Annotated in this window: 44 protein-coding genes (1 of these 44 running past the window's edge); 24 read left to right on the plus strand and 20 right to left on the minus strand. The window is 39.3% G+C overall.

Annotated elements, in window-relative coordinates:
• Nucleotides 1–436: 436 nt before the first annotated feature.
• The 5 genes from CXF76_RS20360 (at nucleotide 437) to CXF76_RS20380 (ending at nucleotide 7664) form a co-directional block, all read left to right on the plus strand.
• Nucleotides 437–1231, plus strand: a complete 795-nt coding sequence (locus CXF76_RS20360; RefSeq protein ID WP_024591416.1) for a VOC family protein — start codon at nucleotides 437–439, stop codon at nucleotides 1229–1231.
• Between the two features lie 86 nt (nucleotides 1232–1317).
• Nucleotides 1318–1680 (plus strand): hypothetical protein, encoded by a 363-nt coding sequence (locus CXF76_RS20365; protein ID WP_024591417.1) that lies wholly within the window; start codon nucleotides 1318–1320, stop codon nucleotides 1678–1680.
• A complete protein-coding gene (locus tag CXF76_RS20370; protein ID WP_024591418.1) occupies nucleotides 1677–4010 on the plus strand; it encodes a fatty acid cis/trans isomerase in 2334 nt (777 codons plus the stop codon). The genes CXF76_RS20365 and CXF76_RS20370 overlap by 4 nt, the downstream gene beginning before the upstream one ends.
• A 123-nt stretch (nucleotides 4011–4133) precedes the next feature.
• Complete coding sequence (locus CXF76_RS20375) at nucleotides 4134–5861, plus strand: response regulator (RefSeq protein WP_024591419.1); 1728 nt, start codon at nucleotides 4134–4136, stop codon at nucleotides 5859–5861.
• Between the two features lie 393 nt (nucleotides 5862–6254).
• Entirely contained in the window at nucleotides 6255–7664 is a 1410-nt protein-coding gene (locus CXF76_RS20380; RefSeq protein WP_101164486.1) for an ATP-binding cassette domain-containing protein, read from the plus strand.
• Between the two features lie 47 nt (nucleotides 7665–7711).
• Here the strand turns inward: CXF76_RS20380 and CXF76_RS20385 are convergent, their stop codons facing one another.
• From CXF76_RS20385 to CXF76_RS20410, 6 genes are all read right to left on the minus strand, one after another.
• Nucleotides 7712–8590 (minus strand): TraB/GumN family protein, encoded by an 879-nt coding sequence (locus CXF76_RS20385; RefSeq protein WP_024591421.1) that lies wholly within the window; start codon nucleotides 8588–8590, stop codon nucleotides 7712–7714.
• A 49-nt stretch (nucleotides 8591–8639) separates the two neighbouring features.
• On the minus strand, nucleotides 8640–10076 hold the full coding sequence (locus CXF76_RS20390) for a sensor histidine kinase (protein WP_101164487.1): 1437 nt from the start codon (nucleotides 10074–10076) through the stop codon (nucleotides 8640–8642).
• Nucleotides 10057–10731, minus strand: coding sequence for a response regulator transcription factor (locus tag CXF76_RS20395; RefSeq protein WP_024591423.1), 675 nt, complete (start codon nucleotides 10729–10731; stop codon nucleotides 10057–10059). Before CXF76_RS20395 ends, CXF76_RS20390 begins: the two co-directional genes overlap by 20 nt.
• A 63-nt stretch (nucleotides 10732–10794) precedes the next feature.
• Nucleotides 10795–12774: an LTA synthase family protein gene (locus CXF76_RS20400; RefSeq protein ID WP_101164488.1), complete on the minus strand. Its 1980-nt coding sequence runs from the start codon at nucleotides 12772–12774 to the stop codon at nucleotides 10795–10797.
• Nucleotides 12765–13136 (minus strand): diacylglycerol kinase, encoded by a 372-nt coding sequence (locus CXF76_RS20405; protein ID WP_024591426.1) that lies wholly within the window; start codon nucleotides 13134–13136, stop codon nucleotides 12765–12767. Before CXF76_RS20405 ends, CXF76_RS20400 begins: the two co-directional genes overlap by 10 nt.
• Nucleotides 13133–14803 carry a phosphoethanolamine transferase gene (locus CXF76_RS20410; RefSeq protein WP_101164489.1) on the minus strand — a complete coding sequence of 557 codons (1671 nt, stop codon included), beginning with the start codon at nucleotides 14801–14803 and terminating at the stop codon, nucleotides 13133–13135. Before CXF76_RS20410 ends, CXF76_RS20405 begins: the two co-directional genes overlap by 4 nt.
• Nucleotides 14804–15356: 553 nt before the next feature.
• On the opposite strand from CXF76_RS20410, the gene ilvG reads away from it, so the two are divergent.
• From ilvG to CXF76_RS20450, 8 genes are all read left to right on the plus strand, one after another.
• A complete protein-coding gene (gene ilvG, locus CXF76_RS20415) occupies nucleotides 15357–17006 on the plus strand; it encodes an acetolactate synthase 2 catalytic subunit (RefSeq protein WP_007582116.1) in 1650 nt (549 codons plus the stop codon).
• On the plus strand, nucleotides 17003–17248 hold the full coding sequence (gene ilvM, locus CXF76_RS20420; RefSeq protein ID WP_010553831.1) for an acetolactate synthase 2 small subunit: 246 nt from the start codon (nucleotides 17003–17005) through the stop codon (nucleotides 17246–17248). Before ilvG ends, ilvM begins: the two co-directional genes overlap by 4 nt.
• A gap of 103 nt (nucleotides 17249–17351) precedes the next feature.
• The gene (gene ilvD / locus CXF76_RS20425) at nucleotides 17352–19208 is read left to right on the plus strand and encodes a dihydroxy-acid dehydratase (protein WP_101164496.1); all 1857 of its coding nucleotides are present in this window, start codon (nucleotides 17352–17354) and stop codon (nucleotides 19206–19208) included.
• A 2-nt stretch (nucleotides 19209–19210) separates the two neighbouring features.
• Complete coding sequence (gene ilvA, locus CXF76_RS20430) at nucleotides 19211–20764, plus strand: threonine ammonia-lyase, biosynthetic (protein ID WP_007582109.1); 1554 nt, start codon at nucleotides 19211–19213, stop codon at nucleotides 20762–20764.
• 97 nt (nucleotides 20765–20861) lie between these two features.
• The gene (locus tag CXF76_RS20435; RefSeq protein ID WP_024607221.1) at nucleotides 20862–21896 is read left to right on the plus strand and encodes an ABC transporter substrate-binding protein; all 1035 of its coding nucleotides are present in this window, start codon (nucleotides 20862–20864) and stop codon (nucleotides 21894–21896) included.
• Nucleotides 21897–21957: 61 nt separating this feature from the next.
• Nucleotides 21958–23133: a methyltransferase gene (locus tag CXF76_RS20440; RefSeq protein WP_024607222.1), complete on the plus strand. Its 1176-nt coding sequence runs from the start codon at nucleotides 21958–21960 to the stop codon at nucleotides 23131–23133.
• Nucleotides 23134–23163: 30 nt separating this feature from the next.
• Entirely contained in the window at nucleotides 23164–23826 is a 663-nt protein-coding gene (gene can / locus CXF76_RS20445; RefSeq protein WP_007582103.1) for a carbonate dehydratase, read from the plus strand.
• A 4-nt stretch (nucleotides 23827–23830) separates the two neighbouring features.
• Nucleotides 23831–24475, plus strand: coding sequence for an NAD(P)H-binding protein (locus CXF76_RS20450; RefSeq protein ID WP_024607223.1), 645 nt, complete (start codon nucleotides 23831–23833; stop codon nucleotides 24473–24475).
• A gap of 217 nt (nucleotides 24476–24692) precedes the next feature.
• On the opposite strand, the gene ubiK is transcribed toward CXF76_RS20450, so the two are convergent.
• A complete protein-coding gene (gene ubiK / locus CXF76_RS20455; RefSeq protein ID WP_024608186.1) occupies nucleotides 24693–24956 on the minus strand; it encodes a ubiquinone biosynthesis accessory factor UbiK in 264 nt (87 codons plus the stop codon).
• 162 nt (nucleotides 24957–25118) lie between these two features.
• Between ubiK and rep the strand changes: the two genes are divergently transcribed.
• Nucleotides 25119–27137: a DNA helicase Rep gene (gene rep / locus CXF76_RS20460; protein ID WP_101164490.1), complete on the plus strand. Its 2019-nt coding sequence runs from the start codon at nucleotides 25119–25121 to the stop codon at nucleotides 27135–27137.
• 15 nt (nucleotides 27138–27152) lie between these two features.
• Here rep and CXF76_RS20465 read toward each other — a convergent pair whose 3' ends face one another.
• The 3 genes from CXF76_RS20465 to elbB all read right to left on the minus strand — a co-directional run bounded on the left by CXF76_RS20465 (nucleotide 27153) and on the right by elbB (nucleotide 31151).
• A complete protein-coding gene (locus CXF76_RS20465; RefSeq protein ID WP_024606916.1) occupies nucleotides 27153–29717 on the minus strand; it encodes a sensor domain-containing diguanylate cyclase in 2565 nt (854 codons plus the stop codon).
• Between the two features lie 164 nt (nucleotides 29718–29881).
• Complete coding sequence (locus CXF76_RS20470; RefSeq protein WP_007582093.1) at nucleotides 29882–30277, minus strand: c-type cytochrome; 396 nt, start codon at nucleotides 30275–30277, stop codon at nucleotides 29882–29884.
• A 226-nt stretch (nucleotides 30278–30503) separates the two neighbouring features.
• The gene (gene elbB / locus CXF76_RS20475; RefSeq protein ID WP_024606998.1) at nucleotides 30504–31151 is read right to left on the minus strand and encodes an isoprenoid biosynthesis glyoxalase ElbB; all 648 of its coding nucleotides are present in this window, start codon (nucleotides 31149–31151) and stop codon (nucleotides 30504–30506) included.
• A gap of 525 nt (nucleotides 31152–31676) precedes the next feature.
• Between elbB and polA the strand changes: the two genes are divergently transcribed.
• From polA to CXF76_RS20495, 3 genes are all read left to right on the plus strand, one after another.
• A complete protein-coding gene (polA, locus tag CXF76_RS20485) occupies nucleotides 31677–34412 on the plus strand; it encodes a DNA polymerase I (protein ID WP_101164492.1) in 2736 nt (911 codons plus the stop codon).
• Nucleotides 34413–34902: 490 nt separating this feature from the next.
• Complete coding sequence (locus CXF76_RS20490) at nucleotides 34903–35490, plus strand: YceI family protein (RefSeq protein WP_007582084.1); 588 nt, start codon at nucleotides 34903–34905, stop codon at nucleotides 35488–35490.
• Entirely contained in the window at nucleotides 35487–36005 is a 519-nt protein-coding gene (locus CXF76_RS20495; protein WP_101164493.1) for a DUF1285 domain-containing protein, read from the plus strand. Before CXF76_RS20490 ends, CXF76_RS20495 begins: the two co-directional genes overlap by 4 nt.
• A gap of 9 nt (nucleotides 36006–36014) precedes the next feature.
• Here CXF76_RS20495 and yihA read toward each other — a convergent pair whose 3' ends face one another.
• Nucleotides 36015–36683, minus strand: coding sequence for a ribosome biogenesis GTP-binding protein YihA/YsxC (gene yihA / locus CXF76_RS20500; RefSeq protein ID WP_101164494.1), 669 nt, complete (start codon nucleotides 36681–36683; stop codon nucleotides 36015–36017).
• 281 nt (nucleotides 36684–36964) lie between these two features.
• Between yihA and CXF76_RS20505 the strand changes: the two genes are divergently transcribed.
• From CXF76_RS20505 to CXF76_RS20515, 3 genes are all read left to right on the plus strand, one after another.
• The gene (locus CXF76_RS20505) at nucleotides 36965–37597 is read left to right on the plus strand and encodes a c-type cytochrome (RefSeq protein ID WP_024589909.1); all 633 of its coding nucleotides are present in this window, start codon (nucleotides 36965–36967) and stop codon (nucleotides 37595–37597) included.
• Nucleotides 37598–38348: 751 nt separating this feature from the next.
• Nucleotides 38349–38945 carry a Der GTPase-activating protein YihI gene (gene yihI, locus CXF76_RS20510; protein WP_007582074.1) on the plus strand — a complete coding sequence of 199 codons (597 nt, stop codon included), beginning with the start codon at nucleotides 38349–38351 and terminating at the stop codon, nucleotides 38943–38945.
• 12 nt (nucleotides 38946–38957) lie between these two features.
• Entirely contained in the window at nucleotides 38958–39473 is a 516-nt protein-coding gene (locus CXF76_RS20515) for a DUF2489 domain-containing protein (RefSeq protein ID WP_010553820.1), read from the plus strand.
• Between the two features lie 93 nt (nucleotides 39474–39566).
• On the opposite strand, the gene hemN is transcribed toward CXF76_RS20515, so the two are convergent.
• The gene (gene hemN, locus CXF76_RS20520) at nucleotides 39567–40940 is read right to left on the minus strand and encodes an oxygen-independent coproporphyrinogen III oxidase (RefSeq protein WP_101164495.1); all 1374 of its coding nucleotides are present in this window, start codon (nucleotides 40938–40940) and stop codon (nucleotides 39567–39569) included.
• Between the two features lie 124 nt (nucleotides 40941–41064).
• The gene (gene yjgA / locus CXF76_RS20525; protein ID WP_007582068.1) at nucleotides 41065–41598 is read right to left on the minus strand and encodes a ribosome biogenesis factor YjgA; all 534 of its coding nucleotides are present in this window, start codon (nucleotides 41596–41598) and stop codon (nucleotides 41065–41067) included.
• A 144-nt stretch (nucleotides 41599–41742) separates the two neighbouring features.
• Here yjgA and pmbA point away from each other — a divergent pair, with 144 nt between their 5' ends.
• The 3 genes from pmbA to CXF76_RS20540 all read left to right on the plus strand — a co-directional run bounded on the left by pmbA (nucleotide 41743) and on the right by CXF76_RS20540 (nucleotide 46141).
• Nucleotides 41743–43092 carry a metalloprotease PmbA gene (pmbA, locus tag CXF76_RS20530; protein ID WP_007582066.1) on the plus strand — a complete coding sequence of 450 codons (1350 nt, stop codon included), beginning with the start codon at nucleotides 41743–41745 and terminating at the stop codon, nucleotides 43090–43092.
• 72 nt (nucleotides 43093–43164) lie between these two features.
• Entirely contained in the window at nucleotides 43165–43650 is a 486-nt protein-coding gene (locus CXF76_RS20535) for a DUF721 domain-containing protein (RefSeq protein ID WP_024589904.1), read from the plus strand.
• Nucleotides 43651–44065: 415 nt separating this feature from the next.
• On the plus strand, nucleotides 44066–46141 hold the full coding sequence (locus CXF76_RS20540; RefSeq protein ID WP_010553817.1) for a M13 family metallopeptidase: 2076 nt from the start codon (nucleotides 44066–44068) through the stop codon (nucleotides 46139–46141).
• Between the two features lie 75 nt (nucleotides 46142–46216).
• On the opposite strand, the gene CXF76_RS20545 is transcribed toward CXF76_RS20540, so the two are convergent.
• The 4 genes from CXF76_RS20545 to CXF76_RS20560 all read right to left on the minus strand — a co-directional run bounded on the left by CXF76_RS20545 (nucleotide 46217) and on the right by CXF76_RS20560 (nucleotide 52888).
• Nucleotides 46217–47284 (minus strand): phosphotransferase enzyme family protein, encoded by a 1068-nt coding sequence (locus CXF76_RS20545; RefSeq protein ID WP_024589903.1) that lies wholly within the window; start codon nucleotides 47282–47284, stop codon nucleotides 46217–46219.
• Between the two features lie 23 nt (nucleotides 47285–47307).
• The gene (mutT, locus tag CXF76_RS20550; protein WP_007582062.1) at nucleotides 47308–47706 is read right to left on the minus strand and encodes an 8-oxo-dGTP diphosphatase MutT; all 399 of its coding nucleotides are present in this window, start codon (nucleotides 47704–47706) and stop codon (nucleotides 47308–47310) included.
• Nucleotides 47707–47774: 68 nt separating this feature from the next.
• Complete coding sequence (gene secA / locus CXF76_RS20555) at nucleotides 47775–50489, minus strand: preprotein translocase subunit SecA (RefSeq protein ID WP_007582061.1); 2715 nt, start codon at nucleotides 50487–50489, stop codon at nucleotides 47775–47777.
• Nucleotides 50490–50860: 371 nt separating this feature from the next.
• Nucleotides 50861–52888: a methyl-accepting chemotaxis protein gene (locus CXF76_RS20560; protein WP_024589902.1), complete on the minus strand. Its 2028-nt coding sequence runs from the start codon at nucleotides 52886–52888 to the stop codon at nucleotides 50861–50863.
• Nucleotides 52889–53004: 116 nt separating this feature from the next.
• Here CXF76_RS20560 and CXF76_RS20565 point away from each other — a divergent pair, with 116 nt between their 5' ends.
• On the plus strand, nucleotides 53005–53775 hold the full coding sequence (locus CXF76_RS20565; protein WP_008137681.1) for an NADP-binding protein: 771 nt from the start codon (nucleotides 53005–53007) through the stop codon (nucleotides 53773–53775).
• On the opposite strand, the gene hutH is transcribed toward CXF76_RS20565, so the two are convergent.
• From hutH to hutC, 3 genes are all read right to left on the minus strand, one after another.
• Nucleotides 53772–55307, minus strand: coding sequence for a histidine ammonia-lyase (gene hutH, locus CXF76_RS20570; protein ID WP_024589901.1), 1536 nt, complete (start codon nucleotides 55305–55307; stop codon nucleotides 53772–53774). The genes CXF76_RS20565 and hutH overlap by 4 nt on opposite strands.
• 2 nt (nucleotides 55308–55309) lie before the next feature.
• Nucleotides 55310–56983, minus strand: a complete 1674-nt coding sequence (gene hutU, locus CXF76_RS20575; protein WP_024589900.1) for a urocanate hydratase — start codon at nucleotides 56981–56983, stop codon at nucleotides 55310–55312.
• A gap of 66 nt (nucleotides 56984–57049) precedes the next feature.
• Nucleotides 57050–57671, minus strand: the 3' portion of a protein-coding gene (gene hutC / locus CXF76_RS20580; RefSeq protein ID WP_007582045.1) for a histidine utilization repressor. The gene runs 86 nt beyond the window's last position; 622 of the gene's 708 nt are visible here — the last part of the coding sequence; its start codon lies off the right edge, out of view; its stop codon occupies nucleotides 57050–57052.

Genomic DNA, 57671 nt, shown 5'->3' on the forward strand with positions numbered 1-57671 from the left:
CAGAAAAGTGAAATGCGCGCAATTAACACACACTCACATCAACACACATCACGTAGGGCGGGCGAGCGTAGCGACTCCCGACGCTGATATACTGCGTAGCGTACCGATTTTATATTGTAGAGCGTCCGAATCTAATGATTCGGGCTTTTTTACGTCTGCAAAAAAGTGATTCAGGGATTCCTCTAGAGCGAAGGACTTCTTAGTAAATAATTTATATCAATCAGCAATAATATCTAATCAATTTGAGGGATTAAATCTGACGCTAACTGCGTTAAAAACCTCATATATGAAACAACTGAATAACGAATTCTTGCCCTTCTTTTATCGACTCCGCTTAGTTATTGCTCTAATCTCAATTTATGATCTGTTCAATTATGTAGTTTATAAAATGTGACAGAGCTCGTTTAGATAAAAATAGAATAATAAGGGTTTAATAATGAGTGAAATTGATAATCACCCACATGGTATTTTTTGTTGGTCAGAACTTTGTACCCATAATTGGAAAGATGGTAAGACGTTTTATACCTCATTATTTGATTGGGGGTATGACGATCAACCTATTGGGGAGGACATATATTACACTATGCTACAAAAGCAAGGTGGTGATATAGCCGCTATGTATGAAATGCCTAAAGAGCAAATTAGTGAAGGGATCCCAAGTCATTGGTTGGCTTACATTGCCGTCGATAATGTTGATGATTGTGCGCTAAAAGCTAAAGAACTAGGTGCTGAAGTTATTGCCGGTCCTCATGATGTTATGAATGCAGGACGAATGTTGATGCTAAAAGATCCTGTAGGTGCCACTGTTGCACTATGGCAAGGAAATGAGCATAAAGGTTGTAAGCACTTAGGTGAATTAAACACTCCTTATTGGCATGAGTTAGCAACCAGAAATAGTAAAGTAAGTAGAGACTTTTACTGTGCTTTACTAGGCTGGGAAAGTGAAATAAAGCCAATGGACGGTATGGATTACACTTTATTTTTAGTCGGTGGACAGCCAATTGCCGGTATGCTTGAGATGACAAGCGACTGGCCTGAAGATATTCCTGCTCATTGGATGATTTACTTTGCAGTAGAGAGCTGCGATACAGCAGTAAATAAAGCCGCTAGCTTAGGTGGACAAGTATGTGTTCCTGCAACAGATATCCCCGATGTTGGTCGTTTTAGTGTTATATGCGACCCTCAAGGTGCTGTATTTTCGGTGATCGAATCTGTTATAGATGACGTTTAAACAGTTACATTAGCTTTAGCGTTAATTTACTCGCTAGTTTGTTATAATACTCGCCAATTAAATCGTCAGAAAGTGCAGAGAACGCAATGGAATTTGAACAAGATAGCAATTTAACCCTTCCTTTATTTCTATTAGATGAATCATTAAGTGATAGAGATTTAGAGCAGCCTGATTTTGAAATATCAATTGGACTTGATGATGAGTTACTTGCTCAAATTTGCCAAAATCCAAGTGAAGATAGCAGTGTAGCTATTACCGTTAGCGGTTATGAGTTGCTTATAACTGATTCTCTGTATTTAAGTATATTAGAGCAAGAGCATGATGCGCAGATAACATTAACGCATGGGCCTCTTTTAAGTATTGTTTTGAATACTGAAGGTCAGAAAACATTCGTTTCTCCTCAAATGGATATGATGCCCACCTTCGATTTAGGTGACGAGGACGAATGAAAAAAATAATAATAAGTACATTTGTATTAATTATCCTTAGTGGTTGTGCTTACTTAGGTAATGCACATTACGATGATTTATTTGGACCAGAGCAAGCGCAAGAGCGTATCGTTCCACATTCTACTCTTGCTGGAGCTGATTTTTTACAAAACGTAAAACCAGTGCTCGATACCCGCTGCGTCGTTTGCCATGGTTGTTACGATGCACCTTGCCAGCTTAAGCTCTCATCCCCTGAAGGTATTGACCGAGGTTTGAGTAAAGAGCTTGTTTACGATGGAACTCGTTTATTGGCAACGACCCCAAGCCGTTTATTATTTGATGCAACCAATACACAGCAATGGCGAGAAAAAAACTTTACGCCAGTGCTAAATGAGCGCGTACAAAGTGAAGAAGCAAACTTAGCGGGAAGTGTTTTATTTAATAGTTTAGTGTTAAAGCAAAGCTATGAATTACCAACTAATGAAGTGCTAGATGATGAATTTGATTTTTCATTAGGGCGTTCGCAAACCTGTGCAACAATGGGGGAGTTTGACCGATTAGCTGACGAGCAACCTCATGGCGGTATGCCTTATGGTTTACCTGGGGTTTCGCGCGAAGAGTTTAATCATTTACAGAACTGGCTTAAAAATGGCGGTAAAATGTCACATATTGAGCCACCAAGTAAGTATGATCAGAATAAAATAAAGGGCTGGGAAGCATTTTTAAATCAAGATAACTTAAAGTATCAGTTATCAGCACGTTATATTTATGAACATTGGTTTTTAGCACATATTTATTTTACGTCAGAGAACCCACAAAGCTTTTTTAAACTAGTTCGCTCAAGTACGCCTCCTGGTGAGGAAATAAAGTTAATTAATACGCGTCGTCCATACGATGACCCTAAAGTTAGCCGTGTTTATTATCGTTTTATGCAAGAGCGTACAACCATACTTTCTAAAACGCATTTACCACTTGAGCTTAATGAAGCTAAATTACTGCGTTTGTACGAGCAGTTTATTGCGCCAGATTATACAGTTACGCAAATGCCGAGTTATGAGCCTAAGTCAGCATCTAACCCATTTAAAACTTTTGAAGTTATTCCTATTAATTCTAAATATCAATTTATGCTTGATGAAGCCGAGTTAATTATTATGGGCTTTATAAAAGGGCCTGTTTGTCGTGGTCAGATTGCTTTAAATGTTATAAATGATCACTTTTGGGTGGCATTTGCTGATCCTGATAAGGTTGCGACTCCTGCTGTAGGGGAAATGCTAATGCAACATGAAGAAGCGCTAGAACTTCCTGCTGCAGAGGAAAGTAATGCGTTACCTATTTCTAGCTGGGTTAAATATTCAGTTCGTGAGAAAAAATATTTACAGGCAAAAGTTGAGCTTGCTAACGAAATGTTTAAAGGTGGCGAGCATCTTACAACTGACTTGCTTTGGAAAGGTGATGGGCATAATAAAAATGCTGCGCTGACTATTTTCCGCCATTTTGATAGTGCAACTGTTGTTAAAGGTTTTATTGGTCAAGAGCCTAAAACCACGTGGATACTTGATTATGCGTTATTTGAACGTATTCATTATTTGCTTGTGGCAGGCTTTGATGTATACGGAAATATAGGCCATCAATTGGTTACACGTTTATATATGGATTTTTTACGTTTAGAGGGAGAGCAAAACTTTTTAGCTCTATTACCTGAGCACAAGCGTAATCAAATCAAAAAGCAGTGGTATCGTAATTCACCACCTGACTTATCTAAGTTCTTTAAAAGTAACCGAGAATTTAGCCAACCCAGTGGTATTAACTATGAAACTGATGATCCACAGCATGAACTATATACCTTGATGAAAGAAGCCTTAGCGCCAGTTTTAAGTGAAAAATACAACTACACTGAAGTGCCAAAGCCGTTAAATGTAATAAGTGAAATGCCAGCAAAAGCGGTTAACTTATTACCTCAGCTTTCTTTTATACTTGTAAAGCAAGAAGATAATAGCCATAAGGGCTACACTATTATTCATCATAATGCGCATTACAATATATCTAGTTTATTAAACGAAGATGGCCAACGTGCTTATGATGAAGATACCGCGACTATTGTTCCTGGGTTTATCGGAGATTATCCAGCAGCTATTTGGTATTTAAATAACGAGCAGCAAGTAAATGCTTTTGCCGAGCAATTGCCTATGATGCAAATAGAAGCTGATTATGGTGCATTGAAATCTAAGTTTGGTATTCGACGTACTCATCCACAGTTTTGGCAATACAGCGATATATTGCACGATACTGCTAAAAAATATCGTGGGATAGAATATGGAATGTTCGACTATAACCGTTTAGAAAATAGATAGTTAAATAGTTTTATTTTATTAGCCCAACTTTTTAGTTGGGCTTTTTTATTTAATAATCATTATTTAAGCTGCTTATTAGTTCTAAAAAATTGAGCTACACTTAAAACAAAAACAAGGCTTAGTATGTTTAAAGTTGTCGCGAATATCCGTACTCGTTACCGATGGGCATTAATAGCAATAGCACTATTAATAAGCACATCAGCATCACTTATGCAGTATTATTTTTCGGTGCAAAAATACGACGCAAAAATAATAAATATGGCTGGTAAGCAGAGAATGCTTTCTCAAAAAATAGCTTGGCATAGTAATGAGTTATTATTATCGGCAACAAATATTTCTGAGCATACTAAAGCGTTAAAAGCGTCAGTTGTATCATTCAAAAAAACTCATAATTACTTACTTTCAAAAAATGGTAATGGAGAGTATCAATACCTTACACCTAAGCTTATTAAGCTGTATACGTTAGCTCCTCATAAACTAGATTCCCAAGTTGCAACATATATCCAGCAAGCGGAAAATTTGCTTTATCAACAAGGCCAAGTAGATAAGCGTATATTCTCTGTAACTGAGGTTGAAGAGCTATTAAAGCAACTAGATCATGCAGTGAATTTATTTGAAGAGCAAGCTGTCCAAAAATTGAACTGGGTATCTAACCTTGAATTATTATTTTGGCTTATGGCGATGTTTTTACTACTTGTAGAGTTAAGATTTGTATTTATGCCAATGGAAAAAGAAATAGGTAACGCATTGTCTAAATACCAAAAACAAAAAGAGTTCGCTCAACAAGTGAGTCAAAATAAAGAGCATTTTATTGCCAGAGCAAGTCACGAATTTAGAACTCCTTTACAGGGTCTTATTACGTCTATTGAGGAGTTAAAGGTTTCTGATACGCAGCAAAGCGTTAAAACCCAAGCTAATTACTGCGCACTTAGGTTAATAGCCATATTAGATGAACTGCAAGACTTGCAAGCTTTAAGTACAGGTAAGTGGGTACCGCAATTTAAAAATGAAAACCTTCTAGAGTCGTGTAATAAAGTACTAATGGCTTACGAGCATGCTTGTCAGCAAAAAGGCCTAAAACTAGTTAGTTGTTTAGATGAATCATTAAATTGTGTATGTAAATTGGATCATCAACGTTTGCAGCATACGCTTACAGAATTAATCAGTAACGCTATAAAGTTTACGACAGAAGGTGAAATTACTGTCTCTGCAAAGCTTTTTAATAATGAACTTTGTGTAACTGTAAGTGATACTGGTTGTGGTTTTTCGAAAGAGATTACTGATCTTGAATTTGACTCATTTAAACAAACAAACCATTTTCAAGGATTAAGAACAGGTCTCACTCGGGTTCAGTATGTTGTAAAGGCGTTGCACGGTGAAATTACCTTCAAAAATAATGAAGCCCATGGGGCGCTGGTATCTTTGCACTTACCAATAATTGCCAGTAAAGCTCTTCCAAACCCTCGTAAAATAAATGACAAACTAAAGTGTTTAGTCGTTGAAGATAATCCATTAAATACTATATTACTGACCCGCATACTTAGCTTATTAGGTTTAAGCTATGATTGCGCTGAAAACGGCAAAGTCGCGTGCGATATGGTGAGTGAAAATCAATACGATATTGTTTTTATGGACTTAAATATGCCAGTAATGGATGGGTTTGAGGCGATTAAAAAAATACGCTCTGATCTTAATAAAGTAATGCCAATTATTGTTATAACAGCAAATACTTCACAAAATGATATAGAGCGAGCTTATAAATATGGGGCTAACCTTCATATTCATAAACCAATAAGTCAGCAAGCAATTAAAGACGCATTAAATAGTATTAGCGTTGCTAGGGCGTGTTGATCTTTGGTAGTTGAATTTGCAGCAGACTGTTTGGTTTTTAGGCAAGGCAGAGCCTATGTAGTGTGGTTATTCCCCATAAATATGCGATAACGCAGCATAAATACCAAACATGCGCTGCCCATTGGGTTCTTTTTAGGGACGATTAACTCTTTGTTACTCGGTTTTGACTTATTCTTACATGGATGTAAGCCATTAGAATAACGCAGGAGCAGTAATCGAGCCCACTAGGTTACAAACCCCGCGCCGCGATTTAATCGCCCCTAGATTGAACAAATTTCAATCCACAAAGATCAATACGCCCTAGTGAAATAAATTAATTTTGCAGATAACAAGCTTGCTAAGCACTTTTAATATGCGTTAACTTGCTGTTTTAAGGTTTATTAGGAAAAGTTAGTGCAGTCAATTACGCTTGAGCAATTTAATGGTTACTTACAAGGACAAGGCAAAAGTCGTTACGACATATGCAACCTAGATTGGCAAGTGAATCTAGGAGAACATTGGCTGCTTCTAGGTGCTAATGGAGCCGGTAAATCTGCACTGACAGCTGCGTTAGTTGGTGAAGCTAAGTGCGAAAGTGGTAAGCGTATAAGTAGTATTAATAAACTTATGCTCGTGTCTTCAGATTCGCATAAACAGTTACTGGCCCAAGAATTAGAGCATGAAAAGCATAGCCTCGTTAAAGACCTTATATTTGCAGAGCATAGTAATAATGGTGAGTTATTAGCGCAGCTAATAGAATTATTTAAATTTAGCTCATTACTAAATAGGCATTTTAGAGAACTTTCAACGGGTGAAACTCGTAAACTCCTACTTATAAAAGCACTCAGCTCCCATAGTGAGTTAGTCGTGCTTGACGAGCCATTTGATGGACTCGACGTACAATCTTGCCAGCAACTTAATAAAATACTCATAGAGCTTAGCCAAACTATTACTTTTGTTTTTGTACTAAACCGCCTAGACGAAATCCCTTCATTCATTACTCACTATGGCTATGTAAACCAAGGTTGCTTGTTACATACTTTAGCAAAGCCAAGTAGTGAGCAATTAAGTGACTTACTAAAACTACTTCATTTAGAGCATACTTCATTGGATGTGCCATCTCCTGACGCCGAGCAAGAGCAAAAGACATTCACTGGTAATACCTTAGTTAAATTGAGTAATGCTAAAGTTAGTTATAGTGACGTAAGCATATTCAAAAATCTCAATTGGACTATAAAAAAGCATCAGCATTGGCAGCTTACTGGAGCGAACGGTTCAGGTAAAACATGCCTATTAAATTTAATAACAGGTGATAACCCACAGTGTTATAACAATGACATTGAAGTGTTCGGTTTTAAACGCGGAACCGGGGAGAGTATTTGGGATATAAAACAGCATATTGGTTTTATATCTAACGCGCTACATATGGATTATCGCGTAAGTATATCGGCTTTAAATACTGTTATATCTGGTTTTTATGACAGCATAGGTTTATATCAAAAGCCGAGCGATGCACAAATTAATATTGCTAAGCAGTGGCTGGCATTTATTGGTTTAAGTGACAAGCAAAACACCTCATTCACCCAGCTTTCGTACGGCGATCAACGTATGCTTTTAATTGTACGAGCTATGGTAAAGCATCCAACGTTACTTATTTTAGATGAACCTTGCTTAGGATTAGATGAAGCAAACAGGCAACGTGTACTGCTACTAATAGAGAAAATTTGTGCTGCTAATACAAGTACTGTGATTTATGTAAATCATCATGCGGCAGACAAAATTGAAGGAATAGAGAATTACTTAAAAATGGAAGACTTTAATTAAAAACTCAGAGAAAGGTTGAGCGAAAATTCACTCAACCCATTTTTATTTTAAAGACGAGTAACGCTAAAGCCTTTATCTCGTAGCTGTTTAAGTAACCCGTGTTTTTCAGGTAAATGCAGAGCGCCTACGGCAATAAATAGTTGCTCGTTTGCTAAACGCGGTGTGAGTTGTTTAACCCAATTATTATTGCGGTTAGTTAGCATTACTTGCTCGCTAATTTCACCGTAATTACTGTCATCAAAACTCATGTTGTAGTAATCGGTTAGTGTATCCATATCCCCGTTTTTCCAGGCATTAACTAATTTGATAAAGTAAGTATTAATATCGCTGAGTTGCTCAAAGGTTTCTTCAATCATTTCATTGCTTAATAGCGCCATACCATCAAACATTTGTAGTTGTTGTTCTAGGGTTTCAAGCTCGCCAATTTTAATATTATGCTCTTTAGCATAACTAAGCACTTGCTTGTCTATGCCGGTTTTATCTGAATAACCTGCATTTTGAAATTCAATTTGCATCATAGTCACCATAACAGCCCAAGGCTTTAAGCCATTAAACATAGCAATATCAATCGACTTTTTAGCAAAGTAATCTTTTAGCTTGGTATAATTTTGCTTTGAAAGCTCAGTTTGCAGTGTTTTACCGTCACTTAGCATCATAAATGGCATTGAACGCTGCTGCATTTCAAGTGGAGTAAGTTTGCTTATATCAACTTCAACAATCACTTCTTTGCTTGCACTAATTGCATCGGTTACATTTTTAGGTAAGCCTTTCATGCTGGCATCACCAACGTGTACGGTGCCAAATAAGTAAGAGCTAACGCCATTTTTTTCTATCTTGTATATGGCAGGAGCAGCATAGCTGTTAAGGCTAAATGTTATAAGTAATGCCACAATAAAAAAGTGGCTAACACGGGTAAGAGCATTCATGGTTTGTCCTTAAAATTTCAAAATTAGTAGTGTAAATACTAACCTAAATTTACTTCTTAGGTAACGTTAATATAAACGTTAACGTATTGCTTTCGGTATTACTGGCCGTAATAGTAAAGCGATTTAAGTTACATAAGCTCTGTACAATTGATAATCCTAAACCATGGCGCTGGTTATTAGTTCTAGATGAATCTAGCTGATAGAGCGGGTCAAAAATAGCAGTGAGCTGTTCACTACTTAGTGGTTTATTTACTTTGTTACTAACAGAGATGGTCATGTTTGTGCTGTTATTTACGGCAGTTAATTTAATTGGTGCCTCAGGGAGTCCATAAAATAGTGCGTTATCGATTAAGTTACATAAAATGGTATTTAAACTAAATTCGTCAGCATTAAGTGTAAACTCGTCAGTTATCTCATTATTTAAACGCGCTTTAATAGTTGGGTGCTTAAAGGTCAGCTCATCAACAATTTGATTTACTAGGTTATTTAGAATGATATTTTGTGCATTTAATTGCATTGCACTGCTACTTGAGCGCTGCAACAGTAATAGGTTGCTAACAATCGTTTTCATACGCTGTGAAATATTAAGCACATCACTGGTATAGGTGTCGCTAATTCGTTTATCGTCAGGGTAGCGAATAGCCACCTCTGAGAGGCTTATGAGTTCAGCTATTGGGGTTTTAAGCTCGTGTGCAATGTCGCTTGTTAGGCGTTTTTCATTACTATAGAGTTGCTGATTAACGGTAATAAACTTATTTAGCTCGTTACGTATAGGTTCTATTTCTTCTACTTTAAAGTCGCTTTCTATTGTTTGCGCAACACCGGTAATATCGAGTAACTTAATTTGGTCGTTTAAGTTGTGTAGCGGGTGCAGACCTTTATTTACAATACGTGTCACTAAATAGCGCACACCAAACACACCAAGTACACAGGTTAAAATAAAGACCACATCAATAATAATCAGTACTTTATTAAGTTCGGAGGTGGGCGCTGCGATTGCAAGAGTCATGGTATTAAAAACAGCAGAGTGAGTGGGATTTCTATCATCTTTTTGGGCTACAAAGTGACTTATAAGTGCGCGACCATCACTCCCGTTAGGAAGCTCGTAATCTATAATTTTAGATTCGTTTATCGGCATTTCTAAAAAAGGCAGGTTAGCATTTTCATAAAGCGCTAATGAGTCCGAGCGTTCAAACACATCACGGCCATGCCATAATTGGTAAAACTCCGTGGCATCTGCAGCTTCATACTCCGACATAAACTCACCAGCAAAATCAAATTCAACCACGTTGTTGTCATCTTCAACTAAGGTTTTTAAGTAGTTAGCTTTGTTAGTTAAAGACTGATTAAACTGATCTTCCACCCAAGTATCAACACTTAGATCAACGGTTAAAAATATGGTGAATAAAATAACAGAGATCACAGCGCTAATATTATTAACGAGTTTACGTTTTATTGAGTGACTTTTATTTTGTTGTTGCGACATAACCAAATCCACGTTTGTTTTTTATCGGGAGCTCGCCATCAAACTGTCTTACTTTTTTACGTATGGTTGAGATGTGTGCTTCAAGCGCATTTTTAGAGAGCATATCAAACTGACCTACCACCGCTTCACTTATAAGCTCAAGCCCTAATACTCGCTCTGGGGCGTTAAATAAGCATTCTATTATTTTGTATTCATTGCGAGTGAGCTCAATGGCATGTTGCTTGTAGTGAAGAGTTTTAAGTGACAGATCTAATACGCAATCACCTACGGTAAGGGTATTTTGTTGGTTTTGCAGTGAACCACGACGAAGTAATGCAAGGACACGAGCATGGAGTTCTTCAAACGAAAATGGCTTAGTTAAATAATCATCAGCGCCTTTCATAAGGCCGCTAATTTTATCTTGAGGCTCACTTCGTGCCGATAAAATTAGCACACGGCTTTGGCTATTACTGCTGCGCAGTGCTTGTAAAATACTCATGCCATCAACGCTCGGTAGCATTAAATCAAGTACTAGGAGGTCGTAGTTTCCACTGAGTGCCATACTCAACCCTTCTGAGCCATCACCAGTTTCATCTACGGTAAAACCAAGGTTGCTAAGGCCAACTTGCAAGCTGCGTCTTAGTGCTTCAGAGTCTTCAATAACGAGGATTTTCATGTTTACTCGGTTTATAAAAATAGCCTTGTTACTTTAACAAGGCTTTATTATCAAGTCACTTGGTTAATGATACCAACCATTTGTATAAGCTAGATTACCTAAGTTCGCGTGGGCTAGGGCTTTTTTAACTAGTTGCTCATCGTTTTCACATGGTACAAGCTGGTTATTGCTATACGTATAGGTGGTTGCTGGTTTTTGTGGTTGTAACACCACCACTTTATTATCGTGCATGTAGGCAAAGTTTTTGTCGTATTGCATCATTGCGCGTTGTTTGTTGTCGCTAATTGGCTTTGATAAATCATGACCTATCATAGGGTGCTTACCACTTGCGCCAATTAAAGACAGTAGAGTAACAGGAATATCGAGCTGGCTGGCTAGTTGGCTATCTCGTTTATGGGTAATACCTTTACCAAAAATAACGGCCGGAATTTTAAAGTGATCAACCGGTACTAAATTTGAACCCGATACGCGCGAGTCGTGATCGGCAATAACTATAAATACAGTATCATCCCAGTAGCTCGATTTTTTAGCTTTTTCGATAAAGGTGCCTAGTGCGTAATCGGCATACTTGGCAGCATTATTACGGGTTTGTTTTTGTTTATCGTACAGCGTTATTTTATCGTCAGGAAAGTCATACGGGCTATGATTAGAGCTTGAAAATATAAGGCTAAAAAAGGGTTTGTTTTGATTTTTAAGCTTAGTAAGTTCTATATCGGCTTGGTCGTACAAGTCTTCGTCTGATGCGCCCCACGAGCCATTAAAGTCTATTTTTTTAAAGTTATTTGTATCTACGATACTTTTAAAACCGTTGCCTAAAAAGAAGCTGCGCATGTTATCAAAATGGCTTTCGCCACCATAAATGAACTGCGTGTTGTAATTTTGCTTCGCTAAAAAATCAGCAATGGTAAAAAAGTCACGTTGTGATTTATCAAGCTTAACAACTGCACGCGAAGGCGTTGGTGTAAACCCTGTAATTACTGCCTCAATTCCACGTACTGAACGTGTACCCGTGGCGTATAAATTATCAAACCCCCAGCCTTGTTTATAAAGGGCGTCTATATTAGGTGTAAGCGGTAAACCGCCAAGCGTGCCTACATAACGAGCACCTAAACTTTCTTGTAAAATAATGACTAAATTTTTGGGTTTACCTGTATTACTTGCGCCATGAAACGTTTTTGTAGGGGCGGTTACATCACTAAATGTGCCTTGCGTATTTTGCATGTTACTACGCACAATACTAAGTAATTCATCGGTGGGCATTTTACCGTAATAGTCTTGGCTCGATTGCTCATTAGAAAGTTGCTTAACTGCAAATGCGACGCTATAAAGTGAGTTAAGGGTTAAGTCGTTAAGTAAGTGATCAGTAGAGAACGAGACCATGGCGGGGTTAAGTGGTCTGTGTCCTAATGAGTTGCGGGCGCCAAAAATAGTTAAGCATACTAAAACAAGCGCTAAAATTGATTGATTTAAACCTGTTAGTGATGACTTGCTTTGCCATTGATTGCTAAATATTTTACTTGCAAATTTACAGCTTAAAATAAGTGCTATAACAGCAATAAATACTTCTAACTTATAGCCTGAAAAAATCATTTTTGAGACTTCTTTAGGGTAAATTAAATATTCTATAAATAAGCGGTTAGGGCGCAAGTCGTACTCGTTTATAAACGTAGGCGTAATCACTTCAAAAAAAACGAGTAAAGCAGACATCCCCACTAAGTAAATTTTTATTAGGCCGCGTACTTTATTTTGCCAACCTACGCTTTGCATCAGTAAGGTAAGTAGTAATGCGGGCATAATAATGTAGCTTAGAGTGGCTATATCAACTCTTAAACCACCTATAAATATAGATAACCACGCATGAGATCCAAATACACGTTCGCCTTGCCATACACTTAAACCAAAGCGAGCAAGTGTTAACAAGCTAAGTGCCAAAACAGCAAATACAACAAAAATCCATACAGGGCCAAGTGCATTTTGTACCTTAGGTATTACTTTAAATATTAGCCTCGTTATTTTAGCTATAAAAGTTAGCTTTATGCCCATAACACAGCCCACCAAATAAGTGCGGCAATTAACATAGCTATAAACACACTGGCAGAGGCTATATCTTTAGCGAGACCCGAAAGCTCATGGTATTCACTGCCAATCCTATCAACCACAACCTCAACTGCCGTATTTACAAGTTCAGCAAACAATACAAACAGCAGGCTGGCACTAAGTAATAATTTATCGCTTAGTGCAATTTCTTGTAGCCATACAAACACACCAAGTAACGAAAACAGTGCTAACTCTTGTTGAAACGCCGCTTCAAATCGACTCATCCATTTTAAGCCGTTAAAAGAATGGCTTAAGGTAAAAATAAGGCGCATTAAGCCTTGGCGTTTTATAACGGTTTTATTACTCATAGTTTTATTTCGCTTGGTGTTGTTTGGCAGCTAGCAAGTAAATCAAGGGATGCCTGATACGTTTTGCTTTTAATGCCAATTAAATTTAAAAGAGTGTGAAAAATATTGTCGTGTGAGCGTGCAGCAGTGGTGTCTAAATTAGCTAAACAGGTATTGGTAATGCGCTGATTATGCTCATCAGCCCACATATAAAGAGGAACATGCGTTTGTGTGCTAGGTGCAAAGCTATACGGAAAACCATGTAAATAAGCACCGGCTTCGCCAAGTGATTCACCATGGTCAGAGACATATAAAAACTGCTTATCTATGTTGTTTGGCAGTGTTTTTAATTGCTCAATTACTTGGGCGTTAACAAAGTCGCTGTACGCAATTGTGTTGTCGTAGGTATTAACTAATTCATCGAGTGAGCAGTTTTGAATGTCGCTTCTGTCGCACGTGGGCGTAAATTGCTTAAATTTATCTGGGTAGCGTTTAAAGTAGGTTGGTCCGTGTGAGCCCATCATATGTAGGACGATAACGGTGTTAGCTTGGCTTAAATTAGCGAGTTTGCGTTTAAGTGGAGCAATAAGCACTTCATCAAAACAATATTTTCCATCGCAAAGCGCTGATGGGGTGGTTGGTATATCAATATTAACAACACGGGTGCATACGTTTTTACAGCCGCTGTTGTTATCAACCCACAGTACGTCGCTGCCAGCTTGTTGTGCTAAATCAATCAGGTTTTGTTGGTTGTCGGCTGCTAATCGATCAAAGTTATCTTGTGTTTGCAGTGAAAACATACACGGCACAGACACTGCAGTAGCGGTTCCACAAGACGCCACATTATTAAAATACGTCACATTATACTTTTGTGTATAAGGATTGGTGTTACGCTTATAACCTTGATAAGCAAAGTTTTCTGCTCGTGCGGTTTCGCCAACAACCATAACTGTTACGCTGGTGGTATTGGGTGCAATGAGGGTGGGTGTTGCATCTATATTTTTAAATTCCATATTGGTATACAGCAGCTGATCGCGCATATATTTATAACCGCTAGAGAGATACTGAAATGGGATGATTTCTTTTTTCAAAATGCGGTTATTGCGGCCTGTGGCTGCGTAGTCGGCGTAAAAGTTTACGACCACTAAAGCAATTAATGAGCAGCACGCTACAATAAGTTTTATACGACTAATCGCTTCTTGGTGAGGGCGGGTAAAGTGTATTTTTACTTTGCTTAATATAAAAATAGGTAGCGCACAAAACAACAGTAAAAAGGCTATGAGCTGAGGGTTTAAATAGCTCAGCGCTTCGCTTGAATCGGTTTCGAACGTGTTTTGAATCATTGAATAGTCAAACACGACACCGTAATTTAATGAGCCGTAAAGCACGGCGCTAGAAATTATCAGTAAAAGATAGTTAACTGGTTTTAATAACCATCTAACCGACACTATCGAAAAGAAAATAATTAAAAGGCATAACAAAAGTAGCGGGACTGAAAGTAAAAATAGCCATGAAAAAGATGCAAGAGAGGTTATGGCGCTAAACGAACCTTGAATAAAAGGAATGTTTATAACTAAACAGTAATAACAGGCAATCATCACTACAAAGGCATTTGCACTACAGTGAATGTAAAACCGTTTACTACGATTTGGCTTTTTTTGTGCTGGTGTTTGACTAATTACGTTCATATTTAGGCTCGTTTAAAATAACAACGCCATGCTATGCAACAACACTTAAGAGTCGCTTAAGAGAACCTACGCATTACCTGAAGGTGATAAATAATTTTATTTATAAAAATATTCTTAAAAATTAATCAAACCTTAAATAAGGGATATAAGAATAGTGAATTTCTGAGAATAAAATTAGAGCATAAAAAAACCACTACCAGCTTGTATAATGAATTTTAAAACCTGATAAATTGCCTTTTAGTCTTTTTGTTAGATTAACTTTGGTGTTGACTTAAAGGGCCTAGCGCGGTACTAATATAAAAAGAGAGCGAAGGAATAACCTTCGCGATAATTGAACAAAATTTGGTATTAATTACATGCTTACAAACGCACTTAACCTAGTCCTGATTATTATCGTGGTGATTATTCCCGCGAGGGCTTCGTAGTGCTTTAAAAACTTAAGCATTAAAAAAGCCCTCCGCACTTAACCGTTCGGAGGGCTTTTTAGTTTTAAGGGTAAAGTTTTTAGCGTAAAAATGTAATTGGGTTGTCACTGAGGAATGAGGGTTTATTAATGACAGGCGCAGAACTAACAATCGACTTATTGGCCAAACACGGCGTAAATGAAGTATTTGGCTACCCAGGCGGAGCTATTATGCCAATTTACGATGCGCTGTATGGCGCGCCAGTCAAACACTACCTTACTCGCCATGAGCAAGGTGCAGGGTTTGCAGCTGTTGGTTATGCTCGCAGCACGCGTAAATTAGGTGTGTGTTTTGCAACATCGGGCCCAGGTGCAACTAACTTAATAACTGCCCTTGCTGATGCGATGATGGACTCAGTACCATTATTGGCGATCACCGGCCAAGTGCCTACTGCAGCTATTGGTTCAGATGCGTTTCAAGAAATAGATGTACTAGGTATGTCGCTTTCGTGTACTAAGCACAGCTACATGGTAGAACGAGCGGAAGACTTAGCAGAGATACTACAAGAAGCAATTCATTTAGCGCAAAGCGGCCGACCAGGTCCTGTACTTGTCGATATCCCAAAAGATATTCAAATGGCGCAAGTCCCTTTTAAGCCTTGGCTTGCAGCTGATGAATACTTACCTGAGTTAGATTTAAAGCAAGTTGCTATTGCTAATCAATTGTTGAGTGAGGCTAAACAGCCTGTAGCGTACGTAGGCGGTGGTGTACAAGCCGCTGATGCGCAAGACGAGTTAATGCAGTTTTTAAATAAAACGCAGATGCCTGCTGTATCAACACTAAAAGCATTAGGCAGTGTGTTACCTGACTACGAGCATTACTTAGGCATGCTAGGTATGCATGGTGGTCAAGCCGCTAATATTGCCGTGCAAGAATGTGATGTACTTGTGTGTATAGGTGCGCGCTTTGATGACCGCGTAACGGGTAACTTAGCTAAATTTGCAGCTAAAGCTAAAGTAATCCATTTAGATATCGATGCTGCTGAAGTTGGTAAGCGAAAACCTGCTAAAGCTTCATTAATTGCTGATTTAAAAACGTCGTTACCCGCACTTGAGTGCTTTGTAACACCTAAAGCGTGGTGTGACACAAATAAAGAAATGAATATTAAACACGCGTGGCGTTACGACTACCCAGGTGAGAAGGTCTACGCACCGTACTTATTAAACCAACTGAGCCAACGCATGCCAAAAACTGGCGTTGTGTGTTGCGATGTAGGTCAGCATCAAATGTGGGTAGCACAACACATGAAGTTTACTCACCCGAGTAATCATTTAAGCAGTGGTGGCGCAGGCACGATGGGCTTTGGTTTACCGGCTGCTATTGGCGCACAAGTAGCACGCCCTGATGACTTTGTTATCACTGTATCGGGCGATGGCTCAATAATGATGAATATTCAAGAATTGGCCACGATTCGCCGTAATAATTTACCTGTAAAAATATTAATTTTAGATAACCAGCGGTTGGGTATGGTTCGCCAATGGCAGGAACTGTTTTTTGAAGGACGTTACTCTGAAACTAACCTGTCGGATAACCCAGACTTTGTGCAACTAGCTGCTGTATTTGGTATTCCAGGGCAAACAATTACCCACGCGAACCAAGTTGATGATGCTATTACAGCATTAGTTAACAGCAAAGGCCCGTACATAGTACATGCCTGTATTGATGATAAAGAAAATGTTTGGCCACTTGTACCACCTGGGGCTGCTAACGACGAAATGATGACGGAGAAAGCAAAATGAAACATAGCCTAACTATTGCATTAAAAAGCCAAAGTATAGCGGTAGAGCGCTTTTTACGAGTGGTGCGTCATCGTGGTTTTAACCTAACGCATTTTCAGCTCAATATGGATGATGGCTTATACAACGTAGCCATGACGGTAGATAGTGATAAACCTATTCACCTATTAACCAGCCAGCTAAACAAGCTGGTGGATGTAAAAGAAGTCACTTTACAAAATTTACAGCACCAACAGGCTGTGTAATTACGAATTAAAAAATAATTTACGAGTAACTGAGTCACTCGGTTATTCACCAATTTTAGAATGAGGAATGCCCGCTTATATTGCGGCAAAAACTGAGGTAACTATGGCTAAATTAAGAAGTGCAACAACAACTGAAGGACGTAAACGCGCAGGCGCAAGAGCATTATGGCGCGCAACAGGTATGACAGACTCTGATTTTGGTAAACCGATTATTGCCGTAGTTAACTCGTTTACACAATTTGTACCAGGGCATGTACACCTTAATCAGCTTAGTGAGCTTATGGGTGAGACAATAACCCAAGCGGGTGGAGTTCCTAAAGAATTTAATACCATTGCTATTGATGATGGCATTGCGATGGGACACGGCGGTATGCTTTATTCGCTGCCTTCACGCGATTTAATTGCTGACTCGGTTGAATACATGGTAAATGGTCACTGCGCCGATGCGATGATCTGTATTTCAAACTGCGACAAAATCACCCCAGGGATGATGCTTGCAGCGCTACGTTTAAACATACCGGTAATATTTGTATCGGGCGGCCCAATGGAAGCGGGTAAAACTAAACTTGCTAACATCGACATTAAACTTGATTTAGTTGATGCCATGGTTAAAGGTGCAGATGAGTCGGTAAGTGATGCAGATTCAGAACAAGTAGAGCGTTCTGCGTGTCCTACATGTGGTTCGTGTTCAGGCATGTTTACTGCAAACTCAATGAACTGTTTGTTAGAGGCAATAGGCTTAGCACTTCCGGGTAACGGTACCACGCTTGCCACTCATAAAGACCGTAAACAACTGTATGTTGAAGCAGGGGCTCGTATTGTTGATTTATGTCGTGAGTATTATCAAAAAGATAATCAAGATGTATTACCACGTGCTATTGCTAACAAAACAGCCTTTATGAATGCAATGGTTGTTGATATTGCAATGGGCGGCTCGTCAAATACGGTGTTGCATTTACTCGCTGCAGCGCAAGAAGCGGGCGTTGATTTTGATATGTCGCACATTGATGCGCTTTCTCGTAAAACACCGTTTTTATGTAAAGTTGCACCAGCAACACCAGAGTACCATATTGAAGATGTCCACCGTGCTGGTGGCATGATGGCTGTTGTACGCGAGCTTGGTAAAGCGGGCTTAGTTGATATGTCAGTGAATCATGTCGCAGGGTCAACAATGGCTGAGCTTGTTAAAAAATGGGATGCAACTGACCCAACTAACAAAGTAGCGCGCAAATTTTACCGTGCGGGTCCTGCGGGCATTCGAACTACTAAAGCAATGAGCCAAGAGTGTCGTTGGGATGAAGGCGATAATGACCGCGTGAATGGGTGTATTCGAAGCGTTGAACATGCTTTTCGCCAAGACGGTGGTTTAGCTGTGCTTTCAGGTAATCTAGCCGTTGATGGTTGTGTTGTAAAAAGTGCTGGCGTAGTTGACGAAATGCTACATTTTGAAGGCACCGCCATTGTATACGAATCACAAGATGATTCAGTAGAAGGGATTTTAAATAACGAAGTAAAAGCCGGCGATGTTGTTGTTATTCGTTATGAAGGACCAAAAGGCGGCCCAGGTATGCAAGAAATGCTATACCCAACAAGCTACTTAAAATCGAAAGGCTTAGCTGAAAAATGCGCACTTATTACTGATGGTCGCTTTTCGGGTGGTACTTCGGGTTTATCAATTGGCCATGTATCGCCAGAAGCGGCGAGTGGTGGTGCAATTGCTTATGTTGAAAATGGCGACAAAATCATTATTGATATCGCAACACGTGAAATCACATTAGCGCTAAGCGATGAAGAACTTGAGGCACGTAAACAAAAGCAATTAGCACGCGGAAAAATGGCGTACAAGCCAGTTGATCGTGAGCGCTATGTCTCGTCTGCTTTAAAGGCTTATGCATTACTTGCAACAAGTGCCGATAAAGGCGCAGTGCGCGATTTAGCTAAATTGGAGGCGCTTAGTTAATTATGGTCTCTCAAGAGCTCGATTATTTTCGCGCTATTATTCAAGCAAACATGGAGCCTTTGGCTAAAGTTACTGAGGTTAGCGAAATGGCTGAACTCAGTAAAAAGCTAGGTAATCATGTTTGGTTAAAGCGTGAAGACCAACAGCCCGTGTATTCATTTAAGTTACGCGGTGCGTATAACAAATTAAATAAATTACCTAAAGGCTCAGTGGTTATTACTGCTTCTGCGGGTAATCATGCTCAAGGGGTTGCATTAAGTGCATCTCACCTTGGGCATCAAGCAACTATTGTAATGCCAGTAACAACGCCTGAAATAAAAGTCAGCGCAGTGCGCGCACTTGGCGGTGAAGTTGTATTACATGGCCATCATTTTGATGCAGCAAAAGCCTATGCGCTTGAGCTAACAGAGCAACGTAACGGTATATTTGTCCCGCCATTTGACGATCCGGATGTCATTGTTGGTCAAGGCACTGTAGCACGCGAGTTAATGCAGCAATTAAACGAGCTTGATGCTGTGTTTATTCCTGTTGGCGGCGGCGGTTTACTTGCTGGTATGGCGGTTTATATTAAATCGCTGCGTCCAGATATAAAAGTAATTGGCGTAGAGGCCGACGAAAGTGCGTGTTTACAAGCAGCACTTGAAGCAGGTAAGCCAGTAGAGCTTGATCGCGTTGGTAGTTTTGCCGATGGCGTAGCGGTTAAAATTATTGGCACTGAAACATTTCGTTTAGCACAAAAGTTTTGCGATGAAGTTGTAACCGTTACTAGCGATGAAATATGTGCAGCCATGCAGGATATTTTTGTATCTACCCGTGCAATTGCAGAGCCTTCAGGTGCACTTGCAACTGCTGGGCTTAAAAAGTGGAGTCAGCAGTCGGGGTTAAAAGGACTACATTTAGCGGCTGTGCTTTCGGGTGCTAATTTAAACTTTGATCGCCTGCGTTATGTAGCAGAGCGCACTGCGCTGGGTGAAAAAAACGAAGCGCTATTAGCCGTTACTATTAAAGAAGAAAAAGGCAGTTTTAAACAGTTTTGTGCTTCTTTAGGTGGCCGTGCTATTACTGAGTTTAACTATCGGTATGCAGGACCTGGTGAAGCACAAATATTTGTGGGCATTGCACTTCGCCAAGGCGAGCAAGAGCTTAATGAGTTAAAGCAAGACTTAACAAATAACGATTATCAATTTTGCGATTTGTCGGATAACGAACTCGCTAAATTACATGTGCGTTATATGGTTGGCGGAAAAGCACCAGAGCAATTACATGAACGTTTATTGCGTTTTGAATTTCCTGAGTATCCGGGTGCGCTTGCACGCTTCTTAGATACTTTAGGCAGCAATTGGAACATTACCTTATTTCATTATCGTAATCACGGTGGTTCGATGGGGAATGTACTGGCAGGTTTTGCTATTGAGCCGAGTCAGTATGAAATGTTTAACGAGCATTTGAATCGCTTAGGTTACAGTGTACAAGATGAAACACAAAATCCGTGTTTTACCCAATTTTTAACATCAAAACCGCAAGCAGAAAAAGCCGAAAAACTCGCCTCAGTATAATTCTTCTTTAAAGGCAGGCACCTTACTCGGGTGCTTGCTTTATTACACGTTTTACATATAGTTACAGGTAATCGTCATACTTTTTGAGGGCACCTAGTTGCTATTTAAAGGATTAATCATTGGATTGTGCTTTTTTTGTAGCCATATCGCGGCGCAAGAATCTGTCACATTACAGCTAAAATGGACACATCAGTTTCAGTTTGCCGGTTATTATATGGCCAAGCAAAAAGGCTTTTATAATGAAGCGGGCCTTGATGTAACTATTAAACAAGCTAATCCAATGAAACCTGATACCTTTGGTCCTGTCGCCAGTGGCGAAGCACAATTTGGTGTAGGGCATTCTGGTATTTTACAGCAACGTATAAATGGCCAACCTCTTGTTGCTATGGCTGCCTTATTACAATTTTCACCTTACTGCTGGATGGTTAAAGACACGTCTGATATTTTTCATCCACGTGACTTTGTTAATAAACGTATCACTGCGGTGAGCAAAAATGATGGCACCGAGCTACTTATTATGCTTAAACGCAGTGGCGTTGATGTAGATAAACTCAAAGTTTACAATGGCGAAAATTTTAACCAGGCTTGGATTGAAAACAAGCTAGATGCTATGCAAGTTTATGTTACTACAGAGCCTTATTATATGACTCAACAAGGCGTAGCTCATCGGCTTGTTTGCCCACAGCGTTATGGTATGGATGTATATAGCGACATTTTATTTACCAGCGAAAACATGCTTAAGCAAAATCCGCAAACGGTCGAAAAATTCTACCAAGCGAGCCTAAAAGGTTGGCGCTATGCAATGATGAACATGGATGAAGCCATTGCAGTCACCCAGCAAAACTATGCACCGAGTAAGAGCTTTCATCAGCTCGCCTTTGAGGCTGAAGTACTAAAAAGTTATATAACCCCACCCACTACCAGTTTAGGGCATATGTCGATAGCAAAGTGGCGTTTAATTGCTGACTTATATGGCATACAGCAAAACGAATTTGACGAAGTGAAATCTCACTTTATTTATAAATACCAAGAGCCTGAAAAGATGCAATTATCATGGATGCTCATAGCAGCTATTCTGGTGAGTATTATTTCAATACCTTTGTATTTACGGCTGATTTTTAGCAAAAAATAACTGCTTAATGAGAGCTCACTGAGCTGATATAATTAATTGTCTTTTTATTTTTTAAGCTGTTATGACTTTAGCTGAGCAATTTTTTGCACTTGATTCACTTTTAATGCGCCATCGTCAGTATTGGCAGTGCACCGCATTTGATTTTGACACTATTCCTTGGCCAGAGCTGCAAGGCATGCTTAGCGAACTAACTGATGATCAGGTAACCGTTCTTGATAACGATCAAAATCAGCTATACCAATTTTTTAGCCAACACATAAACCAACTTGATGAACTTGCTAAGCTATGTGATTTACCTAGCTCTGCACACTCTCGAGCTGATTATCCGTTTTGGATAAGTAACGGCATTAAAGGTCGTAAGTTTGATCAGTTACAAGATTTTGTATCTGCACTACCTACTACTAAGCAACCAGTTTTAGAGTGGTGTGCGGGTAAAGGACACTTAGGGCGAATGCTTGCTTTTAATGGCGCAAGTGATGTGCATAGTATTGAACTGCAACAAAGCTTATGCGAGCAAGGACAAAAAAGTGCACAGCAACAAGGCTTGGCAATGCATTTTAGCCAAGCAGATGTATTAAAAGAGGATATCACTAAATTTTTTAATGCTGATATGCATGCCGTAGCGCTACACGCATGTGGTGGTTTGCACCAAGCATTTATGCGCCAAGCAAGTTTAGCGAAAGTACAGCAAATTAGCTTTTCACCTTGTTGCTATCATTTATTTACGGCTAATGAGTACCGTGTAATGAGTGAGGTTGCAAACCAAAGTGAGCTTAACCTAACGCATCGCGATTTAAAGCTCGCATTACAAGAAACTGTCACAGCGCCTTCTCGTCTGGAAAAAGTACGTAAAACAGAACTAGAATGGCGACTTGGTTTTGACGCACTTAGAAAATCGATTACTGGCGAGCAATATTATGTAAGCGTACCTTCGGTTAACAAAGCTATATTCTCAGATTCGTTTAAATCATTTTGTGCATGGGCTGCAGACAAAAAGGCAATAAACCTACCTCAAGATACTGATTATAATAAATATTTAGATGTTGGGGTTGCTCGAAAAAAAATAACTGACCGAGTTGAACTGGTTCGACATGTGTTCAGAAGAGCAATTGAAGTTTGGCTTGTGCTCGATCGTGCTTTATATTTGCAACAGCAAGGCTATCAAGTAAGCGTTAAAACGTTTTGTGAAAAGCAGTTAACGCCTCGTAATATTTTGATTCTTGCTAATATCCATTAAATTTCCGTCCTCGACTTAATAAGAGATGCAATGAGAAAGTTAAAAAATTTATTCGATAACAATAAACGTTGGGCTGCACGTACAAGCGAAGCTGATCCTGAGTTTTTTAAAATTTTATCTATGCAACAAAATCCAGAGTATTTATGGATTGGTTGTTCAGACTCTCGTGTACCTGCTAATCAAATAGTTGATTTATTACCAGGCGAATTATTTGTGCATCGTAACGTTGCAAACGTGGTTGTACACACTGACCATAACTGTTTGTCGGTTATGCAGTACGCTGTAGAGGTTTTAAAAGTAAAACATATCATGGTAGTAGGTCACTATGGCTGTGGTGGCGTACAAGCCGTTTTAAACAATGCAAAATTTGGCTTTATTGATAATTGGCTACGCCATGTAGGGGATGTAAAAGAAAAGCATCTTGAACAACTTGATGCAATGCCAGAAAGCGAACGTTTAAGCCGCCTTATTGAGCTAAATGTAATTGAGCAAGTACGTAATGTATGCCGTACTAACATTGTGCAAGATGCGTGGGAACGCGGCCAAGAGCTAAGCGTTCATGGTTGGGTTTATGGTTTAGAAAACGGCCATCTTCATGATTTAGAATCTGTAGTAACGTGCGCGAGTGAAGAAACGCAAAGCTACAAAAAAGCAGTGCAGCACGTACTTAATAAAGTGGGCGAAAATAAATAAATTTATGACTAAAACGGCGATATTAATAGGTGCTACAGGTTTGGTCGGTAATGAGTTGCTACATAAGCTACTTAATAGCGATCGTTATACCAAAGTGGTTACGTTAAGTCGTCGGGCTTTGCCTATTACACACGCAAAGCTAGTTAATCACGTTATTGATTTTGAAAAATTAACTCAATACGTTGAGCTTTTTAAAGGTGACGTATTGTTTTCGTGTTTGGGCACAACCCGTAAACGGGCGGGCTCTACACAAGCTCAGCGTAAAGTAGATTTTGATTATCAGTTTATAGCGGCGCAGTTAGCGGCATGTAATGGTGTTACGCATTACTGCTTAGTGTCATCAAGCGGGGCGAACACGCACAGTAATAGTGCTTATTTGAAAATGAAGGGTGAGCTTGAGCAACATATTAAAGCACTCCCTTTTGATAAAATAAGTATTTTACAACCCTCTTTATTATTAGGTGATCGTGAGCAATTTAGAGTGGCAGAAAAGATAGGCAGTATTATTTTTCCTGTTATTACACGACTTCCGTTTTTAAAGCGTTACAAACCAATAACTGGCGAGCAAGTTGCGCAAAAAATGCTGAGTGTGAGTTTAGATCAACAGGCTAAATTATTTTATTACGTACTTGATGAGCTATTTGAATAAACTTGGTAAAACGCAAAAGGCAGCCTAAGCTGCCTTTTTTGTACACTAAATTAATACCAATTTTATTAAAAAAATGATCATTCTAGCGTATTAAATAACTCACTAACTACGTTAAAAATTATTTATATAGAACAACTATGTACCATAATTTTAGCCTTGTTATTGAGCTATTTTCTTATCGCTATAATAGAACACTAATTTAATGCAATTGGTATAATTATTCAGCATCAGTCTCAGTGCTAAGTTGTTGCTCAAGCAATGCAACTTTAGCTTCAAGTTCGGTTAGTTTTTCGCGAGTACGAATAAGTACTTGGCTTTGCACATCAAATTCTTCACGGCTCACAAAATCCATCTCAGCAAGCTTGTTTTGTAAAACTTGCTTTGTTTTACCTTCGAGTGTCTCTGCTAGGTTTTTTACACCTTGCGGCATATTGCTAGTAATTTGCTTAGCAATTTCTTCAAGTTTTGCTGGGTTGATCATATTTGTCCCTTCGATGCGGCCTAAAATAATAATAACTAATATTACCTTATACCCATGGTATTTAACACATGATCATCTTTACCTTAATTAATTAAGGCAATTGCTATGCTCGCAGTAGTGGTTACGTTAAAATTGCGCGTCTTTTAAATTTCTTTGGTCGTTATGAAACTCAATCCTAAACAAGATGAAGCCGTAAAATATATTAGTGGTCCATGCTTAGTACTCGCAGGCGCAGGCTCTGGTAAAACCCGTGTTATTACGAATAAAATCGCTTATTTAGTGAAAAAATGTGAGTACAAAGCGCGAAATATAGCCGCTGTTACTTTTACCAATAAAGCAGCCAAAGAAATGCGTGAACGAGTACTGCAAACGCTCGGAAAGCAAGACGCTAAAGGTTTATGGGTATCAACGTTTCATACACTCGGTTTAGAAATAATAAAAAAAGAGTTAAGCACATTAGGGTTTAAACCCGGCTTTTCGTTATTTGATGATCAAGATACCAATCAGCTTATTAGTGAGCTTACCGAAGATGAGCTAAAAAAAGACAAGGACTTACTCAAACTACTTAAAATGGAAATTGGTAGTTGGAAAAATGAATTAGTACTGCCAGAGCAAGCAATACGCGAAGCGCGTGATGCGCAAAAGGCATTGTTTGCACAGCTGTATGCTCGCTATCAAAATCAGCTACGTGCTTATAACGCACTGGATTTTGATGATTTAATTATGATCCCTACTTTGTTACTTACTAATAACGCCACATCACGTGAGCGCTGGCAGCAACGCTTTAAATACTTGCTGGTGGATGAGTATCAAGATACCAATACAAGCCAATATCAACTTGTTAAATTGCTAGTAGGCGAGCGTGCCCGTTTTACTGTGGTAGGTGATGACGATCAATCAATTTACTCATGGCGTGGTGCTCGCCCGCAAAACTTAGTGTTATTAGGTAAAGACTACCCAGGGCTTAGACTTATAAAGCTTGAACAAAACTATCGAAGTGCAGGGCGAATACTAAAAGCGGCTAACATTTTAATTGCGAATAACCCACATGACATAGAGAAAAAGTTATTTAGTGAACTAGGTTATGGTGAGCCGATTAAAGTAATAGGGTGCCGCGATGAAGAGCATGAATCTGAGCGTGTGGTTGCTGAAATAATTTCACATAAGTTTATGAAGCGTACCAGCTATAAAGATTACGCGATTTTATATCGTGGTAATCATCAAGCACGTGGCTTTGAAAAATCATTAATGAGTAACCGTATCCCTTATAAAATTAGTGGCGGGATGTCATTTTTTGCTCGTTCAGAAATTAAAGATATTATGGCGTATTTACGTTTGCTAGTTAATCAAGATGATGACAATGCATTTTTACGTATCGTAAATACACCACGACGCGAAATAGGCACGGTCACACTTGAAAAGCTTGGTACGCTTGCTAACGAAAAGCACATGAGCTTATTTGCTACCTGTTTTGATAACGATTTAGGCTACAGACTAAAAGGGCGTGGTTTTAATGCGCTTGCTGGGTTTGCACGCTGGGTTGTTGAGCTATCCGATAACGCAGTACGCGGTGATACGCTTGAAGCTGTTAAAGACTTAGTGCGTAATATTAATTACGAGGCATATTTGTACGAGTCGTCACCGAGTGCAAAAGCCGCTGAAATGCGTATGAAAAACGTATCTGAGCTGTATCGCTGGATCACCGATATGTTGACCGGTGATGCCGACAACGAGCCAATGACATTGGCTGAGGTTGTTAGCAAGCTAACCCTTCGCGACATGCTTGAGCGTAACGAAGAAGAAGATGAAACCGATGCAGTGCACTTATCAACACTTCATGCATCAAAGGGCTTAGAGTATCCATATGTATTTATGGTAGGCATGGAGGAGGGCTTACTTCCGCATCAGGTAAGTATTGATGAAGATAACGTAGATGAAGAACGCCGCTTAGCTTATGTCGGTATTACTCGTGCGCAGCAGGAGTTAACACTTACTTATGCAAAAATACGTCGTCAATTTGGTGAAACCTCACAAACTGAGTTAAGCCGATTTGTACAAGAGTTACCGCAGGACGATCTCGCGTTTGAAAATAAAAAGGCGCCAAATACGCAAGCAGAGCGAATGGAAAAAGGCCAAGCAAGAGTCGCTAACCTTCGTGCAATGTTTAAAAAGCCTGAGTAATACCTCAGGCTAATTTTATAAAGACTGGGTTGCTTGTATTTCAGGCAACTCAGAGCACACTAGAGCGTGTTGTTTTCCCACAAAAAATGCCAAACCGTGCTTGTCTAGTAAAGCTCTAAAATTGAGTATCGATGGTCCTTTAGCAATAACTTTCATTGCTTTTAGCTTCGTAATTGCTAGCACACCTTGTAGCTGAAAATCGTAACTTTCTTGTTGTAAAACACGTTTACTAAAGGTCGAGCTAAGTAGCAGATAGTCAAAATTAATATCGGTTAGTAAATTAAGTTCGCATCTATCTTTAGCAAAATTGTTTAAACCAATTGAATAACCAAGTTGTGATAGCTTTTTGAGATTTTCTATTTGTATTGCGCTTGCGTGACGAATTTCTTGCTCATCAAATAGCAAACAGAGCTGGCTATGCCCTTGTTGTTTATTTAGCGTATCTGTAAATAAAACAAATTCGTGCTCCTCAAGTAGTAAACCAGAGCAAGGAACCAGCGCCATAGTTACATTTGCGGTAATTGCTTGTGCATAAGCGCGTTGTAATAACTGTAACTCTATCTCGAGGTGCTGTTCTTTATCTGATGCAAACTTTTTCAAAATATCAAAGCTAGTAAAGCCAAGTATTGGGTGTTCACCAAATGCTTCAAATAAAGATTCAGACTGATGTTGCTCATCAAGAGTAATTATTTCTGAGCTTCTAAAACTCATAGGTAATATATCAAGGTGATGTTGTGCTTTTAGTGCCTGCGCAGGTATTGATTGCGTTAATAGCGGATGAAATAGCTCGTAGCGATTTTTTCCGGAGTTTTTAGCGTGATACATTGCAGCATCGGCATCACGAATAATTTCATCCGTATGAGTATAGCTTTTCTTTGAATAGGTTATCCCTATACTTGCACCACTTTGTAAATATTCCCCTTTAAGGCAAAAAGGCTTTTCCATTAAGTCGATAATACGATTGGCAACATCTTCGGCTTGTTGAGGCTCAGTTAAGTGCGTTAATAAAATAACAAACTCATCGCCACCTAAGCGTGCTAGTAAATCATGTTCGCGTATACACTGGGCAAATAACTCACTAACGTTAATTAAAAACTGATCGCCAGCATGGTGACCAAGCTGGTCGTTAATGTCTTTAAACTTATCTAAATCAATAAATAAAACAGCAAAGTTATGTTCAGGAAAGCGCTGATAATGTTGTAGCGTTTTTTCAAGCTGAGTTAAAAATAGGCTGCGATTAGGTAAGCTAGTAAGAGAGTCGTGATGTGCGTCATGATAAAGCTGCTGCTCTATTTTTTTACGTTCATCTATTTGCATTTGTAAATGCAGATTAGTTTGACGCAGTTCTTTGGTTTTTTCATTGACTCTAAATTCGAGTTCTTGATGGCTTTTTGCAATCGCTTGATTGGCGAGCTTTGTTTGTAAAACAGCTGCAATTTGATGTGATACAAAGGTAATTAGCTCACAATCATCCTGGCTGAAAATATGTTTGTTATCGTAAGCTTGGCAAACAATAAGGCCGATAACACCTTGAGCTGTTTTAAGTGGAGCGCCTAACCAACTAGTGGCCATTTGCTCTTTTTGTACAGGCTTAGCCCTTTGTACTACACCGCTTTCTATTAGTTCTTTTGCCCTACACGGGTGTATAAGTTGCGTTTCTTCAGTGCTAATTACCAGTTCACTATAACCTTTAGCAAAGCGTCTTGGTTGAGTGTTTTCTTTAAATTCATCTACACAATAAGGGAAGCTTATCCAGCCAGACTCTTTATCGTAAAGTGCAATATATAAGTTTTCTGCGTAGGTAATTGTTTTTATTATTTCATGTATCTTAAAGTAAGCATCATCAAGGTTTTTAGCTTGCGTTGCTATTTCAGATATTTTAAACAGAATTTGTTGGCGTTGAAGTGCGCGTTTGCGTTGTTCTATTTCAAGGTTTAACGCGTCGTTACTTTGAGTGAGTGCTCGGGTACGAATTTTAACTTCTGACTCAAGGAGCTCTCGTTTTTTTACACGCTCTATTGCAGTTGCTAAATAAAGCGACATAAACTCAAGTAATTGTATTTGTTGTGAGCTATAGCCTTGTTTTGTATCGTAACTTTGCGCTGCTAATACACCGATAATATTATGTTCTTGGTAAACCGGTACACCTACCCAATGCTCTGCTGGAGTGCCTAATGCTTTAAATAAACCTTCTGCTGCGGCATTTTGCATTTGCTGCTTGGTAAAACATGTGGTTTTACCCTGTTTAAATACATAACCAGTGGCGCCTTCATCAAAGCTATTTGATTGGTTAAGGGCGACGGCAATACCATCTTTTTCATCTGAAAAGTAAGAAAGTTCTAGCGATTGACTATATTGATTTAATAGCACCACATAAAAACTTTTACTCGGCACATATTTTTGTAAAATGTCGTGGATAGCGGGATAAAGTAGGGTTAGCTCGGCAACAGTACTTGCTTGCTCTGATAATTGTATCAGCGCATTTTGTAAGTGATGTGATTGTTTGTATTTATTGAGTAATGTTTTTAGACGTTTATTTTGATACGCCAATTTACTCGATACTGAGAGTTTATCTTCCAATGATCTAACCGGCTATTTTTATTGTATAGTTATTAGCCTTATACTTTCACTTTTAGCGCTTATCGTCAAGTTGATATTCGTACTACCATACTGGCTAGAAACACTATTTTAGGTATTAAAAAAGGCTTACCGAAGTAAACCTTTTTTGTGTATTTCAGCTGTATTTACTTAGATGTCATGAAGTCGATAGCAGCGCTTATCTCATCATCAGAACAATCCATACAGGTGCCTTTTGGAGGCATCGCATTAAAGCCATTTAGTGCATGCTCAAGTAAAGTGTCTTTACCTTTAGCTATACGTGGAGCCCAATCGTCAGGCGATTTAGGCGCGCCTAGTGCACCAGTACCGTGACATGCAAAACATGCACCTTGATACACTTGCTCACCAGAACGAGGGCCTGTAGGCGCGGCTGCTACAGCAGCTTTATCGCCTTCAAGGTATACAGCACCAACCGGCGCGAGACGTGCTTTAATTGCATCTTCAGTCATAGAGTTATCATATGGCTGTGCGTATGCAGTGGTTGCTAGCATTAATAATGCTGCAGCTGTTAATTTTTTCATTTTGCCTTGCTCACTTCGATTTGAACGTGATCAATCACGATTAAAGATGACGGAAATTAAACCGATTATAACTCTCTGAGCCAATTTATAAAATGCTAAGAGGCGTTTTTATTAATAAAACTGACTACTTTTTGCGTTAACGCAATAAAATTTAATTATTTACTGTTTTTTGTTAAGCAATTTAATAAGCGCAAACAGTCATACAATTAACTTTTAGATCCTAAGATCAATTTATTGATAATACGCTACTAACTAGTTTTTCGATCCCTGCATCGGCTTCAATAATCGATTGCGCAAGCATATAAGCTGGGGTTGTAACTAGCTTATTTGGCTGATCAATAACAACATCATCTACTGCACAATTTATATGTTTAGCGCCTAATGTGCTTAGCGTTTGTGCTGTCTCTGCATCGTTACCAATAGTAAGTATGGCGTTATCGTAAATAAATGGGATCAAAGCGGGTGCAATACACATATAACCAGCAGGCTTATTTTCTTTTGCAAATGATTTACAAGCATTAAGGACGTCTTCATTAATATTTGCTTTTGCGCCTTTAATTGCAAAGTCACATAAGTTTTTTGCAGCGCCAAAACCGCCAGGTACAATTAATGCGTCAAACTGAGTTACGTCTAGTTCAAGCAGCGATTTAATGTCACCCCGTGCAATACGAGCCGCTTCTGTTAATACATTACGTTTATCAGGCATTACTTCGCCCGTTAAATGGTTAATGGTATGAAGTTGTTCAATATCCGGTGCAAAACACTGATACGTTGCGCCATTTTTGGCTATATGTAATAAAGTTAAAATTGCTTCATTAATTTCACTACCATCGTACACACCAGACCCTGCTAATATTACCGCTACGTTTTTCATGCTTTTGTGCCCCTAAAGTCTTTTTTATAAGTCGATCGGATGAAGTCTAACATGCTCAAAATTTCTCGCGAAAATAAATTTTTAGTACAAAAATCATTCCCTATGCAAGTTGTTTTGCGGTTTATGCCATTTGCGATCACTTTGCCTTTAAAAAAAATTATAAAGGATCGCTATGATCTTCGATCCATTGTGCTAGAATACTCCTCCGGTTATTTAAATGGACGCGAATAATCAAAGTGAATAACAACACAAGCAGTCGTTAGAAAACCTTTTTCCACATTGGTTTAAAATAATAAAAAAAGAACCTCGTATTATCTTTTTTAAATTAAAACATACAGTTAAAGTATTTTCTAGGCATTTTATGATGCTTTGGAAGAATAGCTCGTGGCTGTTATCTACACACTTATCCACAGCTTGCTATAGTTTTAATAACACGATAAGCAGTAATTCACTGTCGTTTTATTTACTACCTTATGGCATGCTTATAATTACCTTAATTTTTTGCATTTAGGATCCAAATTCACCATGGCTCAGATCCCCGAAAACCCACTTATTTTAGTTGATGGCTCGTCATATTTATTTCGTGCTTATCATTCTCCGCCGCATTTAACTAATTCTAAAGGTGAAGCTACGGGCGCTATTTATGGCGTGATCAACATGCTTAAAAGCTTGATCAGACAATACGATCCCTCACATATGGTGGTTATATTTGATGCTAAAGGTAAAACGTTCCGTAACGATATGTATAGCGAGTATAAGGCAAATCGTCCGCCTATGCCGGATGACTTACGCACTCAAATAGCACCGATACACAGTATTATTAAAGCGATGGGCTTTCCGCTAATTAGTATTGAAGGCGTTGAAGCTGATGATGTTATTGGTACATTTGCACGTATAGCGTCAGAGCAAAAACGACATGTACTCGTCTCTACTGGCGATAAAGACATGGCACAGCTTGTTAATGAACACGTTACGCTAATAAACACGATGACCGACAGTATTTCAGATCCCGTTACCGTGGTTGAAAAGTTTGGTGTAGGCCCTGAACTTATTATTGATTACTTAGCATTAATGGGTGATAAGGTCGATAATATTCCGGGTGTTGAAGGTTGTGGTCCTAAAACTGCAGTTAAATGGTTAGAAAAATATGGTTCTCTTCAAGGTGTAATGGATCACGCCAGTGAGATTAAAGGTAAAATAGGCGAAAAGTTAGCAATTGCTCTTGATCATCTGCCTTTAAGCTACGAACTTGCGACAATTAAGTGCGATGTTGAAGTTGAATCTGATCTTGATACATTCAAGCTTCAAGAGCCTAACAAAGACGAATTAATTGCATTATATGGTGAGTGCGAATTCCGTCGTTGGTTAGCTGAATTACTTGATAATCCTAAAGATGCTGAAACACATTTAGCTGTACCTACCGAAGCCACTGAATTACCAAAAGTAGAAGATGCTCATTACGAAACTATTTTAACGCAAGCTCAGTTTGATACGCTAATAGAGCAATTAAATAGTGCTGAGTTATTTGCATTTGATACTGAAACAACCAGCCTTGATTACATGAAAGCGCAATTGGTGGGTATGAGCTTTGCCGTAAAAGCGGGTGAAGCTGTGTATTTACCGGTAGCGCATGACTATCCGGGTGCGCCTGAGCAATTAAGCCTTGAATTTGTGATGCAAAAGCTAGGTCCAATTTTGGCAGATGAAAACAAAGCTAAAGTAGGGCAAAACCTTAAATATGACAAAAGTGTATTAGCGAATACAGGTTTTGCGCTAAATGGTATTAAGTTTGACACCATGCTTGAGTCGTATGTATTTAATAGTGTAGACACGCGTCACGATATGGACTCGCTAGCACTTAAATACCTAGGTCATAAAAATATTAGCTTTGAAGATATTGCTGGCAAAGGTAAAAAGCAACTTACCTTTAACCAAATTGAACTTGAAAAAGCAGCGCCTTACGCCGCAGAAGATGCCGATATTACTTTGCGTTTACACGAAGTGCTTTGGCCAAAAATAGCAGCTGATGAAAAGCTAAAATCGGTATTTGAAGATATAGAAATGCCACTTATTAGTGTGATTTCTGATATTGAACGCACCGGTGTTGCGATAGATAGCAATATGCTTGGAGCGCATAGTCAACGTTTAGGCGAGCGTTTAATTGAGCTTGAAAAAGAAGCGTTTGAAATAGCAGGCGAACCATTTAACTTAAGTTCTCCAAAACAGCTACAAGTACTGTTGTTTGAAAAGCTTGGACTGCCTATTATTAAAAAAACGCCTAAAGGTGCACCTTCTACCGCAGAAGAAGTACTGCAAGAACTTGCTCATGATTATCCGCTACCTAAAGTCATTATAGAGCACCGTGGTTTATCAAAGCTTAAATCAACGTATACCGATAAATTACCATTAATGGTGAATGAGAAAACCCAGCGTGTACATACGTCTTATCATCAGGCAATTACAGCTACGGGGCGCTTGAGTTCAACGGATCCTAATTTACAAAATATTCCTATTCGTTCAGAAGAAGGACGTCGTATTCGTGAAGCGTTTATAGCCGCAGATGGTTATAAAATTGTTGCTGCCGATTACAGTCAAATTGAGCTGCGTATTATGGCGCATCTTTCACAAGACAAAGGTCTATTAAATGCATTTGCTAACGGCTTAGATGTACATAGTGCCACTGCCGCTGAAGTCTTTGGTGTAGAGCTTGATGATGTAACTACCGATATGCGCCGTAAGGCGAAAGCAGTAAACTTTGGCTTAATTTACGGTATGTCGGCATTTGGTTTAGCACGTCAGCTAGATGTGCCACGCCACGAAGCGCAGCATTACATAGATAAATACTTTGAGCGTTTTCCAGGTGTATTAGAGTACATGGAAACAACACGCGAAAAAGCAGCTGAAAATGGCTACGTTGAAACAATATTTGGTCGTCGTCTACATTTACCAGAAATAAACGCACGTAATGGGGCGCGTAGAAAAGGAGCCGAACGTGCTGCTATAAACGCACCAATGCAAGGTACTGCCGCCGATATTATTAAAAAGGCAATGCTGAGCGTTAACCGCTGGGTACACGAACAAGCGCCAAATACAATTAAGCTGCTTATGCAAGTGCACGATGAATTAGTATTTGAAATCAAAACAGACTGCGCACCACAGTACACAAAACACATCTGTGAACTGATGTCGCAAGCTGCTGCGCTAGATGTACCACTTATAGTTGAAGCTGATGAAGGTGACAATTGGGAACAAGCTCATTAATGCAATTTGAGCATTTTAATTAAAGCGCCTTTTGGCGCTTTTTTTATGTTTAATAAAGATGGCGAATAACAGCGATTCAATCAGGTATATGCAAGCTTTAGTTAAAATAAGGTTAATTTAAGCAACTATTTGTATTAAATAGTTATATGTTCGTCAATTCGAGCTGTTTTACAGGAATATGATTGTATTTTAATGCGTGCTTTTGTTAAAGTCCCGCCTGTCCTATCCTGTAGGACATCCTGTTGATGATGCATCTGAAAGGGTGCAACAAATTGATAGCTTCTCCCCAGTTTGCTATACCGGCCTACCAACTTGTTTGGTGGGCCGTTTTTTGTTTTACGCCTGAAAATCCTATCTAATTAATTCTTTATTGCGCTATACCAATTGTATTATTCATTCGTCATTTCGAGGTGGTTTGGGTACATCGCAGGTGATACCATCGAAGTGATATTATTTTTATTCTTTTCATTTTATTACTAAGGAGTGCGTTATGTTTAAAGCATTAGCTATTGCAGGTTTTTCTTTATCAAGTTTAGTTATTTCTAATGTTGCTCAGGCCAATTGGCAGCTAGTGAATGATAAAAGCCAACTAAGCTTTGTTTCAATTAAAAAAGATTCGATTGCTGAAGCTCACCATTTTACTAACCTTGAAGGTATGCTTTCTGATAAAGGCGAGTTTAGCGTTAATGTTGATTTAACATCAGCCGAAACTCTAATTCCTATTCGTAATGAGCGTTTAACGACATTTTTATTCGAAGCCGCTAAATTCCCCAATGCTGTTTTAACTGCAAATTTAACTAAAGAACTGAGCAATATTAAAAAGCCTGGTCAATATGTATTGAAGGGTATTAAAGCTGAGCTTGATTTTCACGGTAATAAAAAGCCATTGGCAATTGATGTACTCGTTAACAGCACGCAAAGTGGTGATTTAACGGTATCATCATTAACACCTATTATTATTAATAGTGATGATTTTGGTGTAACCGAAGGCGTTAAAAAGCTGCAAGAGCTAGCGGGCTTACCTTCAATTGCAACAGCAGTGCCTGTTACATTTGCAATTACACTTAAAAAACAGTGATTTCTTTAAGTGAGCTTAGCAAGCAATTAAGCGAGCCAAGCAAACCTTTTGATAGTTGGCAGCCTAATCATTGTGGTGAACTGCCAATTGTCATTAATCATGAGGGGAAATGGTTTTACGATGGCAGCGAAATAACACGCCCAGCCATGGTGAAGCTGTTTGCTTCTGTTCTATGTAAAGAAGGTGAGCAATTTTATTTAAAAACACCTGTCGAAAAAATAACAATAACGGTTGATGATGCGCCGTTTATTATTGTTGATTGGCGTTTTGAAAATACAGCGCAAGGGCAGGTGTTGTGTTGTATTGATAATTTAGCTAGGCAGTGGTTGGTGAGCGCTCAGCAGCCTTTAGTTATAAAAGACTATAAAGGGTCAAAAGTGCCTTATCTAAAGCTACCTTATGGCTGTAGTGCGCGTGTTGCGCGAAGCGTATATTATCAGTGGGCTGAAAAAGCCGAGTCTGATAAGCTCGGCTATTTTATTAAATCTGCAGGAAAGCAGTTTTATTTATCGTAACGCCAGCGTTTAAGCCTCTGGGTTAGTTTCGTCTGTGATTGTTTCATCGGTAGGTGGTATAGCAATAACAGGACCTAAAAACCATTCATCTAGTTTTTTAGCTACTTCTGGTAAACCCGTGCCTTTTAATGATGAAAATGCATGAACTGTAATATCCCCATCAAGCGTGCTTAATTCACGACGAACTTGCAGTACTTGTGATTTACGAGGGCCTTGCTTTAATTTATCGGCTTTAGTTAATAGTGCCAATACTGGAATTTCACTACCAATAGCCCAATTAATTAAATCGCGGTCTAAATCTTTTAATGGATGACGAATATCCATTAAAATAACAATACCTTTTAGGCTTTGACGCTTTTGTAGGTATTCGCCTAGCGATTTTTGCCATTTCTTTTTCATTTCGATTGGTACTTTAGCAAAACCATAGCCTGGTAAATCGATAAGGCGCATATCGTCAACATCAGCTAAATCGAATGTATTGATTAGCTGAGTACGTCCAGGTGTTTTACTTGTACGTGCTAGCTTCTGATCGGTTAATGCATTTAATGCACTCGACTTACCTGCGTTGGAGCGACCGGCAAACGCAACTTCAATTCCCGTATCAGCAGGTAATTTAGTAATGTCGGGAGCGCTTGTTACGAAAGACGCAGTATTATATTTGATACGAGATTTGAGCACAGGCTCTCCTAAAACTTAAATAAATAACGTTGAGTAAACCAAATTCACTCAGGGCGCGTATTTTATACTATAAAGGATGTATTAAAAAGCGTATTTAACCACCTAAAAACAGCACCTATGGTACATTTAAAACATGTTAAAGCTTAATCTAAGTCAAAACCCTGTAAATTATAAGCTTAATATGTGTAGAAAACGTGCCAGAGAATTTATTATCGTGTAGAATATATGTATTACAGCATCACGATTGTAGATGATACAGGGTCGGAAACAGAGAATTCACCATGAAAAAAATAGCACTATCTTTAACAATATTGCTTGGTGCGTTGTCAGCAAGCAACGCAACAGCATTTGATGGCGATGTAAACGCAGGTAAAGAAAAATCAGCAACGTGTGCGGCTTGTCACGGCCCAGACGGTAATGCGCCGGTTAATATTTACCCTAAAATTGCAGGTCAACATCCAGATTATATCCTTAAGCAACTTCAGGATTTAAAATTAGGTATGACGTCAGGCGGCAAAGAAGGGCGTATGGATCCAGTAATGAGCGCTATGGCTATGCCACTTAGCGAGCAAGACATGAAAGATCTAGCTGCTTATTTTTCTTCAATGAACATGTCTGAAGGTGCTACACCTAAAGATGTTGTTGAAGTTGGCGAGATGCTTTTTAAAGCAGGCGATGCAGAACGTGGAATTCCATCATGTGCAGCATGTCATGGCCCACGTGGTAATGGCTCGTCACTTGCTAAGTTTCCAAAAATTTCTTTTCAGCATCCAGGATATATCAAGGCTCAACTTGAAAAATTCCGTGATGGTACTCGTCATAATGACTTAAATGGCATGATGGGCGATATTGCAAAAAAATTAACAGATAAAGACATCGAAGTACTTTCTCAGTATTTAGGTGGTTTACACTAAAGTCGTATTTATTTAGCAGTTAATAATAAATAAACTACAATGTGTTAAAAAAAGCAGCCTAGGCTGCTTTTTTTGTGTCAAAAATTAACGATATCGTCCGTTTTAATGTAAGACATTGACCATGTCTGGTTGTAAGAAAAGTCTTCTTTTTATTTTTGATTATTGATTAACTTATTGTAATTTATGTTTATTTTTATATCTCAATGTAATAAAGATAATAAAAGTTATATAAACCAGTTGTAACAAAATCATTAACGAGTAAATTAACCACTGTCGCAAAACAACAATAACAAAATGGAAATAACTATCAAGGAAAGTAACGCGGCATGACTACATAGCATAAGATTAGTGCTACTAAAGGAAATAATAAAAAAGTGTCAGGATGACCGAAAATAATAAAAACTCATGGAAGTTTAATAATAAAAACAAAATGGAATGTAACAAGGAACGTAAAAATAATAACAATACGGACTGATAATAATAAAAATAATAAAGACTAAAAAAAGTCGAAGGGAGAAGTGTCCAGATAATGGCGCTCAGATTAGCAGGCGGTAGAGATGTTTTCTCTACCGCCTTTTTATTTGTCCTGTTACAATACCCACCGTTTAAAATTAGCGATTAATTAGCTAAGGCGCTTTTAAATGAGAGACCCAACCTCTAAGCGCAAACTGAATTCTTCTGGCTAGGCCAGCACTGCGATGCCCATTAATTTGCGCTTCGCTCAAAACCTCTTAAGTGAGATGATCAAGATATGAGTAGAACTAAAAAGTCACGCAAAAGCCCAGCAAACGGACCTGTTCGTTTAAGCCAAGATAAGCTTAAAGAAATGCGCGCATTAAAAGAGCAGCGAGTTAAAAAAACCAAAGGCGCTAAGCCAGGTTCTCGTAACGCGCCAGATTTACTAGATAGCGAAAGCCATAATGCTGGTCACGCGCCTAAAGATAAGCGTGTAGGCAGTAAAAAGCCGGTACCATTAATTGCAACTGCGCCTGAGCCTAAAGTTGAAATGAAACGCAACTTAAAGCCAACTATTGAGCTGAAAAAGGTAATCGAGCCTGAATTTACACCTGAACAAGAGCTAGAAGCACTTGAGAATGACGAGCGTTTACTTAAATTAGTAGAGCGTCATGAAGAAGGTGAAATGCTAACTGGTAAAGATGCTAAGTACTTTAATAGCCGTATTGCTCGCCATCAGGCGTTATGTGAAATTCTTGGTATTGAAGACGAGGATGAAGACGAATTTGAAGATGACCTTGAAGATGATATTGAAAGCAAAGGCAATTCTGATTTCGATCAATACTTATCTGACGATTTAGCCAACGAATGGTTAGATGAAGACGACAAATAGTAAGGATAAATAATGAGTACCGCGGTAATTTTAGCCTTACTTTTAGGCGCTGCTATAATAGTTGGTCTGGCATTTTATGCGGGTCAGTTGCTGTATAAGTTAAATGCGCAAAAAAAGTTAATTGCTAAAACGCAGGCTGAACAAAAGCAAAAGCTTGAGAAGTCGCGTTTAAAGCGAAATGCCAAACTAGCCGATAGTATTCATTTAATTGCGCGTGCAATGAATGAAGAGCAGTGTGAGTTTTCTGAAGGCTGTTTACGTATTTGGGTACTTATGTCTCAATATGGCTTTGAGAGCGAGCGTGATTTAACGACACAATATCCTGGCATTTATAAAATGTACCAGGTAGTTAAAGAAATGCCGACACACGATGCACGTAAAAAATATGCTAAAAAAGAGATTTTTAAGCTAGATAAGGCTCGTTGGCAAGCTGAAGAAACACTTAAAGATGAAGTTAAAGCCGATTGCGCTAAAATTATCATCGAGTTTAAAGCCGCTCCTGGCAGCGATAAAGTGGTTTTTAACTAACTTTAATTTATCGAGTACTCAGAAAAAGCAGACCTTGGTCTGCTTTTTTTATACGTAAAAATTTTCATACTAATTGCATTAAATTAGTATCAGTTAAATCACTCGTGAAAAACGCGTCGCATTTATTTGTTTTTGTAAATGAGCGTCAAAGCACATGCAAATAATACGAATGAATAAGTTGCCGCGTGGCGTTACGCTAATTTTATTATCATTTATAGTGACTAGTTCATCTTTTATAAGTGGCGTAAGCGCAATTAACGCATCCTCAAAGTAGTCATTAAATATAAGCGCATGCTTTTCGCTAAAGTCTTGTATATCTAATTCAAACTGGCAAATGAGCTGCTTAATTGCATCAGCACGAATTACATCATCATGCGTTAAGTGCATACCTTTATTAAGAGCACAGCCGTTTTGTGTTTCTACGCTGTGGTAATAATGTTTTAATTCTTTTTGATTTTGTAAAATGGCAGTGCCAATTTGCGAAATTGATGACACGCCTAAGCCTAATAAATCACAATTTCCATGGGTTGTATAACCTTGAAAATTACGATGTAACTTGCCTTCATTTTGCGCAATAGCTAGTTCGTTATCGGTTTTTGCAAAGTGGTCCATACCAATAAATTGATAGCCTGCTTGCGTCATCTGCTCCAGCGTGTTTTTAAACATAGTGAGTTTGTTATGTGCACTGGGTAAATCTGCATCTTTAATCTTACGCTGTGCGGCAAAGCGCTCTGGTAAATGCGCGTAGTTAAACACCGATACTCGGTCAGGGCTTAACTCAATAAGTTGCTCTATAGTTTGCTTAAAGCTCTCTGGCGTTTGCAGAGGAAGCCCGTAAATCATATCTGTATTAATAGATTGAAATCCCAGCTCGCGAGCTTGTGTAATTAATTGCTTAACCGTATCTGCATTTTGCGGGCGATTAACAGCAAGTTGCACGTCGTCGTTAAAGTCTTGAATCCCAAATGAGACACGGTTAAAGCCAAGCATTCTTAAATCAACAAGCATATTATCGGCAAGTGAGCGTGGGTCTATTTCAATGCCGCGCTCTGTTGTGCTTGTAAAATTAAAGTGCTGCTCTAAAAGCTTAATTAGACGAGTCATTTGTTTTGCGGTTAAAAAGGTGGGAGTACCGCCACCTAAATGTAATTGCTCAACCGTGTAGTTTTTAAATAAATGAGCTTGGGCAGTAATTTCTTTTGCTAAAAAGTCGAGGTACGTATCTGCCTTAGATTGATGGCGGGTAATTATTTTATTACAACCACAGTAGTAGCAAAGCTGGCTACAAAACGGGATATGAATATATAGAGAAAGTGAACGACTCGTTGACGATTCTACAGCGCTTAGTAGGTCTTGTTGTTGATATCCATCACGCAGTGATAGAGCTGTGGGATACGAGGTATAACGCGGGCCAGACACATTATATTTGTTTATTAGGGTTTGATCCCATTGTGGAAGTTTAATCATCACGCGCACCTAAGTATTTATTTAGGGAGTGATTATAAAAAAGTACGCAGTGAGGCGGTTTGATCTGTAACAAAAAAGGTGCCGAAGCACCTTTTTTAATAAAATATCAATTAATGCGGTCTAATTAATACGTAACGGTATGGGCATCTTTGAGATATTGAAATAACTCTTTATAACCTTTACCCGGCTTTTCAGCTTTCGCTTCTTTTGCCGCATTACGAACCAATTGACGCATTTGCTGACGATCAAGAGACGGAAACTGTTCAATAGTCTCATTGATAAGGTCATCACCTTGTTCAATTAGGTCTGAACGTAATTGCTCAATTTTTTTGACCAATACTTCAGCTTGGTTATTTTTATTAAGCATTACATCGATAATCGCTCTAATAGCGTCAATGTTTTCTACAGTACGCAACGTTTTAGCGATGTAGTTTAAGTGACGGCGGTACGCGTCACTTTTATTACTTATTTTATCAGCAACAACCATTGCCGCTTTTAAATCGTCATTTAATGGCAGGCGTTCGCGCTGTTTTTTACCCATTTTGGCAATTTCAGTACCTAACTGATGAAACTCTTGCGCTTCGCGCTTAAGCTCCGTTCTTGATACATATTCAATTTCTTCTTCAATTTCAGCAGGCTTGCCTTTTTTCTTTGCCATGGGGTGCTCTTAAATAAAAATAACTTTTGCCATTATACATGAATATGATACTTAGGAATATTAGCTGATGTGATGCATTGAGTGTGTTAGCATTTAAATATAAGAAATGCGTGCATTATGCCTCTAAGGCTCAGGACTTAATTTATGAAAAGCCAACAAAACGATCCAATTTATTCTCAAATATCGCAAGTTAAAGATGCGGTAGCAGAAGTACTCGAACATGCTAAAAAATTAGGCGCTACAGCTGCAGAAGCTGCCATGTCTAGCACGTCTGGTTTATCGGTTAGTACACGAATGGGTGAAGTAGAAACCATTGAGTTTAACCAAGACGGCGGCTTAGGCATTAGTGTATATGTTGGTAATAATAAAGGCTCAGCATCGACAGCTGATTTAAATCCAAAAACATTGCGCATGGTAGTCGAAAAAGCGATTGATATAGCCAAATTTACATCGGATGACCCATTTAACGGCGTTGCTGACAAAGAGTTACTTGAATTTAATCCTAAAGATTTAGATTTATACCATCCTTGGGATGTAAGCCCTGAAGAAGGTATTGAGCTTTGTCATGCTGCTGAGCAAGCTGCATTAAATGCAGATGAGCGCATTGTTAACTCTGATGGTGCGAGTTTTTCATCTCACCAAGGATTACGTGTTTATGGTAACAGCCATGGTTTGATAACGGGCTTTCCACGCACTCGTCATAGCATTAGTACGATGGTAATAGGTCAAGATGGCGAGCAGATGCAACGCGACTCTGCTTATACTGTTGCACGCGATCAAGCGGGTTTAAATGACGCAGCAGCAGTTGGGCTTGAAGCAGCAGCTGAAACATTGGCTAAATTAAATAGCCAAAAGTTAGGCACAATGAAAGTGCCTGTTATTTTTAGAGCCGATATTGCAAATTCATTGTTTGGTCACTTAGTGTCGGCAATTGGTGGTGGTGCGCTTTATCGTAAATCAAGTTTTTTACTTGATAGCTTAGGCACACAAGTATTTAGTAATTGTGTGAATATTGCCGAGCGCCCACATATTTTAAAAGGGTTGGCGTCGTCACCGTTTGATAGCGAAGGTGTTAAAACATTCGATAGAGAAATTATTCAAGGCGGCGAGCTACAAACTTATTTATTAGCAAGTTATGCTGCGCGTAAAATGAATATGACCCCAACAGGGCATGCTGGCGGTATACATAATTGGCTTGTTGAGCAAACTCATAACGATTTAACTGCACTATTAAAAACGATGGGCACCGGCTTATTAGTTACAGAGCTAATGGGGCAGGGCGTAAATACCGTAACGGGTGATTACTCTCGTGGTGCTGCTGGTTTTTGGGTTGAAAATGGTGAAATCCAATATCCTGTAAGCGAAATTACCATTGCTGGTAATTTAAAAGATATGTTTAAAGGCATATCTGCTATTGGTGGTGACATCGAACGCCGTGGTGGTATTCAAACTGGCTCAGTATTAATAGAGCAAATGCAAATAGCCGGCGCGTAGTATTAATACGCAGTGTATACTTAGACCTAGAGTATTATCTCTGGGTCTAAGTGAGCTTTTACGAGGTGTAAAATGGCTAAAGATAGATATGCACCAAAACCGCTAACCGATATTATGGCGGGGTTAAATAATCGTTTATCAGCTTATGCAGGCAAAAGCCAAGCACTTGATACACAGCAAACCCTATTAAAAGATTTTTTGGGTCCTAAGTTGGGTGATAAATGCCGAGTCAGTAATTACCGAGACGGCACGCTAATGATAGAGGCGGTATCTGCACCTATCGCGCTTAGGCTTAATTATTTAAAAATGGATATGCTTTCACATTTTAGAGCTGCCGGAATGGCAGAGCTCGGGCAAATAAAAATAACTGCAAATCCTCAAGCAACTCAGAGATTAAGTACAGCGAATAAGTCGGGCAGTCCTGCAGTTACCAACTCACGTAAAATGAGTGAGCAAACAGCTGATTACTTAAACGCGATAGCATCTTCTGCACCCCCTTCTTTAAAAGAAAAACTAGAGCGTTTAGCGCTTCACGGAAAAAATAAAAGTAAGTCTTAACTACCCACCATCTTGTTATTGGTGGGGCTAATTTGGCAGCTCACCGCATTCAAAATACTTTGTTACATATTCCATTTTATTGTTGGCTTAATGAGGTTTATGATACTGCGTGGGCTTTATATTGATCGAAAGCTCTTTGATACCCATTCCATTAAGTAAAAGCGTGTAGGCAGTGCTATTTTTACTCCTGCTATATTCAAGAATTTAATGGAGTTGGTATGTGATACCAACCTGCATAAGTCTTTGATCAATTTAACGAATTAAATTGCACTATAACGTTGTTAAAAATTTTTTATTTAGAGCAACTAGATACAAAAACCTTTGCCTGGTTCTAGCGTAATTTTCTTAACGTTAAATAGACCCCATATATAAGCAGATTGGTATGATTCAATTCTAACTAACAAACGGAATAATTATGAATAAAGTAACAATGGCTGCTGCAAGTATCGCACTTGCGCTTGGCTTGGTAGGTTGTGGTGAAAAACAACAAGAAACTAAAGTAACCGACACTCCAGTAGTAACAGCACCCGCTGAAAAACCACTAGAGCTTGGTATTGAATTAGCTAATATGGATAGTTCAGTACGCGCACAAGACGATTTTTACTACCATGTAAATGGTCAGTGGTTAGCTAAAACTGAAATACCAGGTGATAAATCTAACTACGGTTCTTTTTCGCAGTTATATGATGAGTCGCAAAAAGCGATGAAAATAGCCCTTGAAAGTGCAGCCGCAAACAAAGCCGCTAAAAAAGGCAGTGATGAGTATAAAATTGGTGCATTTTATAAAAGCTATATGAATAAAGATGCGCGTAATGAGCTAGGTATTACGCCATTACAACCGTCATTAGATACAATTGATAGCGTTAAATCTAAAGCTGATTTAGTGGGTTTAATGGCTAAAATTCAAAAACAAGGCGGTACTTTACCGTTTGGTTGGTTTGTAAATAACGATGCTAAAAACTCAAGCGAGTATGCATTGTATTTATCTCAGTCGGGTCTTGGTTTACCAGATCGTGACTATTACTTAAAAGATGACGAAAAATTCACTAAAATTCGCGCTTCTTACGAGCAATACATCACTGATGTTTTAGCAAAGTCAGGCGTTAAAAATGCAGCAGAAGCTGCTAAGAGCGTACTTGCATTTGAAAAAACACTAGCTGATGCTCAGTGGAGCCGTGTGCAAAGCCGTGATGCAACTAAATCTTATAACAAGATGACAGTAGCAGATGCAAGCAAGCTGATGGGTGACCTTGATTTAGCTGCATTCTTTAAAGATGCTGGCGTGAGTGCAAGTGACATTATTGTACGCCAACCTAGCTATTTAGAAGCACTTGCTACTATTTACAAAGACACTGATTTAGCGACGTGGAAAAACTACTTAAAATTTCATTTTGTAAGTGGTTATGCAGAGCTACTTAGTGAAGATTTAGTTAACCTTAACTTTGACTTTTACAGCACAACACTTCGTGGCGTAGAAGAACAAGCACCTCTTTGGAAGCAAGCGGTTGATGCATCTAACAGTGTACTTGGTGAAATTTTAGGTAAGGTATACGTTAAAGATAACTTCCCGCCAGAAGCTAAAGCACGCATGGAAGAATTAGTTGATAACGTAATTAAAGGTTACGGTGTTGCTATCGAAAATCTTGAGTGGATGAGCCCTGAAACAAAGCTTGCAGCGAAAGAAAAACTAGACAAATTTACGCCTAAAATTGGTTACCCAGACACGTGGAAAGATTACTCAGAGCTAGATATCAACTCAGATGAGCTAGTAGGTAACTACATTCGTTATAGCGAATGGGCATACGCAGACATGATTGCTAAATTGGGTAAACCAGTTGATCGCTCTGAGTGGCACATGACTCCGCAAACAGTAAATGCGTATTACAATCCAGTAAACAACGAAATTGTATTTCCAGCAGCTATTTTACAACCGCCATTCTTTAATTTAGAAGCGGATGATGCTGTAAACTACGGCGCAATTGGTGCAGTAATTGGGCATGAGCTTGGTCATGGTTTTGACGACCAAGGTGCTAAATACGACGGTGATGGCAACTTACGTAACTGGTGGAGTGAAACTGACCTTAAGCAATTTGAAGAGCGTACAGCGGCTTTAGTTGCACAGTATAACGAATATAAACCGTTTGAAGATGCAAGTGTTAATGGCGAGCTAACGCTTGGCGAAAACATTGGTGACTTAGGTGGCTTAACGGTTGCGCATAAAGCGTATATGCTGTCTTTAGGTGATAAAAAATCACCAGTGATTGATGGTTACACAGGCGATCAACGCTTTTTTATGGGTTGGTCACAAATTTGGCGTCGTAACTATCGCGATGAAGAGTTACGTAATCGTTTATTAACAGACCCTCATTCACCAAGTCACTACCGTGTAATCGGTATCTTGTCGAATATGCCTGAGTTTTACGAAGCGTTTGACGTAAAAGAAGGTGATAAAATGTATATCAAACCAGAAGATCGCGTAAAAATCTGGTAATTGCATATAAATAACAAAAAACCAGTAAGTTTTTAGCTTACTGGTTTTTTTGTATCTTGAATTTGTTCATTAATGCTAGCTCATTAAGCACTGGAGCATCCATTTTTCGTTACTGAGTATGTTTTTATAAAGCGCGAGTTGGCTTTGTGCTCGCTCTAAATTATGCTCTGGATGAGCCACTTTAAAGTACACATCATTATTTAAGTAATCAGTTAAAAAGCGCACACTTAACATGAGCGGCATTATTTTAGCGCCTAGCAGCAGGCTTTCTTGCTCTTTTGTACTCATGCTACTTTTTAATGGCGTTACATAGCCTTTAACAATGGCTGAAAATATATCTTTTCGAATAATAACGTTGTGTAAGTTTGTTGAATCCTCGGCTTCGGGGGAGCAGAAAGTGCGTACCATGTCGCCAAAATCATAAAGCCTAAATCCCGCCATGCAGGTATCTAAATCAATCACTGCTTTTGCTTTGTGAGTTGCACTACAAAACAGCATATTATTTATTTTTGTATCGTTATGACACACTCTAAGCGGTATCTGCTTAGCTATATTACTAAGCTCAGTAATTAAATGCTGCTGTGATAAGCAATATTCTATTTCGTCAGCGCAGTGCTTTACTCTATTTACAGAGTTATTTGTGATTGCGGTATTTAATTGCTCAAAGCGCATCGCTAAGTTATGAAAATCAGGAATTACAGTATGTAGTTGTTGTGTATCAAAATCTTGTAATGCATGAGCAAATACGCCAAAGGCGTAAGCCGCTTGCTCGCTCTGTTGCGCATTTTTAACAACGTCTTCGCTGTAACTGTCACTAATATAGTTGAGGACGCGATAATGCGCGCTATCAATTTCTATTAAGTGTTCGTTGTTTTGTATGGCTATATGCTTAACTGTTTCAAGGGGGTAATTATTTTGCAGTTGTTTAGCATTTAAATGCTGCTCAATTAGTTTTGCATTACTTACTAACTGAGCAGGGTATTTAAATACCTCAGTATTAAGTTTTTGCACAATAAACTGTTTATCAATACACGTAAGTAGCCATGTACTATTTATATGGCCGCTACCAATCACACTAACTTGAGTTAACTCAGGATTTAATGCTAATTGTTCGCTTAGCTTATTTTGTATTGAGATGTTCATTGCGCTCACTTGTACCTATTTTGTTATGCGTATCGGGCTACTATTTTCTCGATAATTTCAGCATTAGCTTCAGGAAAATCATAATTTTCTAATTCACTAATTGCTACCCATTCACTAGGTTGTCCTTCAGCGCCATGTGCTTCACCGCTAAAGTTACTCACTACGTGTACATCTAATTTAACGCACTTATCGCCGTAGTCATGTTCAATCACCATAAGTTGACTAGAGCTGTGAATTGTTAATCCAACTTCTTCAATAAGCTCGCGTTTAAGTGCAACAAAAACACTTTCACCTGCTTCTACTTTGCCACCAGGAAATTCCCATAAACCGCCTTGATGTTGTTCATCTGCACGTTTACAAATGAATATAGCGTTATTTTTCTTAATAACACCAACAGCTACATGTACAATTTCTATAGTCATTACTTTAAAACTCCATAAAAAAAAGCGACGCTAGCGCCGCTTTTTAATAAGCTAATAACAATATTGGGCTATTTTAATTTACCGCAACATTGTTTGAATTTTTGACCTGATTTACAAGGACAAGGGTCATTACGACCTACTTTTGGTTCTGTACGAGCCATTACAGTAGCTGTTTCTGGTGCTGGCGCTTCGCCACCTACTTGCTCAGCTTCTTCATGTTGGTATTCGCGAGGAGCATTTTCACTTTTACGGTGTTGCTCTTCTACTTTTTCAACATCTTCTTCTGCGCGTACTTGTACTTTACTTAGGATGCTTACAACATCTACTTTCAAGTTTTCAAGCATTTCAGAAAACAGCTCAAACGATTCACGCTTATACTCTTGCTTAGGATTCTTTTGCGCGTAACCACGTAAATGAATACCTTGACGTAAGTGATCCATAGCAGCAAGGTGATCTTTCCAATGCTGATCAAGACTTTGTAGCATAATCGCTTTTTCGAATTGACGTAAAACAGAATCGCCAACTTGCTCTTCTTTTTGCTTGTATGACTGCTCAACCGCCTGCTCAATACGCTCACGAAGTTTTTCTTCGTATAGTTTATTGTCATCTGCTAACCATTGAGTGATTGGCAACTCAAGTAAGAAGTCTTGTTTTAAACGCTCTTCAAGGCCAGGAATATCCCACATTTCAGCAAGGCTTTGCGGTGCAATGTACTGATCAATTACACTAGCAAGAACATCACCACGAATTGCTGTGATAGTCTCTGAAATATCGCCTTCTTCAAGTAGCTCATTACGTTGAGAGTAAACAACGCGACGTTGATCGTTTGCTACATCATCGTACTCAAGCAATTGCTTACGAACATCAAAGTTACGTGCTTCTACTTTACGCTGTGCATTTTCAATCGCACGGTTTACCCATGGATGTTCAATTGCTTCACCGCGTTGCATACCTAGTTTACGCATCATGTTAGTCATGCGTTCACCAGCGAAGATACGCATTAGTGCATCGTCCATCGATAGGTAGAAACGGCTAGAACCGGCGTCACCTTGACGACCAGAACGACCACGTAATTGGTTATCTATACGACGAGATTCGTGACGTTCAGTACCAATGATATGTAAACCGCCAGCATCAATTACCGCATCATGGCGAATTTTCCAAGCTGCTTTAATTTCAGCAATTTGCTCAGCAGTTGGGTTTTCAAGTTTTTCAACTTCACTGTTCCAGTTACCACCTAACACGATATCGGTACCACGACCGGCCATGTTGGTTGCAATTGTTACTGTACCTGGTAGGCCAGCATCTGAAACGATATCTGCTTCTTGCGCATGAAATTTGGCATTAAGTACGTTGTGCTTAATTTTTTCTTTGCGTAAAAACTGTGATAAATACTCAGAGCTTTCAATTGAAATAGTACCTACAAGTACCGGTTGTCCGCGGTCTTGACAGTCTTTAATGTCAATTAAAATTGCTTCGTATTTTTCTTCTTGCGTTAGGTAAACTAAGTCGGCGCGATCATCACGAACCATTGGCTTATTAGTTGGCATAACAACAGTATCTAGGCCGTAGATAGATTGAAACTCAAAAGCTTCAGTATCGGCAGTACCTGTCATACCTGCTAATGTTTCGTATAAACGGAAGTAGTTTTGGAACGTAATAGATGCAAGTGTTTGGTTTTCGTTCTGAATATTTACACCTTCTTTAGCTTCAACAGCTTGGTGTAAACCTTCTGACCAACGACGACCTTCCATTGAACGACCAGTATGCTCATCGATAATGATTACTTCGTTTTCTTTTACTACGTAATCAACATCTTTTTGGTATAGCTTGTGGGCACGAAGGGCCGCATAAACGTGACTTAGTAGCGTAATGCTTGCTGCTGAGTAAAGCGAATCGCCTTCTTCAATTAAGCCGCGTTCAGTAAGTAGCTCTTCTACTTTAATTTGACCACGTTCTGTTAAATGAACTTGCTTAGACTTTTCATCAATAGTGTAATCGCCGTCGCCTTCAACACCTTCTTCGTCTTCTTTTTCTTGAAGTTCAAGTAAAGGAACGATGGTATTTATTTCAGTGTATAGCTCAGAGCTGTCCTCAGCTGGGCCTGAAATAATAAGCGGAGTACGCGCTTCATCAATTAAGATTGAATCCACTTCATCGACTACGGCATAAAATAATGGACGCTGAACACGTTCATCAATGCTAAAAGCCATATTATCGCGAAGGTAGTCAAAACCAAATTCGTTATTTGTACCGTACGTAATGTCAGCAGTATAAGCTAGCTTCTTCTGCTGTGGCATCATACCCGGTACGTTACAGCCTACAGTAAGGCCTAAAAATTCAAATAACGCACGGTTGGTTTCAGCATCACGTTTAGCAAGGTAGTCATTCACAGTAATTACGTGAACACCTTTGCCTGTTAAGCCGTTTAAATAAGCTGGTAGGGTAGCTGTTAGTGTTTTACCTTCACCGGTACGCATTTCTGCAATGCGACCTTGATGTAAAACCATACCACCTAATAACTGCACGTCGAAATGACGCATGCCATTTACACGCTTTGACGCTTCACGTACCACAGCAAAAGCTTCAGGTAGGATATCGTCAAGGCCTTGTCCGTTATCGTAACGTTCTCTAAACTCAGCTGTTTTAGCTCTTAAATCTTCATCAGAAAGCGCTTCAAGTTGCGTTTCTAGCGCATTGATTAGCGCGACCGTCTTTCTTAAGTTTTTAATAGTGCGGTCATTGCGACTACCAAAAAGCTTGGTAAATAAATTAGATATCATGATAAAACCGTTACAATGTATTCTTTGTCAGCCGAGTATCGGCTAACCCATTTTTAACAATTGGTAATTAATATGTGCTTTTAAATAACACTTAGAACATATTAATTAGCAATATTGTATTAAACCGCTCAAAAAGCACTGTTTATTACGTGCGCTACTATACCAGACTCTGCCAAACAACAAACTATCTCAATAAAAAGATCTGTGTATAAAATCGAAAAATTTGATCTGGTTCGTAAAAATAACTTTGTATTACTCAATTACAGTAAAAATAGTAGCGAACTGTAAAGATATGGTGCTAAATAAATTAAAAACAAGGGTTATAGCTGCGCTTAAGTTTGACGCTTAAACACAGCTATTAAATGAGTGTTTTATAATTTAAATTGGTTAACCGTTTTGTTAAGTGCTGCAGCTAAATCACTTAAGTCACGAGCTTCGTCAGCGAGGGTGTGCGCATGGTCAGCGGTACTGTTCACTAAGTTATTAATTGCCGAAAGGCTCGTATTAATATCTTCAGCAACGACTGTTTGCTCCTCAGTTGACGTGGCTATTTGATGACTTTGGTCTTGTACTTTAGTGACCGACTGCGCAATATTGTGAAGTGAGCTAAGTACTTCTTTAGTTTGCAGTACTGAGCCCTCGGTTTGATCTTGTCCTTGTTGCATCATCACTGAGGCCTGTTGAGCTATTTGCTGCAAGCGCGAAATCATATTACGAATATCGTCTGTTGATTCTTGTGTGCGACTTGCTAGTGAGCGTACTTCATCAGCAACAACGGCAAAGCCTCGACCGTGTTCACCGGCACGAGCTGCCTCTATAGCCGCATTCAGTGCAAGTAAGTTGGTTTGATCGGCAATTGAATTAATTACGTCGACTAGCGCACCAATGTTATTACTTTCTTGTTCAAGGCCTGCTACCACTTTAGATGCTTCGCCAATATGCAACGCCAGCTCAGTCATTACTTTTTGCGCCTGTGTAGAACGGCTTGCACCTTCAGCTGTAATTGCCTGAACTTCTTCAGCTGCGTTATTTGTATGTTGTGCATTACGTGATATTTCAAGCACAGTAGTCGCCATTTCAGTTACCGCAGCGCTGACGCTATCAACTTGCTGCTTCTCTTGCTGAATTTCAGAATTAGTTTGCTCAGAAACATGTCTTAGCTGAGCTGCTGCATTACTTAGCTGTTCTGCTTGCGCTGCGGTTTCTAGCATCATGGCGCGTAACTTATCAATAAAAGTGTTCATATGATTGGCCAGCTGTCCCACTTCATCTTGACTATTAATATCAATTTTTTGAGTAAGGTCGCCTTCGCCCGATGCTATATCACGCATAATGTGCGTAAGTGTTGTGATGGGTTTTGAAATCATATGGGTAGCCCATAAAATCATGGCTAATATAATAATTAAGATAATAACTACTGCAGTTGTTGTTGCGGTTACTGCGGCATTTACGGGCTCTTCAATCATGCTAGTAGGAATAAGTAGACCTACATACCAATCTATATAAGGCTGCTCTAGCTGCAGACGATGGTAAACCACATAAAACTGCTCACCTTTAAAAGTAACCATTTGGCTGCCTTTAAGGTTATTTCGCATTTGTGTATTTAATTCTTTAAAGCCTGCTGTATCTGTAAACTGTTGCTCAAGCGCATCGAGTCCTTCTTTACCGTTTGCACCTTCATCTGTAATTGAAAGTTTGTGTCCTGTGGCTTTTGAAAAGTGAACTACTTTTTGATTTCCATCGAGTAAAAATCCATAACCTTGGCCGTTAAAGCGAATATTTTCGACCATGTCGTTAATTTTGTTTAGTTGTAAATCAACACCGCCCATACCAATGAGTTTACGCTGTGCGTTATAAACAGGTTGTTGTACTACTGCGGATGCTACGCCTGTGGTTAAATCAACAGAGATTGGACCTACGTAAAGTTTGTTAACTTGCATGGCTTCTTGCCACCAACCACGCTTGTAGGCGTAATAAGGCTGGCCGTTGTAGTGACTTGTACGTTCATTTTCTTTAAAGTATTCACCGGTGGTTGCTGAGGCAAAAAAGGCCGATAAAATGTTTTCGTCATTTGAGCTTAAACGGACAAAGTCTTGGTTTACTTCGTTGTAGCCAGGGGCGCTTTCAAGTGCTTGATCGCGAGTATCCCAATTTTCAAAAAAGTTGATTAAATGTGGGTTATTAACAAAGGTTGATACCATTTTTCCGTACATCGCAAAGTAACTTTGCATTGAAAGTTGCTCGGTCTGTAGATAACTTTGCGCTTCATTTTCTATGTTTTCTCTAGAGAGGTTGGCAATGTGTTTAACAAAAAATGTTGAGGCAATAATTAGTAAAACGGTAATTGTTCCACCAATCAATAATAATATTTTCTTCCGTAATGATAAATTATTTAGCATGAGTACGCATATTTTTATTATTTATGAAATTATATCTAATCATATCTTACTTAAAATCTCTATAAAGTTAGATAGAAAGAACTAATTATGCGTTTAAAATAAAGGCTTATACAAAAATGACAAATAAAAGTAATAAATTAGTAGTATTAGGTGCAGGTTGGTTAGGACATGCGTTATGCGTAAGTGCGCAAAAAGCTGATTGGCAAGTACAAGGAACGCATAGAACAGATATACACGAGTTTGACTTTGAGCGTCAGTTTACACTTGAAGATGGGCAATTAAGACATCAAGTTGATTTACAAAATGCTTATTGGGTATGTGCTATTCCACCACGTAGCAGGCACAGTGAAAGTAATTATCCTGAAACACTCACCGCAGCGCTTAAGCTTTCAAAGGAGTTAAACGCAAAGGGCTTTTTATTATGCTCGTCAACCGGGGTATACGATCAAGAGCCTGGTGTATATAGCGAAAGTTGCGATATTTCATGCACAAACGAGCGCCAAATAAAGCTCTATGAGGCAGAAGAGCAAGTACTTGAGCAAGACGGGAAAGTGCTGCGTTTAGCTGGATTACTAGGGCCTAATAGAGAACCTGGTCGTTTTGTGGCAGGCAAAGAGCTTAATACATCAAGTGAGCAAGTAGTAAATATGGTGCACCAACAAGATGTAATTAATGCTATCTTTGCGGTGATAGAGCACTGGCAAGTAGGGCAAAATATTTATAATGTTGTTAATCCTGCGCACCCGACAAAAGCTGAATACTACGCAGTGAAGTGTGCAGAACATGGTGGCGAGTTACCACGCTTTACCAGTGATGATAAAGCTGAGCGCAAAGTTATTGGCTCAGCTATTGAAGCGCTAGGCTTTACTTACCAATATGGTATTTAATATGCTGAAGGCAGGGGACTGCTCTCTATGAAGTCGCATAGCTTACCTTCACTTAGTAATGTATTAGCAGCTTCGATATCGGGAGCAAAGTAGCGGTCTTTATCATAATAACTCACATGCTCGCGTAATAACGCTTTAGCGCTTTGCACTTTATTTGATGGTTCAAGCGGCTTTCTAAATTCTAGCCCTTGAACCGATGCTAACCATTCTATTGCCAAAACACCTTGGGTATTATTGGCCATTTCATCTAAGCGCCTTGCTGCAAAGGTTGCCATAGATACATGATCTTCTTGATTTGCAGATGTAGGCAAGCTATCGACCGAAGCCGGATGTGCTAATGATTTGTTTTCTGACGCAAGCGCAGCAGCGGTTACTTGAGCAATCATAAAACCTGAATTTACCCCGCCGTTTTCAACCAAAAATGGCGGTAACTTAGATAGGTTTGAGTCAATAAGTAATGCAATTCGTCTTTCTGCTAAAGCACCAATTTCGGCAATCGCAATAGCGAGGTTATCGGCAGCCATTGCAACGGGTTCTGCATGAAAATTCCCTCCAGAAATGATGTCGCCTACATCGGCAAAAACTAGCGGATTATCGGTTACACCGTTTGACTCGCATAGCAACACTTCTGCGGCTTGGCGTATCTGAGTTAGGCAAGCACCTAGCACTTGAGGTTGGCAGCGAAGGCAGTATGGATCTTGTACTTTTTCACAATTGACGTGGGAATCACTAATTTGAGAGTGCGTATCGAGTAGCTCTCTAAATACTTGAGCGGTGTCTATTTGTCCGCGCTGACCACGAATATCATGAATACGTGCATCAAATGGCGCGCGACTGCCCATTGCAGCTTCTATGCTTATCGAGCCGATAACGCAGCTTTGTGCATATAAGTTCTCGCTTCTAAATAGGCCTTGTAGTGCAAACGCAGTTGACGCTTGTGTGCCATTTAATAATGCTAAGCCTTCTTTAGCTGCAAGGGTAAGAGGTTCAAGCCCCGCTATTTTTAACCCTTGTGCTGCACTAATTATTTTTCCTTTATGTCGCATTTGACCTTCAGCTAATAAAGGTAGGCACATATGCGCAAGAGGGGCTAAATCCCCCGATGCCCCCACGGAGCCCTTTTTAGGCACGCACGGATATACTTCGCTACTAAGCAGCTGCATAAAAAATTGGATTACTTGCAGGCGAATACCCGAGTAGCCGCGCGAAAGCGAGTTTACTTTTAAGGTGATCATTAACCTTACTGTGCTGTCATCCATGTATTCGCCAATGCCCGCAGCGTGTGAAAGCACAATGGAGCGCTGTAATAATTCAAGTTCGTCGTCGGCTATTTTGGTATTAGCTAATAACCCAAAGCCGGTGTTAATCCCGTATACAGTGCGGTGCTCATTAATAACGTTTTGAACGGTTTGTGCGCTGGCAGCTATTTGTGATTCAGCATGCTGTACAAGGCTTAACTTTACTGGTGAATTATTAATTTTTCTTAGCGTGTTTAAATTAAGTGAGCCTGGAGTGAGAGTAAGTTCGAACATGATTATTCCTTGTCTAACATTGGTAGGTCTAAATTTTGTTCTTTAGCGCAGTTCTTTGCTATGTCGTATCCAGCATCAGCATGGCGCATTACACCCGTTGCAGGGTCGTTCCAAAGTACGCGAGCAATACACTCTTTAGCTTCATTTGTACCATCGGCAACAATAACCACACCAGAGTGCTGACTAAAGCCCATACCTACACCGCCGCCATGATGAAGGGACACCCAAGTAGCGCCACTTGCTGTATTAAGCAGTGCATTGAGTAATGGCCAATCCGATACCGCATCAGAGCCATCTTTCATACTTTCTGTTTCGCGGTTAGGGCTGGCAACTGAGCCAGAGTCGAGGTGATCGCGACCAATAACGATAGGGGCTTTAAGTTCGCCATTTTTAACCATTTCGTTAAAGGCCAATGCAAGGCGTGCTCTATCTTTTAAACCTACCCAACAAATACGTGCAGGTAGCCCTTGAAATTGAATGCGTTCACGCGCCATATCAAGCCAGTTATGCAAATGTGCATCATCAGGAATAAGCTCTTTTACTTTTGCATCGGTTTTATAAATATCTTCTGGATCGCCCGATAATGCTACCCATCTAAATGGTCCAATACCTTCACAAAATAAAGGGCGAATATAGGCGGGTACAAATCCAGGAAAATCAAACGCGTTGGTAACACCTTCATCAAACGCCATTTGACGAATATTATTTCCGTAATCAGTAGTGGCGGCACCCGCTTTTTGCAGCGCCAGCATGGCTCTAACTTGGACTGCCATTGATTGTTTAGCAGCTTTTACTACCGCTTTTGGATCTTGCTCACGCATTTTTGCTGCGTGCTCCATTGTCCAGTTTTGTGGTAAGTAACCATTTAATGGATCGTGAGCTGATGTTTGATCTGTGACTACATCAGGTGTAATACCTGTTTTAACCAGTGTACTAAATACATCGGCAGCGTTACCAAGTAAGCCAACTGATAGGGCTTCACCTTTTATGCACGCGTCGGTTATTAATTGCAGTGCGTGTTCAAGGTTCGTTGCTTTTACATCAACGTAACCTGTTTTTATACGAAAATCGATACGGCTTTCATCACATTCAACAACTAGCGCACTAAACCCTGCCATTGTAGCGGCAAGTGGTTGCGCACCGCCCATACCACCAAGGCCACCCGTTAATACCCACTTGCCTTTAGCACTGCCTGAAAAATGTTGCTTTGCCATGGCTATAAAGGTCTCGTAAGTGCCTTGTACAATGCCTTGCGAGCCAATATAAATCCAAGAACCCGCTGTCATTTGTCCGTACATCATCAAGCCTTTTTTATCGAGCTCGTTAAAGTGCTCCCAATTCGCCCAGTGTGGAACAAGGTTTGAGTTGGCAATAAGTACACGAGGGGCATTACTGTGGGTTTTAAATACACCAACGGGTTTTCCTGATTGTACAAGCAGAGTTTCGTCGTTTTCGAGTCTATCGAGGGTTTCTATAATTTTGTCATAACTTGGCCAATCACGAGCTGCTCGGCCAATACCACCATATACAACAAGTGCATGAGGATGTTCTGCAACTTCAGGGTCTAGATTATTCATTAGCATGCGCTTAGCAGCTTCAGTTTGCCAGCTTTTAGCACTTATTTTATCGCCATGAGGTGCACGTATTACGCGACTTGTGTCGAGTCGGTTGTTCATGTTTTGCTCCTGTTGTATATACAAGGTGATTTGTTATAAAAAAAGCGCAGTAAGCGCTATTGTTTGTTATTTTTTAAATGTTAAGTGTCCACCTAAGCGATATTTACTGCCTGGTGATACAAGGCGCGCAAAGCTTACAATGCCGTTAATAGACCATGTGCGTCGAATAACTTGTAAGCATGGCTCTTCGTTATATAAATTTAACCATTGGCACATTTCGCTGTTTGGCATAATAGCCTCTACGGTATGCCTCGCTTGGGTAAGTGGTGCAACACTAGATAGATACTCATGAGGTGTAAGCGTGCTAAAGTCTTGTTGTAAGTAACCAGCCGCAAGCGCAGGGTTTACAAAACGCTCTTCTAGCTGCAAGGGGCTGTCGTTTTCGTTATGAACGAGTACACTTCGATATACAACACTGTCAATCTCAACACCAAGCGCAATGGCAATAGGTGCGACTGCATTTATTGATTCAAGTATAAGTACACTACAGGTGTAGTTGCCGTTACGTTCTTTTACTTCATCAGCAATGTTTTTTATTTCGAGTAACGATGACTGCGATTTAAATGTGGCTACAAATGTACCTAACCCTTGGCTGCGGGTTAAAATACCTGCCTCGGTTAACTCGCTTAGTGCTCGGCGGGCTGTCATTCTGCTGACACTAAATTGACTACTTAGTTCGTTTTCAGAG

It is taken from the genome of Pseudoalteromonas sp. 78C3, from assembly GCF_002836695.1.
In the GTDB taxonomy this organism is placed as follows: domain Bacteria; phylum Pseudomonadota; class Gammaproteobacteria; order Enterobacterales; family Alteromonadaceae; genus Pseudoalteromonas; species Pseudoalteromonas arctica.

What these genes read in the sequence shown, in the direction of transcription:
- CXF76_RS20360 (WP_024591416.1), top strand. Translation starts at nt 437, where the DNA reads ATGAGTGAAATTGATAATCACCCACATGGTATTTTTTGTTGGTCAGAA.
- CXF76_RS20365 (WP_024591417.1), top strand. Translation starts at nt 1,318, where the DNA reads ATGGAATTTGAACAAGATAGCAATTTAACCCTTCCTTTATTTCTATTA.
- CXF76_RS20370 (WP_024591418.1), top strand. Translation starts at nt 1,677, where the DNA reads ATGAAAAAAATAATAATAAGTACATTTGTATTAATTATCCTTAGTGGT.
- CXF76_RS20375 (WP_024591419.1), top strand. Translation starts at nt 4,134, where the DNA reads ATGTTTAAAGTTGTCGCGAATATCCGTACTCGTTACCGATGGGCATTA.
- CXF76_RS20385 (WP_024591421.1), bottom strand. Translation starts at nt 8,590, where the DNA reads ATGAATGCTCTTACCCGTGTTAGCCACTTTTTTATTGTGGCATTACTT.
- CXF76_RS20390 (WP_101164487.1), bottom strand. Translation starts at nt 10,076, where the DNA reads ATGTCGCAACAACAAAATAAAAGTCACTCAATAAAACGTAAACTCGTT.
- CXF76_RS20395 (WP_024591423.1), bottom strand. Translation starts at nt 10,731, where the DNA reads ATGAAAATCCTCGTTATTGAAGACTCTGAAGCACTAAGACGCAGCTTG.
- CXF76_RS20400 (WP_101164488.1), bottom strand. Translation starts at nt 12,774, where the DNA reads ATGGGCATAAAGCTAACTTTTATAGCTAAAATAACGAGGCTAATATTT.
- CXF76_RS20405 (WP_024591426.1), bottom strand. Translation starts at nt 13,136, where the DNA reads ATGAGTAATAAAACCGTTATAAAACGCCAAGGCTTAATGCGCCTTATT.
- CXF76_RS20410 (WP_101164489.1), bottom strand. Translation starts at nt 14,803, where the DNA reads ATGAACGTAATTAGTCAAACACCAGCACAAAAAAAGCCAAATCGTAGT.
- ilvG (WP_007582116.1), top strand. Translation starts at nt 15,357, where the DNA reads ATGACAGGCGCAGAACTAACAATCGACTTATTGGCCAAACACGGCGTA.
- ilvM (WP_010553831.1), top strand. Translation starts at nt 17,003, where the DNA reads ATGAAACATAGCCTAACTATTGCATTAAAAAGCCAAAGTATAGCGGTA.
- ilvD (WP_101164496.1), top strand. Translation starts at nt 17,352, where the DNA reads ATGGCTAAATTAAGAAGTGCAACAACAACTGAAGGACGTAAACGCGCA.
- ilvA (WP_007582109.1), top strand. Translation starts at nt 19,211, where the DNA reads ATGGTCTCTCAAGAGCTCGATTATTTTCGCGCTATTATTCAAGCAAAC.
- CXF76_RS20440 (WP_024607222.1), top strand. Translation starts at nt 21,958, where the DNA reads ATGACTTTAGCTGAGCAATTTTTTGCACTTGATTCACTTTTAATGCGC.
- can (WP_007582103.1), top strand. Translation starts at nt 23,164, where the DNA reads ATGAGAAAGTTAAAAAATTTATTCGATAACAATAAACGTTGGGCTGCA.
- CXF76_RS20450 (WP_024607223.1), top strand. Translation starts at nt 23,831, where the DNA reads ATGACTAAAACGGCGATATTAATAGGTGCTACAGGTTTGGTCGGTAAT.
- ubiK (WP_024608186.1), bottom strand. Translation starts at nt 24,956, where the DNA reads ATGATCAACCCAGCAAAACTTGAAGAAATTGCTAAGCAAATTACTAGC.
- rep (WP_101164490.1), top strand. Translation starts at nt 25,119, where the DNA reads ATGAAACTCAATCCTAAACAAGATGAAGCCGTAAAATATATTAGTGGT.
- CXF76_RS20470 (WP_007582093.1), bottom strand. Translation starts at nt 30,277, where the DNA reads ATGAAAAAATTAACAGCTGCAGCATTATTAATGCTAGCAACCACTGCA.
- elbB (WP_024606998.1), bottom strand. Translation starts at nt 31,151, where the DNA reads ATGAAAAACGTAGCGGTAATATTAGCAGGGTCTGGTGTGTACGATGGT.
- polA (WP_101164492.1), top strand. Translation starts at nt 31,677, where the DNA reads ATGGCTCAGATCCCCGAAAACCCACTTATTTTAGTTGATGGCTCGTCA.
- CXF76_RS20490 (WP_007582084.1), top strand. Translation starts at nt 34,903, where the DNA reads ATGTTTAAAGCATTAGCTATTGCAGGTTTTTCTTTATCAAGTTTAGTT.
- CXF76_RS20505 (WP_024589909.1), top strand. Translation starts at nt 36,965, where the DNA reads ATGAAAAAAATAGCACTATCTTTAACAATATTGCTTGGTGCGTTGTCA.
- yihI (WP_007582074.1), top strand. Translation starts at nt 38,349, where the DNA reads ATGAGTAGAACTAAAAAGTCACGCAAAAGCCCAGCAAACGGACCTGTT.
- CXF76_RS20515 (WP_010553820.1), top strand. Translation starts at nt 38,958, where the DNA reads ATGAGTACCGCGGTAATTTTAGCCTTACTTTTAGGCGCTGCTATAATA.
- hemN (WP_101164495.1), bottom strand. Translation starts at nt 40,940, where the DNA reads ATGATTAAACTTCCACAATGGGATCAAACCCTAATAAACAAATATAAT.
- yjgA (WP_007582068.1), bottom strand. Translation starts at nt 41,598, where the DNA reads ATGGCAAAGAAAAAAGGCAAGCCTGCTGAAATTGAAGAAGAAATTGAA.
- pmbA (WP_007582066.1), top strand. Translation starts at nt 41,743, where the DNA reads ATGAAAAGCCAACAAAACGATCCAATTTATTCTCAAATATCGCAAGTT.
- CXF76_RS20535 (WP_024589904.1), top strand. Translation starts at nt 43,165, where the DNA reads ATGGCTAAAGATAGATATGCACCAAAACCGCTAACCGATATTATGGCG.
- CXF76_RS20540 (WP_010553817.1), top strand. Translation starts at nt 44,066, where the DNA reads ATGAATAAAGTAACAATGGCTGCTGCAAGTATCGCACTTGCGCTTGGC.
- CXF76_RS20545 (WP_024589903.1), bottom strand. Translation starts at nt 47,284, where the DNA reads ATGAACATCTCAATACAAAATAAGCTAAGCGAACAATTAGCATTAAAT.
- mutT (WP_007582062.1), bottom strand. Translation starts at nt 47,706, where the DNA reads ATGACTATAGAAATTGTACATGTAGCTGTTGGTGTTATTAAGAAAAAT.
- secA (WP_007582061.1), bottom strand. Translation starts at nt 50,489, where the DNA reads ATGATATCTAATTTATTTACCAAGCTTTTTGGTAGTCGCAATGACCGC.
- CXF76_RS20560 (WP_024589902.1), bottom strand. Translation starts at nt 52,888, where the DNA reads ATGCTAAATAATTTATCATTACGGAAGAAAATATTATTATTGATTGGT.
- CXF76_RS20565 (WP_008137681.1), top strand. Translation starts at nt 53,005, where the DNA reads ATGACAAATAAAAGTAATAAATTAGTAGTATTAGGTGCAGGTTGGTTA.
- hutH (WP_024589901.1), bottom strand. Translation starts at nt 55,307, where the DNA reads ATGTTCGAACTTACTCTCACTCCAGGCTCACTTAATTTAAACACGCTA.
- hutU (WP_024589900.1), bottom strand. Translation starts at nt 56,983, where the DNA reads ATGAACAACCGACTCGACACAAGTCGCGTAATACGTGCACCTCATGGC.